The 57,671-nt window shown below is 71.6% G+C and carries 48 protein-coding genes, 1 rRNA gene and 1 pseudogene (1 of these 50 running past the window's edge); 7 read left to right on the plus strand and 43 right to left on the minus strand.

Features of this window, described 5'->3' with window-relative positions:
• From AB0D08_RS13490 to AB0D08_RS13535, 10 genes are all read right to left on the minus strand, one after another.
• Window positions 1-88: ribosomal RNA gene (locus tag AB0D08_RS13490) — 16S ribosomal RNA — on the minus strand; the annotation flags it as partial.
• Window positions 89-826: 738 nt separating this feature from the next.
• A complete protein-coding gene (locus AB0D08_RS13495; protein WP_033821879.1) occupies window positions 827-2,350 on the minus strand; it encodes a CoA-acylating methylmalonate-semialdehyde dehydrogenase in 1,524 nt (507 codons plus the stop codon).
• 170 nt (window positions 2,351-2,520) lie between these two features.
• Window positions 2,521-3,255 (minus strand): hypothetical protein, encoded by a 735-nt coding sequence (locus AB0D08_RS13500; RefSeq protein WP_359888489.1) that lies wholly within the window; start codon window positions 3,253-3,255, stop codon window positions 2,521-2,523.
• A 92-nt stretch (window positions 3,256-3,347) separates the two neighbouring features.
• Window positions 3,348-3,860, minus strand: coding sequence for a hypothetical protein (locus AB0D08_RS13505; protein ID WP_063794411.1), 513 nt, complete (start codon window positions 3,858-3,860; stop codon window positions 3,348-3,350).
• 194 nt (window positions 3,861-4,054) lie between these two features.
• Entirely contained in the window at window positions 4,055-5,449 is a 1,395-nt protein-coding gene (locus tag AB0D08_RS13510) for an FAD-dependent oxidoreductase (RefSeq protein WP_359888491.1), read from the minus strand.
• A gap of 60 nt (window positions 5,450-5,509) precedes the next feature.
• Window positions 5,510-6,313 (minus strand): ABC transporter permease, encoded by an 804-nt coding sequence (locus AB0D08_RS13515; RefSeq protein ID WP_199520421.1) that lies wholly within the window; start codon window positions 6,311-6,313, stop codon window positions 5,510-5,512.
• Window positions 6,313-7,242: an ABC transporter permease gene (locus AB0D08_RS13520; protein WP_359888493.1), complete on the minus strand. Its 930-nt coding sequence runs from the start codon at window positions 7,240-7,242 to the stop codon at window positions 6,313-6,315. Before AB0D08_RS13520 ends, AB0D08_RS13515 begins: the two co-directional genes overlap by 1 nt.
• Window positions 7,239-8,384 carry an ABC transporter ATP-binding protein gene (locus AB0D08_RS13525; RefSeq protein ID WP_359888496.1) on the minus strand — a complete coding sequence of 382 codons (1,146 nt, stop codon included), beginning with the start codon at window positions 8,382-8,384 and terminating at the stop codon, window positions 7,239-7,241. Before AB0D08_RS13525 ends, AB0D08_RS13520 begins: the two co-directional genes overlap by 4 nt.
• Before the next feature lie 50 nt (window positions 8,385-8,434).
• The gene (locus AB0D08_RS13530) at window positions 8,435-9,682 is read right to left on the minus strand and encodes a spermidine/putrescine ABC transporter substrate-binding protein (RefSeq protein WP_033822799.1); all 1,248 of its coding nucleotides are present in this window, start codon (window positions 9,680-9,682) and stop codon (window positions 8,435-8,437) included.
• Between the two features lie 44 nt (window positions 9,683-9,726).
• Window positions 9,727-11,244: a gamma-aminobutyraldehyde dehydrogenase gene (locus AB0D08_RS13535; RefSeq protein WP_033822800.1), complete on the minus strand. Its 1,518-nt coding sequence runs from the start codon at window positions 11,242-11,244 to the stop codon at window positions 9,727-9,729.
• Between the two features lie 482 nt (window positions 11,245-11,726).
• Between AB0D08_RS13535 and AB0D08_RS13540 the strand changes: the two genes are divergently transcribed.
• Window positions 11,727-13,382: a PucR family transcriptional regulator gene (locus AB0D08_RS13540; protein WP_359888499.1), complete on the plus strand. Its 1,656-nt coding sequence runs from the start codon at window positions 11,727-11,729 to the stop codon at window positions 13,380-13,382.
• A gap of 28 nt (window positions 13,383-13,410) precedes the next feature.
• Here AB0D08_RS13540 and AB0D08_RS13545 read toward each other — a convergent pair whose 3' ends face one another.
• The 3 genes from AB0D08_RS13545 to AB0D08_RS13555 form a co-directional block, all read right to left on the minus strand.
• Window positions 13,411-14,577: a spermidine/putrescine ABC transporter substrate-binding protein gene (locus AB0D08_RS13545; RefSeq protein ID WP_359888502.1), complete on the minus strand. Its 1,167-nt coding sequence runs from the start codon at window positions 14,575-14,577 to the stop codon at window positions 13,411-13,413.
• Between the two features lie 71 nt (window positions 14,578-14,648).
• Window positions 14,649-16,007, minus strand: a complete 1,359-nt coding sequence (locus tag AB0D08_RS13550) for an aspartate aminotransferase family protein (RefSeq protein ID WP_033822803.1) — start codon at window positions 16,005-16,007, stop codon at window positions 14,649-14,651.
• A gap of 175 nt (window positions 16,008-16,182) precedes the next feature.
• Window positions 16,183-17,628, minus strand: coding sequence for a gamma-aminobutyraldehyde dehydrogenase (locus tag AB0D08_RS13555; RefSeq protein ID WP_359888504.1), 1,446 nt, complete (start codon window positions 17,626-17,628; stop codon window positions 16,183-16,185).
• 275 nt (window positions 17,629-17,903) lie between these two features.
• On the opposite strand from AB0D08_RS13555, the gene AB0D08_RS13560 reads away from it, so the two are divergent.
• The 4 genes from AB0D08_RS13560 to AB0D08_RS13575 all read left to right on the plus strand — a co-directional run bounded on the left by AB0D08_RS13560 (window position 17,904) and on the right by AB0D08_RS13575 (window position 21,904).
• The gene (locus tag AB0D08_RS13560; protein WP_033822804.1) at window positions 17,904-18,377 is read left to right on the plus strand and encodes an Lrp/AsnC family transcriptional regulator; all 474 of its coding nucleotides are present in this window, start codon (window positions 17,904-17,906) and stop codon (window positions 18,375-18,377) included.
• Window positions 18,374-19,768, plus strand: a complete 1,395-nt coding sequence (locus AB0D08_RS13565) for an aspartate aminotransferase family protein (RefSeq protein ID WP_033822805.1) — start codon at window positions 18,374-18,376, stop codon at window positions 19,766-19,768. The genes AB0D08_RS13560 and AB0D08_RS13565 overlap by 4 nt, the downstream gene beginning before the upstream one ends.
• A gap of 242 nt (window positions 19,769-20,010) precedes the next feature.
• The gene (locus AB0D08_RS13570) at window positions 20,011-20,742 is read left to right on the plus strand and encodes an ATP-binding cassette domain-containing protein (protein WP_033822806.1); all 732 of its coding nucleotides are present in this window, start codon (window positions 20,011-20,013) and stop codon (window positions 20,740-20,742) included.
• Between the two features lie 10 nt (window positions 20,743-20,752).
• Window positions 20,753-21,904, plus strand: coding sequence for a hypothetical protein (locus tag AB0D08_RS13575; protein ID WP_359888508.1), 1,152 nt, complete (start codon window positions 20,753-20,755; stop codon window positions 21,902-21,904).
• Window positions 21,905-21,994: 90 nt separating this feature from the next.
• Here the strand turns inward: AB0D08_RS13575 and rlmN are convergent, their stop codons facing one another.
• The 6 genes from rlmN to rpsB all read right to left on the minus strand — a co-directional run bounded on the left by rlmN (window position 21,995) and on the right by rpsB (window position 28,196).
• Window positions 21,995-23,095, minus strand: a complete 1,101-nt coding sequence (gene rlmN / locus AB0D08_RS13580; RefSeq protein WP_033822807.1) for a 23S rRNA (adenine(2503)-C(2))-methyltransferase RlmN — start codon at window positions 23,093-23,095, stop codon at window positions 21,995-21,997.
• A gap of 529 nt (window positions 23,096-23,624) precedes the next feature.
• Entirely contained in the window at window positions 23,625-24,491 is an 867-nt protein-coding gene (locus AB0D08_RS13585) for a phosphatidate cytidylyltransferase (RefSeq protein ID WP_149038391.1), read from the minus strand.
• A 197-nt stretch (window positions 24,492-24,688) separates the two neighbouring features.
• Window positions 24,689-25,246 (minus strand): ribosome recycling factor, encoded by a 558-nt coding sequence (frr, locus tag AB0D08_RS13590; RefSeq protein ID WP_033822809.1) that lies wholly within the window; start codon window positions 25,244-25,246, stop codon window positions 24,689-24,691.
• A gap of 66 nt (window positions 25,247-25,312) precedes the next feature.
• Window positions 25,313-26,068, minus strand: coding sequence for a UMP kinase (pyrH, locus tag AB0D08_RS13595; protein WP_033822810.1), 756 nt, complete (start codon window positions 26,066-26,068; stop codon window positions 25,313-25,315).
• Window positions 26,069-26,338: 270 nt separating this feature from the next.
• The gene (tsf, locus tag AB0D08_RS13600; protein ID WP_033822811.1) at window positions 26,339-27,175 is read right to left on the minus strand and encodes a translation elongation factor Ts; all 837 of its coding nucleotides are present in this window, start codon (window positions 27,173-27,175) and stop codon (window positions 26,339-26,341) included.
• Window positions 27,176-27,305: 130 nt separating this feature from the next.
• Window positions 27,306-28,196 carry a 30S ribosomal protein S2 gene (gene rpsB, locus AB0D08_RS13605; protein WP_033822812.1) on the minus strand — a complete coding sequence of 297 codons (891 nt, stop codon included), beginning with the start codon at window positions 28,194-28,196 and terminating at the stop codon, window positions 27,306-27,308.
• 898 nt (window positions 28,197-29,094) lie between these two features.
• Here rpsB and AB0D08_RS13610 point away from each other — a divergent pair.
• Complete coding sequence (locus AB0D08_RS13610; protein WP_359888512.1) at window positions 29,095-29,631, plus strand: M23 family metallopeptidase; 537 nt, start codon at window positions 29,095-29,097, stop codon at window positions 29,629-29,631.
• 64 nt (window positions 29,632-29,695) lie between these two features.
• On the opposite strand, the gene AB0D08_RS13615 is transcribed toward AB0D08_RS13610, so the two are convergent.
• From AB0D08_RS13615 to proS, 18 genes and pseudogenes are all read right to left on the minus strand, one after another.
• Entirely contained in the window at window positions 29,696-30,286 is a 591-nt protein-coding gene (locus tag AB0D08_RS13615) for a helix-turn-helix domain-containing protein (RefSeq protein ID WP_359888567.1), read from the minus strand.
• Between the two features lie 104 nt (window positions 30,287-30,390).
• Complete coding sequence (whiG, locus tag AB0D08_RS13620; RefSeq protein ID WP_051814044.1) at window positions 30,391-31,161, minus strand: RNA polymerase sigma factor WhiG; 771 nt, start codon at window positions 31,159-31,161, stop codon at window positions 30,391-30,393.
• 1,029 nt (window positions 31,162-32,190) lie between these two features.
• Entirely contained in the window at window positions 32,191-33,354 is a 1,164-nt protein-coding gene (dprA, locus tag AB0D08_RS13625; protein WP_359888570.1) for a DNA-processing protein DprA, read from the minus strand.
• Window positions 33,355-33,618: 264 nt separating this feature from the next.
• Window positions 33,619-35,271 (minus strand): YifB family Mg chelatase-like AAA ATPase, encoded by a 1,653-nt coding sequence (locus tag AB0D08_RS13630; RefSeq protein WP_359888515.1) that lies wholly within the window; start codon window positions 35,269-35,271, stop codon window positions 33,619-33,621.
• A 364-nt stretch (window positions 35,272-35,635) separates the two neighbouring features.
• A pseudogene (locus AB0D08_RS13635) lies at window positions 35,636-35,935 on the minus strand (YraN family protein); the annotation flags it as partial.
• Window positions 35,936-36,120: 185 nt separating this feature from the next.
• Window positions 36,121-36,447 carry a DUF2469 domain-containing protein gene (locus AB0D08_RS13640; RefSeq protein WP_033824620.1) on the minus strand — a complete coding sequence of 109 codons (327 nt, stop codon included), beginning with the start codon at window positions 36,445-36,447 and terminating at the stop codon, window positions 36,121-36,123.
• Between the two features lie 56 nt (window positions 36,448-36,503).
• Window positions 36,504-36,977: an NUDIX domain-containing protein gene (locus AB0D08_RS13645; RefSeq protein ID WP_359888518.1), complete on the minus strand. Its 474-nt coding sequence runs from the start codon at window positions 36,975-36,977 to the stop codon at window positions 36,504-36,506.
• A 151-nt stretch (window positions 36,978-37,128) separates the two neighbouring features.
• The gene (gene lepB / locus AB0D08_RS13650; protein WP_051814042.1) at window positions 37,129-37,815 is read right to left on the minus strand and encodes a signal peptidase I; all 687 of its coding nucleotides are present in this window, start codon (window positions 37,813-37,815) and stop codon (window positions 37,129-37,131) included.
• Between the two features lie 313 nt (window positions 37,816-38,128).
• Entirely contained in the window at window positions 38,129-39,145 is a 1,017-nt protein-coding gene (gene lepB, locus AB0D08_RS13655; protein WP_149038581.1) for a signal peptidase I, read from the minus strand.
• Window positions 39,146-39,448: 303 nt separating this feature from the next.
• The gene (lepB, locus tag AB0D08_RS13660) at window positions 39,449-40,498 is read right to left on the minus strand and encodes a signal peptidase I (protein ID WP_082527083.1); all 1,050 of its coding nucleotides are present in this window, start codon (window positions 40,496-40,498) and stop codon (window positions 39,449-39,451) included.
• A complete protein-coding gene (lepB, locus tag AB0D08_RS13665; RefSeq protein ID WP_359888523.1) occupies window positions 40,482-41,120 on the minus strand; it encodes a signal peptidase I in 639 nt (212 codons plus the stop codon). Before lepB (AB0D08_RS13665) ends, lepB (AB0D08_RS13660) begins: the two co-directional genes overlap by 17 nt.
• A gap of 469 nt (window positions 41,121-41,589) precedes the next feature.
• On the minus strand, window positions 41,590-41,940 hold the full coding sequence (gene rplS, locus AB0D08_RS13670; protein ID WP_033824618.1) for a 50S ribosomal protein L19: 351 nt from the start codon (window positions 41,938-41,940) through the stop codon (window positions 41,590-41,592).
• A 154-nt stretch (window positions 41,941-42,094) separates the two neighbouring features.
• Complete coding sequence (gene trmD, locus AB0D08_RS13675) at window positions 42,095-42,994, minus strand: tRNA (guanosine(37)-N1)-methyltransferase TrmD (RefSeq protein ID WP_033824617.1); 900 nt, start codon at window positions 42,992-42,994, stop codon at window positions 42,095-42,097.
• Between the two features lie 5 nt (window positions 42,995-42,999).
• A complete protein-coding gene (rimM, locus tag AB0D08_RS13680) occupies window positions 43,000-43,656 on the minus strand; it encodes a ribosome maturation factor RimM (protein WP_359888527.1) in 657 nt (218 codons plus the stop codon).
• Window positions 43,657-43,936: 280 nt separating this feature from the next.
• Entirely contained in the window at window positions 43,937-44,176 is a 240-nt protein-coding gene (locus tag AB0D08_RS13685) for an RNA-binding protein (protein WP_033824615.1), read from the minus strand.
• Window positions 44,177-44,178: 2 nt separating this feature from the next.
• The gene (gene rpsP / locus AB0D08_RS13690; protein ID WP_033824614.1) at window positions 44,179-44,607 is read right to left on the minus strand and encodes a 30S ribosomal protein S16; all 429 of its coding nucleotides are present in this window, start codon (window positions 44,605-44,607) and stop codon (window positions 44,179-44,181) included.
• Window positions 44,608-45,242: 635 nt separating this feature from the next.
• The gene (locus AB0D08_RS13695; RefSeq protein WP_033824613.1) at window positions 45,243-45,821 is read right to left on the minus strand and encodes a hypothetical protein; all 579 of its coding nucleotides are present in this window, start codon (window positions 45,819-45,821) and stop codon (window positions 45,243-45,245) included.
• A 541-nt stretch (window positions 45,822-46,362) separates the two neighbouring features.
• Window positions 46,363-47,775, minus strand: coding sequence for a proline--tRNA ligase (gene proS, locus AB0D08_RS13700; protein WP_033824612.1), 1,413 nt, complete (start codon window positions 47,773-47,775; stop codon window positions 46,363-46,365).
• A gap of 257 nt (window positions 47,776-48,032) precedes the next feature.
• On the opposite strand from proS, the gene AB0D08_RS13705 reads away from it, so the two are divergent.
• Window positions 48,033-48,875, plus strand: coding sequence for a hypothetical protein (locus AB0D08_RS13705; protein ID WP_033824611.1), 843 nt, complete (start codon window positions 48,033-48,035; stop codon window positions 48,873-48,875).
• A gap of 145 nt (window positions 48,876-49,020) precedes the next feature.
• Here AB0D08_RS13705 and AB0D08_RS13710 read toward each other — a convergent pair whose 3' ends face one another.
• From AB0D08_RS13710 to AB0D08_RS13735, 6 genes are all read right to left on the minus strand, one after another.
• Complete coding sequence (locus AB0D08_RS13710) at window positions 49,021-49,554, minus strand: GNAT family protein (RefSeq protein WP_199520497.1); 534 nt, start codon at window positions 49,552-49,554, stop codon at window positions 49,021-49,023.
• A gap of 145 nt (window positions 49,555-49,699) precedes the next feature.
• Window positions 49,700-51,268: a signal recognition particle protein gene (gene ffh, locus AB0D08_RS13715; RefSeq protein ID WP_359888533.1), complete on the minus strand. Its 1,569-nt coding sequence runs from the start codon at window positions 51,266-51,268 to the stop codon at window positions 49,700-49,702.
• Window positions 51,269-51,471: 203 nt separating this feature from the next.
• On the minus strand, window positions 51,472-53,916 hold the full coding sequence (locus AB0D08_RS13720) for a [protein-PII] uridylyltransferase (RefSeq protein ID WP_359888536.1): 2,445 nt from the start codon (window positions 53,914-53,916) through the stop codon (window positions 51,472-51,474).
• A 233-nt stretch (window positions 53,917-54,149) separates the two neighbouring features.
• Complete coding sequence (locus AB0D08_RS13725) at window positions 54,150-54,488, minus strand: P-II family nitrogen regulator (protein WP_033824608.1); 339 nt, start codon at window positions 54,486-54,488, stop codon at window positions 54,150-54,152.
• Window positions 54,488-55,819 (minus strand): ammonium transporter, encoded by a 1,332-nt coding sequence (locus AB0D08_RS13730; protein ID WP_033824607.1) that lies wholly within the window; start codon window positions 55,817-55,819, stop codon window positions 54,488-54,490. The genes AB0D08_RS13725 and AB0D08_RS13730 overlap by 1 nt, the downstream gene beginning before the upstream one ends.
• 440 nt (window positions 55,820-56,259) lie before the next feature.
• Window positions 56,260-57,671, minus strand: the 3' portion of a protein-coding gene (locus AB0D08_RS13735) for a hypothetical protein (RefSeq protein ID WP_199520496.1). It continues 46 nt past the right edge of the window; the window shows 1,412 of its 1,458 coding nt (coding positions 47-1,458); its start codon lies off the right edge, out of view — the gene reads right to left on this strand; its stop codon occupies window positions 56,260-56,262.

Here is a 57,671-nt window from a genome sequence, read left to right on the forward strand (position 1 = left end):
TCCACCCCGAAGGGCTTCACCGTTCGACTTGCATGTGTTAAGCACGCCGCCAGCGTTCGTCCTGAGCCAGGATCAAACTCTCCGTGAATGTCTGCTCGTAATCGAGCGGCCACCCGCGTTGAGCGGCACGGCAACCACCGGAATAGGGCGGCCCCGCGCACTGCGTCCTCGCTAGTGTTTTGTTACTAAAGGAATCTCCAACCGATCCGAACGGACCGGCCGGGGATGTCAACATATCTGGCGTTGACTTTTGGCACGCTGTTGAGTTCTCAAGGAACGGACACTTCCTTCGGACCGCCTTCCAGCGGGCCCTCCGGGCGCTTCGTTCTTTCGTGTTCCCAGCCTATCAGATGTTTTCCGCTCCGTTTTCCGGAGTTTCACTCACCCGACCTGGCCGGTCTTCGTGTTTCCAGCTTATCAGACGTTTTCCGCTCCGTTTCCGGGGCTTCCTGGTCCAACTCGCCTTCCGTCGGTCCGACCTGACGGCCTGTCCGACGTTTCAAACCTTAGCCGATCCACGCTCCGAAAAGCGAATCCGGCCGCAATCCATAAAAGCGCGCACGACAATTCACGCCGGGCGCGAATGAGCGCACCCAGCCGAATGGGAAGTGGTGTTTCAAGGGATCGGCCGCTCCGGGACCGTCCGCGTAGACACGTGTCCGGTGCTCCCAGCCGAGCGACTAGGAAACACTACGCCCCCGGTGCGGCAGATGCAAACATCCGCCGACACGCCTGAGGGCCGCCCGGCGTCCGCGCGGCCGGGGGAACGGCGCGGCGGGCCGGGCGGCCCTCGGGTGCTGCTGATCAGGGGCTGATCAGCGGCTGATCAGGAGTTGGTGGGGAAGCCCAGGTTGATGCCGCCGTGCGACGGGTCGAGCCAGCGCTGGGTGACGACCTTGCCGCGGGTGAAGAACTGCACGCCGTCGGGGCCGTAGGCGTGGGCGTCGCCGAACAGCGAGGACTTCCAGCCGCCGAAGGAGTAGTAGGCCACCGGGACCGGGATCGGCACGTTGATGCCGACCATGCCGACCTCGATCTCGTTCTGGAATCGCCGGGCCGCGCCGCCGTCGTTGGTGAAGATCGCGGTGCCGTTGCCGTAGGGGTTGGAGTTGATCAGCTCCACGCCCTCCTCGTAGGAGGCGACCCGGACGACCGAGAGCACCGGGCCGAAGATCTCGTCGTTGTAGACGGACATGCCGGGCTTGACGTGGTCGAAGAGGGTCGGGCCGAGCCAGAAGCCGTCGGTGGTCGGGGCGCCGCTGACGTCCTCGGCAGCGATCGGGTGCTTTCGGCCGTCGACCGCCAGCTCGGCGCCGTCGGCGACACCGGACTCCACGTACGAGGTGACCTTGTCGCGGTGCTGGCCGGTGACCAGCGGGCCCATCTCGGAGTCGCCGTTGCAGCCGGGGCCGACCTTCAGGGTGGCCATCCGGGACTTGATCTTCTCGACCAGCTCGTCGCCGATCGGGTCGACCGCGACCAGGACGGAGACCGCCATGCAGCGCTCGCCGGCCGCGCCGAAGCCGGCGTTGATCGCGGCGTCGGCGCTGAGGTCCAGGTCGGCGTCGGGCAGCACCAGCATGTGGTTCTTCGCGCCGCCGAGGGCCTGCACGCGCTTGCCGTACCGGGTGCCGGTCTCGTAGACGTAGCGGGCGATCGGGGTCGAGCCGACGAAGCTGACGGACTTCACGTCCGGGTGCTCCAGCAGGCGGTCGACGGCGACCTTGTCGCCGTGCACGACGTTGAAGACGCCGTCCGGCAGGCCGGCCTCCTTCCACAGCTCGGCCAGGAAGTTGGCGGCGGACGGGTCCTTCTCGGACGGCTTGAGCACGACGGTGTTGCCGGTGGCGATGGCGATCGGGAAGAACCACATCGGCACCATGGCCGGGAAGTTGAACGGCGAGATGATCGCCACCGGGCCGAGCGGCTGGCGGATCGAGTAGACGTCGATGCCGGTGGAGGCCTGCTCGGTGAAGCCGCCCTTGCCGAGCTGGGCGATCCCGCAGGCGTACTCCACGACCTCCTGGCCGCGGGCCAGCTCGCCGAGGGCGTCCGAGTGCACCTTGCCGTGCTCGGCGACGATGATCGCGGCCAGCTCGTCCTTGCGGGCGTTGAACAGCTCGCGGAAGTTGAAGAGCACCTGGGTCCGCTTGGCCACCGAGGCCGTGCGCCACTCGGCGAAGGCCGCCGACGCGGCGGCCACGGCCTGGTCGACCTCGGCGATCTCCGCGAAGTCGACCTGTCCCGCGACCTGCCCGGTGGCCGGGTCGAAGATGTCGCCGCGCCGGGGCGCGGAGCCGGCGGTGGCGACGGGGGCGCCGCCGATCCAGTGGGTGATGTGCTTGCTCAAGGTCTTCTGCCTCCGAAGTCCGTACGGCGCAGCGCCGCCGGTACCGTGCCGGCACCACCCGGACGAGGGACCGGGCGGCGGGAACACGGGGCTCCCGCGCTCAGCATCCAGTCTGGTGACCGCCGGGGCCCGTCTCAACGAGCAGCGTGACGGGGAACGGAGATTCACCCTTACAGGTCGTCGGGGTCCCGTTCCTGCGGGCCGTCCGCCGCGGGGTCGGTCTCGGCCTGGTCGGTCTCGGCCTGGTCGGTCTCCTCCAGGTAGGGGTCGTGCAGGCCGTCGGGGAGTTCGAGGGTCTCCATCAGGTCCAGGCGCAGGTCCTGGGCCCAGAGCTGGGCCCAGACCTGGGTCTGCGGGTGGCCCGGCCCGGACAGCTCGGCGGCGGCTTCGAGGCGGTCGGCGAGGACCGCGGGCTGGAAGTCCTCGTCCAGGGCGGCGGCCAGGGCGAGCAGCTCGCCCGGGCGGAAGCGGTCGGCGAGGGCGTGGACGGCTCGCAGGTCGGCGGGCAGGGCGCGGTCGCAGAGGTCGAGGACGGCGAGGCCCGCCGCGTCGGGCAGGGCGATCACCGGGACGGGCGCGTCCAGCAGCAGGGGCGGGTGGCGCAGCGGTTCCCGGCGCAGTTCGATCGGGCCGCTCGCTGCGGTCAGCTGGATCCGCCGTGGGGCGCCGGGCTCCTCGCGGACGGTGTGTCCGGCGGCCCGGAGGGTCTCGGCGAGGCCGACGGCGAGTTCGGACAGCGGCGGTCCCTCCGCGGTGATCAGGACCAGGCCGGTCGGGCGGCCGGCGGGCAGGCCGTGGGCGTGCAGCGCCTCGGTGCCGGCCAGTGCGAGGGCGTGCCGCAGGCAGTACGGCTGCGCGGTCTCCAGCAGCCTGAGGTTCTCCTCGGTGAGCAGGCTCGGCGTCATGTCCCAAGTCTCCCGTCCCGGGCAGGGCGGCGCAGCGGGTGTCCGGGGCGGACGCGTCCGGGTGGCCGGGTGCTTCCGGGTACCGGAGTGCCTCAGCCGGCCGAATGGCCGGCCGGGCGGTGGCTGTCGTCGGCGGCGTGCAGTCTCGGGCGGTGGCAGCGGGCCGCGGCGTCGTGCAGCGCGAGTTCGAGCAGGGCCGGGTCGACGAGGCGGCCGGAGCCGTCCGGGGGGACCAGCCAGTGCAGGGCGGGGCGTGGTCGGGCGGGGTGCGGGAGAGCCGTCCAGAGCCCGGGTCCGGCGACCTTGACGCCGGTGCCGAACCAGCGGGACGCGGTGCCGACGGGGACGAGGAATCCGGTCCGGCCGGTGTGGGCGAGAGCCGGGCCGCGGCCGGGGTTGCGGTGCAGGTCGTCGAGCCGGTGCAGGACGTCGAGGGCGGGCCGGCCGAGGGTGTCGGGGACGGAGAGCAGGTCCCAGCTGCGGCCGGCGGGGACCAGCAGGGTGGCGGCGGTGGACCGGGCCCAGTGCCGGTGGCTGTGGTCGGGGTCGGTGGTGGCGGTGGCGAGCCACCGGAGTGCGGCGTCGTGGGGGTTGCCGGGTGTCATGGTGTGTCCTCCGCTCGTGGCCTTCCCCCGGGGAGAGCCCGGCCGGGGGTGGCTCTTACACGGGTCGGCGGACACGGATCCGCGGGCGGATGTGATGAGCGGCCCGGCAACCCCGGCAGCCCCGGCGGGGGAAGCAGAGCGGGGGCGCACCCGGTGTCGGGTGCGCCCCCGGTGGGGCGGGACGGGTGGCCGGGTCAGCTGTCGAAGCCGAGTCCGAGCCGGTCGAGCGTGCGCAGCCAGAGGTTGCGGTGGCCGCCGTTGCGGTCGGCCCGGTCGAGCGACCACTTGGTGATCTCGATGCCCGCCCAGCGGACGGGCTCGGGCGGGAACGGCAGCGGCTTGCTGCGGACCATCTCCAGGGAGGTGCGTTCGGTCATCCGGCCGTCCAGCAGGTCGAGCATCACCTCGGCGCCGTAGCGGGTGGCGCCGACGCCGAGGCCGGTGAAGCCGGCGGCGTAGGCGACCCGGCCGCGGTAGGCGGTGTCGAAGAAGGCCGAGAACCGGGTGCAGGTGTCGATCGCGCCGCCCCAGGCGTTGGTGAAGCGCACGCCCTCCAGCTGCGGGAAGGTCTCGAAGAACTGCCGGGCGAGGGTGCGGAAGGTCTCCGGGCGCTGGTCGTACTCGGCGCGCACCTTGCCGCCGAAGTTGTAGATCGCGTCGTAGCCGCCCCACAGGATGCGGTTGTCGGCGGAGAGCCGGAAGTAGTGGAACTGGTTGGCGCTGTCGCCGAGGCCCTGGCGGCCCTGCCAGCCGATCGCGGCCATCTGCTGGTCCGTGAGCGGCTCGGTCATCAGCGCGTAGTCGTACACCGGGGCGATGTACGGGCGCACCCGCTTGACCAGGGAGGGGAAGACGTTGGTGCCGAGGGCCACCTTGCGGGCGAGGATCCGGCCGTAGGGGGTCTTCACCGCCATGCCGCTGCCGTGCTCGGCGAGGCCGGTGGCGCGGGTGCGCTCGAAGATCCGTACGCCCTGGGCGAGGCAGGCGGCCTTGAGGCCCCAGGCCAGTTTGGCCGGGTGGAGCATGGCCACGCCGTCCTTGTCCCAGATGCCGCCGAGGAAGGTCGGTGAGTCGACCTCGCGGCGCAGTTGGTCGGCGTCCAGGACGGTGACGTCCAGGCCGTACTCGGCGACGGCCTCGGCGACCTCGTGGAGTTCGGCGAGTTGGTGGGGTTCGGTGGCGACGTCGATCTCGCCGGTGCGCTCCCACTCGCAGTCGATGCCGTAGCGCTTGAGGCTGTCCTCCATGGCCTGGAGGTTGGCCGCGCCCTGGCGTTCCAGCTCGGCCAGCTCACCCGGCCAGCGCTGGAGGCCGTTGCCGAAGCCGTGGGTGAGGCTGGCCGCGCAGAATCCGCCGTTGCGTCCGGAGGCCGCCCAGCCGACCTCGTGGCCCTCGACCAGGACGACGTCCAGCGAGGGGTCGCGTTCCTTGGCGATCAGCGCGGTCCACAGGCCGCTGTAGCCGCCGCCGACCACCAGCAGGTCGCACCTGACGTCGCCGACCAGCGCGGGCAGTGCCTCGGGCCGGCCCGGGTCCTCCAGCCAGAACGGGGTGGGCCTGGCGTCACTGAGTGCACGGGCGGAGTCCATGCTCTATCAGCTACTTTCTGGTCGTCGATAGGTGGTGCGCGGACCTGACGGGTCGTGGTGTCAGGCGCGCGCCTTTCGCCGGTTACCGATCGTCTGGCCGACGACGGTGAGTACCACCGCGGCGAGGAACATCGCGGTACCGATCACATTGACCTGGACCGGGATGCCGCGCTGGGAGGCGCCCCAGACGAACATCGGGAAGGTGACCGTGGTCGGTCCCGAGTTGAACTGGGTGATGATGAAGTCGTCGAACGAGAGCGCGAAGCTGAGCAGCGCGCCGGCGGCGATGCCGGGGGCGGCGAGCGGCAGGGTGATCCGCAGGAAGGTCTGCACCGGGGTGGCGTAGAGGTCCTGCGCGGCCTGTTCGAGCCGGGGGTCCATGCTCATCACGCGGGCCTTGACGGCGGTCACCACGAAGCTGAGGCAGAACATGATGTGCGCGATCAGGATGGTGGTGAAGCCGAACGGGATGCGCATGTTGAGGAAGAGGGTGCCGAGCGAGGCGGCCATCACCACCTCGGGCATGGCCATCGGCAGGAAGATCAGCGCGGTGGTGGCGGCCCGGCCGCTGAAGCGGTAGCGGGCGAGTGCGAAGGCGACCATGGTGCCGAGCACGGTGGCGCCGAGGGTGGCCAGGGCGGCGATCTTCAGGCTGAGGGTGAGCGAGCCGCACATGTCGGCGACGCCGCAGGGGTCGGTCCAGGCGTCGGTGGAGAACTGCTGCCACTCGTAGTTGAACTTGCCCGCGGGCTTGTTGAACGAGAAGGCGAGTACCACCAGGTTGGGCAGGACCAGGTAGGCGAGGGCGATGATGCCGGCCAGGACCACGAGGTTCCGGCGGACCCATCCGATCAGTCGGGTCATCAGACCAGGTCCTCCGTTCCGGCCTTCTTCATGTAGACCGTCACCATCCCCAGGATCAGGGCCATCAGGATGAAGCTCAGCGCTGCCGCTGTCGGGTAGTCGAGCACGTTCAGGAACTGCTTCTGGATGCCGTTGCCGACCATCTGCTCGCTCGGCGAGCCGAGCAGCTGGGCGTTGATGTAGTCGCCGGAGGCGGGGATGAAGGTCAGCAGGGTGCCGGCCACCACACCGGGCAGCGAGATCGGGAAGGTGACCTTGCGGAAGGTGGTGAACGGGCGGGCGTACAGGTCACCGGCCGCCTCGTGCAGGCGCGGGTCGATCCGCTCCAGCGAGGTGTACAGCGGAAGGATCATGAACGGCAGGAAGTTGTAGGTCAGGCCGCAGACCACCGCGAGCGGGGTGGCCAGCACCCGATGCCCGGAGGTCAGGCCGAGCGCGTCGCTGATGTCCAGCAGGTGCAGCGTGTTGAGCGCGCCCACCACCGGCCCGCCGTCCGACAGGATGGTCTTCCAGGCCAGCGTGCGGATCAGGAAGCTGGTGAAGAACGGCGCGATCACCAGGATCAGGATGACGTTGCGCCAGCGCTTGCTCGCCTTGAAGGCGATCGTGTACGCGAGCGGGTAGCCGATCGCCAGGCAGAGCACGGTCGCGGCGGCCGCGTACGAGAACGAGCGGACGAAGTGCCACTTGTACTCGACCAGGGCGTCCCAGTAGGTGGCGAAGTGCCAGGTGACCTTGAAGCCCTCTTCGAGCGAGCCGGTCTGCAGGGAGGTGGAGCCCTGGTAGATCATCGGCACCGCGAAGAAGACCACCAGCCAGGCGATGCCCGGCAGCAGCAGCCAGTACGGGGTGAGCTTGCGGCGGGGGCGCTTCGCGGGCGCCGTGAGGGGGACGACCTCGGGGGGTGCGGCCTCGGTGGTGGTGGTCACGCGGCCTCCTCCCCGGTGCCGGCGTCGATCGCCTGGGTGGCATCCATGCCGAAGGAGTGGGCCGGGTTCCAGTGCAGGACGACCGGCGCGCCGGCGGCTATCCGGACGTCGCGGTCCATGTTCTGCTCGAAGACGGCGAGTTCCTGGCCGGTCTCGGCGCGCACCACGTACTGGGTGGAGACGCCGATGAAGCTGGAGTCGACCACCGTGCCGGCCACCCGGTTGCGGCCCTCGGCCACCTCGGTGCCGGCGTGCGCGATGGTGATCTTCTCGGGGCGCACCCCGAGGTGGACCCTGGTCGCCTCGGTGGCACAGCGGGCCTTCGGCAGCGCGAGGCGCACCCCGGAGGCGCTGAGCTGGAGGTCGTCGCCCGAGCGGCCGGTGACCTCGGCGGGGATCAGGTTGGACTGGCCGAGGAAGTTGGCCACGAAGGTGGTGGCCGGGTTCTCGTACAGGTCGGCGGGGGCGCCGAGCTGCTCGATCCGGCCGCCGTTCATCACCGCGATGGTGTCGGCCATGGTCATGGCCTCCTCCTGGTCGTGGGTGACGTGGACGAAGGTGATGCCGACCTCGGTCTGGATCCGCTTGAGCTCCAGCTGCATCTGGCGGCGCAGCTTGAGGTCGAGGGCGCCGAGCGGCTCGTCGAGCAGCAGCACCTGGGGGTGGTTGATCAGCGCGCGGGCGACCGCGACGCGCTGCTGCTGGCCGCCGGAGAGCTGGTGCGGCTTGCGCCGGGCCATCGCACCGAGCTCGACCAGCTCCAGCATCTCCTCGACCTGCTTGCGGACGTCCTTCTTCCCGCGGCGGCGCAGGCCGAAGGCGACGTTCTCGAAGATGTCGAGGTGCGGGAAGAGCGCGTAGCTCTGGAAGACGGTGTTCACCGGGCGCCGGTACGGCGGCAGTGCGGTGACGTCCTGGCCGCCGATCAGGACGGTGCCGCTGCTGGGCTCCTCCAGGCCGGCGATCATGCGCAGGGTGGTGGTCTTGCCGCAGCCGGAGGCGCCGAGCAGGGCGAAGAACGAGCCCTGCGGCACGGTGAGGTCGAGCGGGTGGACGGCGGTGGAGGCGCCGTAGGTCTTGCTGATGCCGGTGAGGCGAACGTCTCCGCCGGCGGCCGCGGTGTCGCGCAGCTGCTCCGTCATGGTGTCCCTCTGTCAGATGCCGTACTGGTGCCGGATGGCCGGTCGGGGGGTCAGGCGCCGATCAACTTGGAGAACTTCTCCTCGAAGTCGGTCTCCTCGGCCTCGGTGAGGCTGCGGAAGGCGTGCACCTTGGCGGCCATCTCCGGGGTGGGGATGACCAGCGGGTTGGCCGCCGTGTCCGGGTCGAGCGCGGCGAGCTCGGCCTGGACACCGGTGACCGGGGACACGTAGCCGATCCCGGCGGTCAGTTCGGCCGCGACCTTCGGCCGGTAGTAGAAGTCGATCAGCAGTTCGGCGTTCTTCTTGTGCTGGGCCTTGGCCGGTACCAGCATGTTGTCGGTCGAGGCGACGTAGCCGTGGTCCGGGATGACGAACTCGATGTCGGGGTTGTCGGCGCGCAGCTGGATCAGGTCGCCGCCCCAGGCGACGCAGGCCGCGATGTCGCCGGAGGACAGCTCCTGGCCGTAGTCGTTGCCGGTGAACTTGCGGATCTGCTTGCTGTCGACGGCCTTCTGCAGCCGGTGGATGGCCGCGTCGTAGTCGTCGGCGGTGAACTTCGCCGGGTCCTTGCCCATCTCCAGCAGCACCATCCCGACCGTGTCGCGCATCTCCGACAGGAAGGTGACCCGGCCCTTGAGCTCGGGGTCGTCGAGCAGCTGGGTGACGCTGGTGACCGGCTTCCCGCCGGTGGCCTTCTTGTTGTAGGCGACCACCACCTGGATGCCGGCCCAGGGGTAGGAGTACTGCCGGTTGGGGTCCCAGTCCGGGGTCCGCAGGCGGTCCTCGATGTTGGTGACGGCGTTGGTGAGGTTGGCGGGGTCGAGCTTCTGCACCCAGCCGAGCCGGATCAGCCGGGCGGCCATCCAGTCGGTGAGCACCATCAGGTCGCGGCCGGTGTCCTGACCGGACGCCAGCTGCGGCTTGACCTTGCCGAAGAACTCGACGTTGTCGTTGACGTCCTCGGTGTAGCGGACCTTGATGCCGGTGGCCGCCTCGAACTCGTCGAGGGTGGCGTGCTTCTGCTCGTCCTGGGCGTCCACGTCGATGTAGAGCGGCCAGTTGGAGAAGTTCACCACCTTCTCCTCGTCGGAGTGGTCCGGGGCGGCGACCGCGTCACCGGTGGCGGAACTCCTGGCCGGCGGGATGCCGCAGGCCGCGAGAGTGCCGGCACCGGCCGCGACCGCGCCGGCCTGCAGCAGGGCGCGACGGCTCAGCGCGGCCCGGCCGCTGGTCAGACTGCGTTCCCAGGCCTTGCGGACCGGCTCCGGCAGACTGCCGGTGATCTCGTTGAGTTCCATGCGGGGACACCCTCCTGGGGGAAGAGGACGGGAGACGACAGGGGTTATCTGTCTCCGAAGATCGTGCGGTGCCAGTCCTTGCGGGCGACCGCCGTGGTGTCGAACATGACGTGCTTGACCTGCGTGTACTCGTCGAGCGAGTACTGCGACATGTCCTTGCCGTAGCCGGAGGACTTGTAGCCGCCGTGGGGCATCTCGCTGATGATCGGGATGTGGTCGTTGACCCACACGCACCCGGCGGCGATCTCCCGGGTGGCGCGCAGCGAGCGGTGCACGTTGGTGGTCCAGGCGGAGGCCGCCAGGCCGTACGGTGTGTCGTTGGCCAGCCGCAGGCCCTCGTCGTCGCCGTCGAAGGGCAGCACGGTCAGCACCGGGCCGAAGATCTCGCCCTGCACCACCTCGCTGTCCTGGGCGACGCCGGTGATCAGGGTCGGCAGGTAGTAGGCGCCGCGGGTCAGGTCGGTGCCGTCGTGGCCGGTCTCCGGGGCCCGGCCGCCGGTCACCACGGTGGCGCCGTACGCCCGGGCACGCTCGACGAAGCCGGCCACCCGGTCCCGGTGGGTGAAGGAGACCAGCGGGCCGAGGTCGGTCCGCGGGTTCAGCGGGTCGCCGAGCCGGACGGCGGCGAACAGCTCGGCCACCCCGGCGACGAAGGCGTCGTACAGCGGGCGCTGCACGTAGGCGCGGGTGGCGGCGGTGCAGTCCTGGCCGCTGTTGATCAGCGAGGCGGCGACCGCGCCGTGCACGGCGGCCTCCAGGTCCGCATCGTCGAAGACCACGAACGGCGCCTTGCCGCCGAGTTCGAGGTGGGTGCGCTTGACGGTGGCGGTGGCCAGTTCGGCGACCCGCTTGCCGACCGGGGTGGAGCCGGTGAAGGAGACCATCGCGACGTCCGGGTGCGAGATCAGGTGCTCGCCGGCCGGGCGGCCGGCGCCGGTGACCACGTTGACCACGCCGTCGGGGATGCCCGCCTCGGTACAGGCCCGGGCGAACATCAGCGAGGTCAGCGGGGTCAGCTCGGCGGGCTTGAGGACGATGGTGTTGCCGGCCGCGACGGCCGGCAGGATCTTCCAGGCGGCCATCTGCAGCGGGTAGTTCCACGGGGAGATGGAGCCGACCACGCCGATCGCCTCCCGGCGCACGTACGAGGTGTGGTCGCCGGAGTACTCGCCGGCCGCCTTGCCCTCCAGGTTGCGGGCGGCGCCGGCGAAGAAGGCGGTGTTGTCGACCGTGCCGGGGACGTCGAACTCGGTGGACAGCTTGATCGGCTTGCCGGTCTGCGCGGTCTCCACCCGGGCGAAGTCCTCGGCCCGGTCGGCGAGGATCGCCGCCAGCTTCAGCAGTGCCTCGCTGCGGGCGCCCGGGGTGGCGCCCGACCACCCGGGGAGGGCGGCCTTCGCGGCCGCGACGGCGGTGTCGACGTCGGCGGTGGAGGCGAGCGTGACCTGCTGTACGACGCTGCCGTCGGCCGGGTTGACGACCTGGAAGGGGTCGCCGCCGGTGCCTTCGGTCAGCCGGCCCGCGATGTACTGCGCGCCCGCGCTGAAGTCGGTCAGGTCCATCAGTTCCTCCAGGTGCCCGGTGAGTTCGACGGCAGCGGCGTGGGGGTGCCGCTGCCGTCATGCTGCACGCGACCGCGGGTCGCATCCGGTACTGCGCGGGGCGCGGCTGGTCGAGTCGCGGTAGCAGCAACGGTCGGCCCGCGAGGTCTGATCGCCGGGATTGCGCGATCCTGACAGGCGCGGTCGGTGGCCACAAGGGATTCCGCTGTTGCCATCTGGTTACGCGACGGATTCCGGCGGTGTGGGCCGCAGTGCGCCACTGCCGACCCGCTGACGATGCCCGTTCCGGCGACCGGGTGACAAGGGTCACTGCGACAGGGCGGGCGCCGAGCGCCTTACAGGGTGCAAGGCTGGATCGGGGTGACAAGCCGTCGGGGAGATGGATGATTTACCTGACACTGTGATCGGCGGCGGCGCCGGTCACCGGCAGCACCGAAGCCAGCCCAGCCCAGACCAGACCACCGCAGCGCAGGAGGACCGCGATGCTCCCCACCGTCGCCCGGGTGCTCGACCTGGACGTGATGCGGCGCGGCCTGCCCCAGGTGGTGGCCGGCGCCGAGCACCTGGAGCGCCCGGTCCGCTGGGTGCACGTCAGCGAACTGCCCGACGTGGCCGGCGTGCTGCAGGGCGGCGAGCTGGTGCTCTCCACCGGCATCGCGCTGCCGGAGGACCGCGAGGGCCTGGCCCGGTACGTCCGCGAGCTGGCCGAGGTCGGGGTCGCCGGCTTGGTCATCGAGTTCGGGCGGCGCTACTTCGACTCGCTGCCGCGCGCCCTGGTGCACGCCGCCGAACAGCGCGGGCTGCCGCTGATCGTGCTCCGCCGCGAACTGCGCTTCGTCGCCGTCACCGAGGCCGTGCACGCGCTGGTTGTCAATGCCCAGCTGGAGCAGCTGCGCACCTCGGAGGCGGTGCACCAGATCTTCAACGAGCTGGCCACCGAGGGCGCCGAGCCCGCGGAGGTGGTCCGGCAGGTGGCGCAGCTGGCCGGGGCTCCGGTGGTGCTGGAGAACCTGGCCCACCAGGTGCTGGCGCACGATCCGGCGGGCCGGCCGGAGGCCGAGCTGCTGGAGGGGTGGGAGCGCCGCTCGCGGGGGGTCCGGCCGCCCGGCCGCACCGGCCACGACCCGCGCAGCGGCTGGCTGGTCACCACGGTCGGCGCCCGCGGCCAGGACTGGGGCCGGCTGGTGCTGGTCGACGAGCCCGGCCCGCTGCCCGAGGGCGTCCCGCACCGGCACACCATGATGCTGGAGCGCGGTGCGGCCACCCTGGCCCTCAACCGGCTGGTGGTGCGCGACCGCGAGTCGCTGGAACGGCAGACCCACCGCACCCTGCTGTCGGGGATCCTCACCCATGCGCTGACCGTCTCCGAGGTGACCCTGCGGGCCCAGGCGCTGGGCGTGCCACTGGAGAGCCGGCGGCTGGTCGGGGTGGTGCTGCGGCGGCGGCAGGGCCCGATCCCGGCGGCGCTGGAGGCGCAGGCCCGGCTGCGCGACTTCACCGAGCTCGCCGCCACCGCGATCCGCACCGCGCGGCTGTCCGCCCTGGTCGGGGCGTTCGACGACGAGGGGGTGGGCCTGCTGATCGCGCTCGGCTCGCAGGCCGACGAGCACGCCGCGCTGGAGGCCTTCGCCGCCGCGCTGCGCAAGCTGCTTGCCGAGGCGGCCCGCGATCCGGCCGTGTCGGCGCCCCAGCCGGTGATAGCGGTGGGTTCCTCGGTCGGCTCGGTCCGCGACGCCCGGCGGACCCTGCTGGAGGCGACCCAGGTCGCCGACGCCGCCATGCACGACGCGCCGGGCGGGCGGGCCGCCGCGTACTACCGGCTGCCGGACGTGCGGCTGCGCGGCCTGCTGCACCTGCTGCGCGACGACGAGCGGCTGCAGACGTACGTCGAGCGCGAGCTCGGGCCGCTGCTCGCGTACGACGCGGAGCACGGCGGGCAGCTGGTCCGGATGCTGCGGATCTACCTGGAACAGGGCCGCAACAAGTCGGCGGCCGCCGACGCGGCGCACCTGTCCAGGCCGTCGTTCTACGACCGGCTGCACAAGGTCGAACGGATCCTGGGGGTCGACCTGGATCAGGTGGAGTCCTGCCTGTCGCTGCACGTGGCGCTGCTGGCGCTGGACGCGGTGCGCCGCTGACCGCCCGGCCGGCGGCGCACCGGGCGCCTCACACCCCGGCGACCTGGCCCCACACCTGGTGGAACTCCGGCCGCTCGGCGGGGGTGACGTCGCGCATGGTGTGCAGCCGGGCCCGCATCTCGTCGGTGGGGAAGATCAGCGGCTCCTCGGCGAGCGCGGCCGTCTCCTCGTCCGAACTGCCGGCCAGCACCTCGCGGGCGGCCGGCACCGGGCAGATGTACTGGACGAAGGCGGCGAGCTCGGCGGCCACCTCGGGCTGGTAGTAGTGGTCGATCAGCAGCTCGGCGTTGCGCTTGTGGGCGGCCCGGTCCGGGATCATCAGGCTCTCGGACCACAGTTCGCCGCCCTCCTCGGGGACCACGAACTCGATGTCGGGGTTCTCGGCGCGCAGCTGGATCGCGTCGCCGGAGTAGGCCTGGCAGGCGACGGCCGCGCCGGAGGCCAGGTCGCTGGTGTAGTCGTTGCCGGTGAAGCGGCGGATGTGGCGGCTGTCGACGAGCTTCTGCACCTGGGCCATCGCGCGGTGCGCGTCGTCGGCGGTGAAGGCGGAGATGTCGGCGCCCTGGGCGAGCATCAGCAGGCCGAGCGCCTCGTCCATCCCGGCGAACAGGGTGACCCGGCCCTTCAGATCGGGTGCCCACAGGTCGGCGGTGCTGCGGATCTCGCGGCCGAGCGCCTTGCGGTTGTACGCGATGCCGGTGATGCCGGACTGCCACGGCACGCTGTGGCCGCGGTCGCGGTCGAAGGCGGGGTGGGCGAGCTGCGGGTCGAGGTACCTGGTGACGTTCGGCAGGTTGGCCCTGTCCAGCGACTGCACCCAGCCGAGCGAGACGTAGCGGGCCGCCATCCAGTCGCTGATCACCATCAGGTCGCGGCCAGGGTCGCCGCCCTGGGCGAGCACCGGGCTGACCTTGCCGAAGAACTCGTCGTTGTCGTTGATGTCCTCGCTGTAGGCCACCTCGATCCCGGTCCGCTCGGTGAACCCCTCCAGCGTGGGCCGGTTCCCGGAGTCGTCGACGTCGATGTACTGGGTCCAGTTGGAGAAGACGAGCGCGTTGTCCTGCTCCGAGCGGTCCGGTGCCGCGCGCCGGTCGGCGGGCACGTAGGCGGGGGCGATGCCGCAGGCGGCGAGCGGGCCGAGGCCGAGCAGTCCGGCGGCGCCGATCACGGAGCGGCGGGTGAGCGTGGTGACCATGGGGGAGGTTCTCCAGACATGGGACGGCCCCGGGCAGCGCTGCCCGGGGCCGCGGTGCGGAGTGGGGAGGGTCAGACGGTGTGCGCGTCGGCCGCGGTGAGCGCCTCGTCGAGGGCGGCGAGGCCCGCCTTGGCCTCTTCCTCGGTGACGGTGCACGGCGGCACCACGTGGAAGCGGTTCATGTTGACGAACGGCCACAGGCCGCGCTGCTTGCAGGCGGCGGCCAGCTCGGCCATCGGCGCGTTGGCGGCGCCCGCCGCGTTGTACGGCACCAGCGGCTCGCGGGTGGTGCGGTCCTTGACCAGGTCGAGCGCCCAGAACACGCCGAGGCCGCGGACCTCGCCGATCGAGGGGTGACGCTCCGCCAGTTCCCGCAGGCCCGGGCCGAGCACGTGCTCGCCGATGTGCTTGGCGTTCTCCACGATGCCCTCCTCGGCCATCGCGTTGATGGTGGCCACCGCGGAGGCGCAGGCCAGCGGGTGGCCGGAGTAGGTGAGGCCGCCGGGGAAGGGCCGCTCGGCGAAGGTGGCGGCGATCTCGGCCGAGATCGCGACGCCGCCCAGCGGGACGTAGCCGGAGTTGACGCCCTTGGCGAAGGTCAGCAGGTCCGGGGTGATGCCCCAGTGGTCTGCGGCGAACCACTCGCCGGTGCGGCCGAAGCCCGCCATCACCTCGTCGAGGATCAGGACGATGCCGTGGCGGTCGCAGATCTCGCGGACCCCGGCGAGGTAGCCGGCCGGCGGGATCAGGATGCCGGCGGTGCCGACCACGGTCTCCAGGATGATCGCGGCGACGGTGGCCGGGCCCTCGAAGGCGATCACCTGCTCCAGGTGCGCCAGCGCGCGCTCGCACTCCTGTGCCTCGTTCTCGGCGTGGAAGTTGGAGCGGTAGGCGTAGGGGCCCCAGAAGTGGACGATGCCGGAGACGCCGGTCTCGTTGGCCCAGCGGCGCGGGTCGCCGGTGAGGGCGATCGCGTTGGCGGTGGCGCCGTGGTACGAGCGGTAGGTGGAGAGCACCTTCTGCCGGCCGGTGTGCAGCCGGGCCATCCGGATCGCGTTCTCGTTGGCCTCGGCGCCGCCGTTGGTGAAGAAGATCTTGTCGAGGTCCCCGGGGGTGCGCTCGGCGATCAGCCGGGCGGCCTCGCTGCGGGACTCCTGCGCGAAACCGGGCGCGATGGTGCAGAGCTTCGCCGCCTGCTCCTGGATGGCCGCGACCACCTTGGGGTGCTGGTGGCCGATGTTGGTGTTCACCAGCTGCGAGGAGAAGTCCAGGTAGCGGTTGCCGTCGTAGTCCCAGAAGTAGGAACCCTCGGCGCCGGCCACCGCGAGGGGGTCGATCAGCGCCTGGGCGGACCACGAGTGGAAGACGTGCGCGCGGTCGGCGGCCTTGACGGCCTGCCCGGCAGCCGAGTCAGCAGTGGGGATGCTCATGGGGAAAGCCTAGGGAAGCCCGCCCGCGACCTGCAGATGCATCTTGTCAGGCGGTCGGCGCGTCGGCCGACATCCTGACAGGAGACACGCGAACGGGCGCGGGGCCCGCGGCCGTCACCCCCGGGAGGGTGGACGGCCGCGGGCCCCGCGCCCGTGGAGCGTGCCGGCGGCCGGGTCAGATGGCCGTCATCACGTGCTTGACCCGGGTGTAGTCCTCGAAGCCGTACGAGGAGAGGTCCTTGCCGTAGCCGGACTTCTTGAAACCGCCGTGCGGCATCTCGGCGACCAGCGGGATGTGGGTGTTGATCCAGACGCAGCCGAAGTCCAGGCGGCGCGACATCCGCATGGCGCGGGCGTGGTCCTTGGTCCACACCGAGGACGCCAGGGCGTAGTCCACCCCGTTGGCGTAACCGACGGCCTGGTCCTCGTCGGAGAACTTCTGCACGGTGATGACCGGGCCGAAGACCTCGTTCTGGATGATCTCGTCGTCCTGGGTCAGGCCGGAGACGACGGTGGCCGCGTAGAAGTAGCCCTTGTCGCCGACCCGGTGGCCGCCGGCCTCGACCTTGGCGTGGGCCGGGAGGCGCTCGATGAAGCCGGAGACCTGCTTCAGCTGGTTGGCGTTGTTGAGGGGGCCGTAGAGCACGTCCTCGTCGTCGATGCCGCCGGTCTTGGTCTCGGCCGCGGCCTTGGCCAGCGCCTCGACGAAGGCGTCGTGGATCGACTCGTGGACCAGCACCCGGGTGGCGGCGGTGCAGTCCTGGCCGGCGTTGAAGTAGCCCGCCACCGAGATGCCCTCGACGGCCTCGGCGATGTCGGCGTCCTCGAAGACCACGACCGGGGCCTTGCCGCCGAGCTCCAGGTGGACCCGCTTGACGTCCTTGGCCGCCGACTCGGCGACCTGGATGCCCGCGCGGACCGAGCCGGTGATGGAGGCCATCGCCGGGGTGGAGTGCTCGACCATCAGGCGGCCGGTCTCGCGGTCGCCGCAGATCACGTTGAAGACGCCGGCCGGCAGGTCGAGGTCGCGCAGCACGCCGCCGATGATCTCCGCCAGCAGCACGGTGGAGGCCGGGGTGGTGTCGGACGGCTTGAGGACCACGGTGTTGCCCGCGGCGATGGCCGGGGCGAACTTCCACACGGCCATCATCATCGGGTAGTTCCAGGGGGCGACCTGGGCGCAGACGCCGACCGGCTCACGGCGCACGATCGAGGTCATGCCGTCCATGTACTCGCCCGCGGCCTTGCCCTCCAGCAGGCGGGCCGCACCGGCGAAGAAGCGCAGCTGGTCGACCATCGGGCCGATCTCCTCGGAGAGGGTCAGCCCGCGCGGCTTGCCGGTGTTGCGACACTCGGCGTCCACGATCTCGTCGGCGCGCGCCTCGACCGCGTCGGCGATCTTCAGCAGCAGCTTCTGCCGGGTGCTCGGGGTGGCGTCGCGCCAGGCCGGGAACGCGGCGTCGGCGGAGGCCATCGCCGCGTCGACGTCGGCCGCACCGGACAGCGGCGACGTCGCGTACGCCTCGCCGGTGGTCGGGTCGATCACGTCGAGCGTGCGGCCGTCAGCCGCATCGACGAACTCACCGTTGATGTAGTTGCGCAGCGTACGAAGCTCGCTCACGGGTCTCTCCTACGGTCTGGCCTGCGGCGTTGCAGTTCCGGCGCCAGGGTACTCCGGCGCCGCGCGGGGCGGACCTGACGAAACGGCAGGTCCGGTGTTCCCTTTTGGACGTGTTCACGCCTCCGCGTGTACCACCCCAGGCTACCGCGAGAGCTGGCGTTATCGGCAGGCCTTTCGAGCAAGTACGACGCAATCCGCACCGTTTTTCCGAAACAGCGACGAAATCAGCAGCGCATGGGGTTGCACGACCGCGGCCGATCAGGCACAGTGGCGACGTGGCCAACCGCGACCGGAACGCCAGCGTTCCCCTCGACGCCGCCTCCAAGGCGATCATCGAGCAGCTCCAGGAGGACGGGCGCCGCCCGTACGCCGCCATCGGCAAGGCCGTCGGCCTGTCCGAGGCGGCCGTGCGCCAGCGGGTCCAGAAGCTGCTCGATCAAGGCGTGATGCAGATCGTCGCCGTCACGGACCCGCTCACCGTCGGATTCACCCGTCAGGCGATGGTCGGCATCCGGATCGAAGGCGACATCGAACCCGTCGCCGACGCGCTGGCCGCCCTCGACGAGGTCGACTACGTGGTCTGCACCGCAGGCTCGTTCGACCTGCTGGCCGAGCTGGTCTGCGAGGACGACGAGCACCTGCTCGAACTGATCAACAAGCGCATCCGCGCCCTTCCCGGCGTGCGGAGCACCGAGAGCTTCGTTTATCTGAAGCTCCGGAAACAGACCTACACCTGGGGCACCCGATGAGCGCCGACCCGGCACAGAAGGACCTTTCGAAGACCGCCTACGACCACCTGTGGATGCACTTCACCCGCATGTCGTCGTACGAGAACTCCCCCGTGCCGACCATCGTGCGCGGCGAGGGCACCTACGTCTTTGACGACAAGGGCAAGAAGTACCTCGACGGCCTGGCCGGCCTGTTCGTGGTGCAGGCCGGCCACGGCCGCGAGGAGCTGGCCGAGGCCGCCGCCAAGCAGGCCAAGGAGCTCGCCTTCTTCCCGGTGTGGAGCTACGCCCACCCCAAGGCCGTCGAGCTGGCCGAGCGCCTGGCCAACTATGCCCCGGGCGACCTGAACAAGGTCTTCTTCTCCACCGGTGGCGGCGAGGCCGTCGAGACCGCCTGGAAGCTCGCCAAGCAGTACTTCAAGCTGACCGGCAAGCCGACCAAGTACAAGGTCATCTCGCGCGCCGTCGCCTACCACGGCACCCCCCAGGGCGCCCTGTCGATCACCGGCCTGCCGGGCCTGAAGGCCCCGTTCGAGCCGCTGGTGCCGGGCACCCACAAGGCCCCGAACACCAACATCTACCGCGCCCCGGCCTTCCTGGCCGGCCCCGACGGCACGGTGGACCCGGAGGCCTACGGCCGCTGGTGCGCGGACGAGATCGAGGTGGCCATCCTCAACGAGGGCGCCGACACCGTCGCCGCCGTCTTCGTCGAGCCGGTGCAGAACGCCGGCGGCTGCTTCCCGCCGCCGCCCGGGTACTTCCAGCGCCTGCGCGAGATCTGCGACCGCCACGACGTGCTGCTGGTCTCGGACGAGGTCATCTGCGCCTTCGGCCGCCTGGGCACCATGTTCGGCGCCGACAAGTTCGGCTACCAGCCCGACATGATCACCTGCGCCAAGGGCATGACCTCGGGCTACTCCCCGATCGGCGCCACGATCATCTCGGACCGCCTGGCGGAGCCGTTCTACAAGGGTGACAACACCTTCCTGCACGGCTACACCTTCGGCGGCCACCCGGTCTCCTCCGCGGTGGCGCTGGCCAACCTCGACATCTTCGAGCGCGAGGGCCTGAACCAGCACGTCCTGGACAACGAGTCCGCGTTCCTGGGCACCCTGAACAAGCTGCGCGACCTGCCGATCGTCGGCGACGTCCGCGGCAACGGGTACTTCTACGGCATCGAGCTGGTCAAGGACAAGGTCACCAAGGAGTCGTTCAACGACGACGAGGTCGAGCGCGTGCTCTACGGCTTCCTGTCGAAGGCCCTCTTCGACAACGGCCTGTACTGCCGCGCCGACGACCGTGGCGACCCGGTCGTCCAGCTGGCGCCGCCGCTGATCTCGAACCAGTCGACCTTCGACGAGATCGAGCAGATCCTGCGGACCAGCCTCACCGACGCGTGGGCCAAGCTCTGACCTTCCGCCCACCCTCCGCCGCCAGGGCGGTCCCGGCCTCCGGGACCGCCCTGCGGTGTCTTCCGCCGCGGGACCCGGATCACCGGACTCTGTGGTGCGGGTCTGCGGCGATTTCCGGCCCCAACACGCCGGATAGGCACCTTTTGCCCCTGGATGGGCCAGTGTGCCGCAACCACGGAGCGTCCCGGTCGTTCTAATCTGACGACTGTCATATCCCTGCGCAGCCATCAGGATGGAACCTCATGTCAGCGGCCCCGCCTGACAACGACGTGCTGTGGGCCCGGGGGATCGTCAAGTCCCACCACGGCACCCCCGCCCTGCGCGGCGTCTCGCTCGGCGTCCGGGAGGGCGAGGTGTTCGCCGTCACCGGCCCCCGCGGCTCCGGCAAGAGCACCCTGCTCGGCTGCCTGTCCGCGCTGCTCCCGGTCGAGGAGGGCGAGGTCTGGTTCAACAGCGGACCGGTGCACACCCTCTCCCGGGCCGGCCGCGAACGGCTGCGCCGGGAACGCTTCGGCTTCGTCGGCTCAGAGCCGCACCTGGTACCGGAGCTGACGGCCCGCGAGAACGTCGCCCTGCCGCTGCTGCTCGCCGGCGCCGGCCACAAGGCCGCCCACGGCGCCGCGGGCGAATGGCTGGAGCGCCTGGACGTCGGCGACTGTGCCGCCCGGCGGCCCGCCGAACTCCTGCAGAGCCAGCGCCAGCGGATCGCGGTCGCCCGCGCCCTGGCCCCGCTGCCGACCGTGGTCTTCGCCGACGAGCCCACCGCGCCCCTGCACCGCGACGCCCAGGACCAGGTGCTGCGGATACTCGCCAGCGCCGCCCGCTCCCATCGCCTCACCCTGGTGCTCGCCACCCACGACCCGGAACTGGCCCGCTACGCCGACCGCACGGTCACCCTCGTCGACGGCCGGCTCACCGGACCCATCACGGCGGTCGCGCCGCGCGGCGCCTCCGCGGTCCCGGCCGGGCACTGAGGGGGCAGCCGTGCTCTACCTCAGACTGGCCCGCGGCTACCGCGCACTCGACCTCGGCCGCTGGCTGCTCACCGCGGCCGCCGCCGCGGTGCTCGCCGCCTTCCTGCTGCGCGCGCTCGGCCGCGCACTCGGCGACCCCGGCGGGGCCTCCCTCCCCCGGCTGCTGTGGTGCCTGCCGCCGATGGCCGCGGTGGCCTGGCTCGCCGCCGTCACCGCCCGCGCACTGCCCGCCCAGCGCCCCGAACGCATCGCCGGGCTCACCGCGGCGGGAGCCGGCACCCGGCGGATCCGCGCACTGATCGCCGGCGAGACCGCGCTCGCCTGCGTCGTCGGCAGCGGCTGCGCCCTGCTGGCCTTCCTGGTCCTGCGCAACGACATCGCCGACGCCTCGCTCGCCGCCGACCTCGGCATGGGCACCCCGCTGCCGGCCGCCGCACCGGTCACCCTGCTCGCCCTGGTGCCGCTGGCCGGCGGCCTGGCCGCCGCGGGCGCCGTCGACGCCACCGAACGGCTGCCGGGCCGGCCCGCCGAGAGCGCCCTGCCGTCGTTCCACCCGCTGCGCATCGCCCTGCCGCTCGGCCTCGCCGTCATCGGCCTCGCCCTGGAGCTGTACGGGCTGCGCCCCGGCGCCGCCCAGGACGGCCGGCCGATCGACCTTCCGGCTGGCCTCGGCTCCGCCAGCGCGGCGCTGCTCGTCGGCTGGTCGCTGGCCGCCGCCGGGGTGGCCGTCCTCACCGCCCCGCTGCTCGCGCTGACCGGAAGGCTGCTCGCGCTCGGCCGGCCCACCCCGCTGCGGCTGCTGGCCGGCCGCGGGCTCACCGCCCAGGCGGACCGGCTGGGCGCCCCGCTCGCCGTCCTGGCGCTGACGCTGGCCGTGGTGCTCACCGCCGCCCGGCAGTGGACCGGCCACCCCGGCACCGCCGAGATGCTGCCCGCCGCCGAGGGCGTTCTGCTGGTGGGCTGCGCCGCGGTGGCGGTGGTCTTCCGGCTGATCGAGATCCGGGCGGCCCGCCGCGAGGTGACCGGCGATCTGCTCCGGCTCGGCACCGCCCCCGGCCTGCTGGTCGGCGCGGTGGCGCTGCGCACGGTGGCCGCCGGAACGGTCCTGCTGGCGACCGGCGGCCTGACCGCCCTGCTCGCGGCCGGCGCGCTGACCACCTGACGACCCGGTGATCCGACGACAGAACCCGGCCCGCCGCCCCGTGGGGCAGTGGACCGGGTCCTGTCGTCGGATCGCGGTCTTCCCGCTCCGTCAGCCGGCCGCGGCCAGCTGGCCGCAGGCCCCGTCGATCTCCTGGCCGCGGGTGTCGCGGACGGTGGTCGGCACGCCGTGGGCCTGGAGCCGACGCACGAACTCGCGCTCGTCCTCCGGGCGGGAGGCCGTCCACTTGGAGCCCGGCGTCGGGTTCAGCGGGATCAGGTTGACGTGCACCCGGTGGTTCTTGATCAGCCGGCCGAGCAGGTCGGCGCGCCAGGCCTGGTCGTTGATGTCCTTGATCAGCGCGTACTCGATGGAGATCCGCCGCCCGGACTTCTCCGCGTAGTTCCAGGCCGCGTCCAGCACCTCGGCGACCTTCCAGCGGGTGTTGACCGGCACCAGCTCGTCGCGCAGCTCGTCGTCCGGGGCGTGCAGCGACAGCGCCAGCCGGCAGCTGAGGCCCTCGTCCGCCAGCCGGTTCATGGCCGGGACCAGGCCGACGGTGGAGACGGTGATACCGCGCTGGGAGAGGCCGAAGCCGTCCGGCGCCGGGTCGGTGAGCCGGCGGATCGAGGCCAGCACCCGGTTGTAGTTGGCCAGCGGCTCGCCCATGCCCATGAAGACCACGTTGGACAGCCGGGCCTCACCGCCGGGGATCTCGCCGTCCTTCAGCGCGCGCATCCCGGCCGCGATCTGTTCGACGATCTCCGCGGTGGACAGGTTGCGGGTCAGCCCGGCCTGGCCGGTGGCGCAGAACGGGCAGTTCATGCCGCAGCCGGCCTGCGAGCTGATGCACATGGTCACCCGGTCCGGGTAGCGCATCAGCACCGACTCGACCAGGGTGCCGTCGAAGAGCTTCCAGAGCGTCTTGCGGGTGGTGTCGTCGTCGCAGGAGACGTGCCGCACCACCGACATCAGGTCCGGCAGCAGGCTCTCGGTGAGCTTCTGGCGGCTCCCGGCGGGGATGTCCGTCCAGCTCTCCGGGTCGTTCGACATCCGGCCGAAGTAGTGGTTGGACAGCTGCTTGGCGCGGAACGGCTGCTCGCCCAGCTCGGCGACGGCCTCCTTGCGCTCGGCGGGGCTGAGGTCGGCGAGGTGTCGCGGGGGCTTGGCGCCGCGCGGCGCGACGAAGGTCAGTTCTCCGGGCTTAGGCATGGTCCGTCCAGTGTCGCAGATCGCCGACGCTGGTCCGTGTCCCGCTTGGGGCCGGAGCCGTCGGTCCGGCGATCGTCCGTCATCACCGGTCGCCCTCCGGTCGAACCCTCGGTCGACCCCTCGGCCCCCGGAGGGCCCGGTACCGCCGTCCGCCGTTACCAGGCCGAGAACGGGCATCACCAGGAATCCGACCAGGACCGGCAGCTTCCACCGGCCCGGCACCGCCGATGCCGACGCCGTCCCCGGGAGTGCGACCAGGACCGACACCAGCGCCGTCACCCACGCCCAACGGCGGCCGGACCTCAGCCGCCACCATCCCGCCAGCCACATGACCGCCACGAGCGCCGACAACCCGGCGTACAGGCGCGCCGCGAGGTGCGCCTGGGCGGGGATCTCGGGAACGCGGCGGACCGGGCGCGCCGGCGGCGGGCTGAAAAGTCGAGCCCCGGACGGCGGGCGTCCGGGGCTCGTGTGCGGCTGTGCGGGCGGCGCGGAGAGGCGCTGCGGGAGGCGGGGCTGCGGGGCCGGCTCAGCTGCCGACGAAGGCCGTGAGCAGCAGCCAGACCACCGGGGCCGTCGGCAGCAGCGAGTCCAGGCGGTCCATGATGCCGCCGTGGCCGGGGAGCAGGGTGCCCATGTCCTTGATGCCCAGGTCCCGCTTGATCATCGACTCGGCGAGGTCGCCCAGCGTCGCGGTGACCGCCGCGCAGCCGCCGAGGATCAGGCCCTGCCACCAGCTGCCGCCGTCGATCAGGTACTGCATGACCAGCGCGCCGGCCACCATCGACAGCCCGATGCCGCCGGCCAGTCCCTCGCGGGTCTTGCCGGGGCTGATGGTCGGGGCGAGCTTGTTGCGGCCGAACTTGTAGCCGACCGCGTAGGCGCCGGTGTCGCTGCAGATGGTGACGATCAGGAAGAGCAGGATCCGCCAGGAGCCGTCGTCCGAGGCCAGCATCAGCGCCACGAAGGTGGCCAGGAACGGCACGTAGAAGGCGGTGAAGATGCCTGCCGTTATGTCGCGCAGGTAGTTCTCCGGCGGCGTGCTCATCCGCCAGACCATCACCGCGAGCCCGGTCAGCGCGAGCACGGCGGCGGCCCACTGGACCCCCGCGAAGTAGCCGGTGACCACCATCGCCACGCTGCCGACCAGCAGCGGGATCCGCGGGACGTGGACCTCCTTGCGCTCCGCCAGCCGGCTGGTCAGCTCCCAGACCCCGACCCCGATCGCGGCGGCGACCACCACCAGGAAGAACGCCTTCACCACGAAGAGCGAGGCGGCGATGACCGCGCCGAGGCCGACGCCCACGCCTATCGCAGCTGGCAGGTTGCGGCCGCCTCGCGGCTTGGGGGGCTGCTGGTCGGGCTGTGCCACGGGTGTCTCCTGGACAGAGGGCATGAACTGAGTCTGCGCCGCAGTGCCCCCTTGGTACACCGCAGTGCGCTGCGAGTGACCCGTTCGGTCCGCCGGACCGGCGAGGGCCGGGCACCGGGGTCGGGGCCACCCGCAGCGGCGGGTGCGGAGGTGCTGTGCCGATGGGTTCCGCGGGGAGCGCCCCCGCCCCGGAGGCCGGGGATGCGGGGGCGCGTCTCCCGTCAGACCTCGAGCAGTTCGGCTTCCTTGTGCTTGAGCAGCTCGTCGATCTGGGCCACGTACTTCGCCGTGGTGTCGTCGAGCTCCTTCTCGCCGCGACGGCCGTCGTCCTCGCCGATCTCGCCGTCCTTGACCAGCTTGTCGATGGCGTCCTTGGCCTTGCGGCGGATCGAGCGGATGGAGACCTTGGCGTCCTCGCCCTTGCCGCGCGCGACCTTGATGTACTCCTTGCGGCGCTCCTCGGTCAGCTGCGGGAACACCACCCGGATGATGGAGCCGTCGTTCGACGGGTTGACGCCCAGGTCCGAGTCGCGGATGGCCTGCTCGATGTTGCGCAGCGCGCTCTTGTCGAACGGCGTGACGACCGCCATCCGCGGCTCCGGCACGGCGAAGGAGGCCAGCTGGTTGATGGGCGTGATGGCGCCGTAGTACTCCGCGACGATCTTGGCGAACATCGCCGGGTGCGCGCGGCCGGTGCGGATGGCGGCGAAGTCGTCCTTCGCGACCGCGACGGCCTTCTCCATCTTCTCCTCGGCCTCGAGGAGGGTCTCTTCGATCACTGTGTGCTCCCTGTCCGCTTCATCTGCTGTTGTTCCGTACCGGTGCCCCGGACGGCTGATCGCTTCTCAGGCCCGGGCGGAATCCTGGCTGATGAGTGTGCCGATCTTCTCACCCTTCACCGCACGGGCGATATTGCCCTCGGCCAACAGCTCGAACACCAGCATCGGCAGGCTGTTGTCCTTGCAGAGCGTGATCGCGGTCAGGTCCGCCACCTTCAGATCGCGCGAGATCACCTCGGTGTAGTCCAGCGCGTCGAACTTGACCGCCGAGGGGTTGGTCCGCGGGTCGGCGTCGTAGACCCCGTCCACGCCGTTCTTGCCCATCAGCAGGACCTCGGCGTGGATCTCCAGCGCACGCTGCACGGCGGTGGTGTCGGTGGAGAAGTACGGCATGCCCATACCGGCGCCGAAGATGACCACGCGGCCCTTCTCCAGGTGCCGCACGGCGCGCAGCGGGAGGTAGGGCTCCGCGACCTGGCCCATGGTGATCGCGGTCTGCACGCGGGTCTCGATGCCTTCCTTGATCAGGAAGTCCTGGAGCGCCAGGCAGTTCATCACGGTGCCGAGCATGCCCATGTAGTCGGAGCGGGCCCGGTCCATGCCGCGGACCTGGAGCTCGGCGCCCCGGAAGAAGTTGCCGCCGCCGATCACCACGGCCACCTCGGTGCCCGAGCGGACCACCGTGCCGATCTCCCGGGCGATCGCGTGCACGACGTCCGGGTCGACACCGAGGCCGCCGCCACCGGCGAAGGCCTCACCGGACAGCTTGAGCAGAACCCGCCGACGGCTGCCGTCCTGCGCGGTCTCCTGCGTCTGGTGCATGGGCCTCTCCTTCTCCGCCTGCTGATGCGCAGGGCTGCATGTGCTGCTCACAGTGCCGGGTGTGCGGTCCCCGAAGCTGCGGGTACACGCGAGGAGGCCACTGCCGCGGGAACCGGTACGGTGTCCTGCACGGCAATGGCCTCCTCGTCGTTCATGGTGCCGACGCGGCCCCCAAGGGGTACCGGAGAGCCTGATCGGCGTGTTCCTGTCGCCCGCGCGGTGGGGCGGCGGCGCCTCCTACCTTAGGTCGGAAGCGCGGGGGAACAGGGCTCAGGCGCCGACGCGGAAGCGGACGAAGCGCTTGAGGGTGACGCCGGCCTCGTCGAGGACCTTGGCGACGGTCTTCTTGTTGTCCTTCGCGAAGGCCTGCTCGAGGACCGAGTTCTCCTTGACGAAGCCGGTCACGCGGCCCTCGACGATCTTCGGCAGGGCAGCCTCGGGCTTGCCCTCCTCGCGCGCGGTGGCCTCGGCGACGCGGCGCTCGTTCTCGATGTCCTCGGCCGGGATGTCCTCGCGGGAGAGGTACTTCGGCGCGAAGGCGGCGATGTGCTGCGCGATGTCCTTGGCGACCTCGGCGTTCTCCTTGTCGAGCTCGACCAGGACGCCGACCTGCGGCGGCAGGTCCGGGGAGGTGCGGTGCATGTAGGCGGCGACGAAGCCGTCACCGTCGAACTGGGCGAAGCGCTTGAAAACGATCTTCTCGCCCAGGTTGGCGTTGGCCTCGTCCACGAACTGCTGGACGGTCTTGCCCGGCTCGATCTCGGTGGCGAGCGCGGCCTCGACGTCGGCCGGCTTGCTGACGGCGACGTGCTTGGCCAGCGTGTCGGCGACCTCGACGAACTTCTCGCCCTTGGCGACGAAGTCGGTCTCGCAGTTCAGCTCGAGCAGGACACCGGAGTTGCCGCCCTCCAGGACCAGCGACAGCGCGCCGTTGGAGGCGTCGCGGCCCTCGCGCTTGGCAACGCCCTTCTGGCCCTTGATGCGGAGCAGCTCGACGGCCTTGTCGACGTTGCCCTCGGCCTCGTCCAGAGCCTTCTTGCAGTCCATCATGCCGGCGCCGGTGAGCTCACGGAGCTTCTTGACGTCCGCGGCGGTGAAGTTCGCCATGGTGTGATCTCTTCTCACGTCTCGCGTGTCAGCGTGGGATGGTGCCGAGGCCGCTGGTTCGGCCCCGGCACGGGAGAAAGGGGCGCCTACCGGCTACGTACCCGGTGGGCGCCCCTCACCCTGTGGTACGTCAGGCCTGCTCGGCCTCGGCGGCCGGAGCCTCGGCAACCGGAGCCTCGTCGGCGGCGGGCGCCTCGGCCTCGGCGGCGGCCGGAGCCTCATCGGCGGCGGGGGCCTCGTCGGCCTTCTGGCCCTCGAGGATGTCCTTCTCCCAGTCGGCCAGCGGCTGGTCGGCACCCGGCTCGGCCTTGGCGTCGCCCTTGGCGACACCGGCGCGGGACTTCAGGCCCTCGGCGACGGCGTCGGCGATCACGCGGGTCAGCAGGGTGACGGAGCGGATCGCGTCGTCGTTGCCCGGGATCTTGTAGTCGACCTCGTCGGGGTCGCAGTTGGTGTCGAGGATCGCGACGACCGGGATGTTCAGCTTGCGAGCCTCGCCGACCGCGATGTGCTCCTTCTTGGTGTCCACGATCCAGACGGCGCTGGGCACGCGCTGCATGTCGCGGATACCACCGAGGGTCTTCTCCAGCTTGTCGTACTCGCGCTGGAGGACCAGGAGCTCCTTCTTGGTGAGGCCGGAACCGGCCACATCCGTGAAGTCGATCTCGCCGAGCTCCTTGAGGCGCTGCAGGCGCTTGTAGACGGTCGAGAAGTTGGTCAGCATGCCGCCGAGCCAGCGCTGGTTGACGTAGGGCATGCCCACGCGCGCGGCCTGCTCGGCGATGGCCTCCTGGGCCTGCTTCTTGGTGCCGACGAAGAGGATGCTGCCGCCGTGGGCAACGGTCTCCTTGACGAACTCGAAGGCGCGGTCGATGTAGTTCAGCGACTGCAGGAGGTCGATGATGTAGATGCCGTTGCGCTCCGTGAAGATGAAACGCTTCATCTTCGGGTTCCAACGACGGGTCTGGTGACCGAAGTGGACGCCGCTCTCCAGCAGCTCCCGCATCGTGACGACGGCCATGGCCGTGCTCCTCAGGTGTTGCGCCCGGCTCGTCCACCCGTGCTCGCCGGAAGGCTCGTACGGTGCGGACTCTGCGCCGGGTCGGTCTCGGTTTGTCCGTGCCGGTCGGGTGACCGCCACGCCTGACGCCCCGAACGTGCCGTGCCACCTCCGTCAGCGCGGCGGCCGTGGGGCCGGAGGCCGGCGATCACGGCCCTGACGGGCCGGGAAGCACTGGCTGCGCAGACTCGGGGGACCGAGCGGCACTCGCACCGGAGGGGCCTCGCCGCCCCCTCGCGGGACCGGCTGCTCCACCGGTGGCGGGGCGTGCGAAGTCGACCCGGCGGACCGGGTCGCGTGTGAAGTGTACGGGAAGCGCCGAGTCAGGAGCGACCCCGGCCGATTCGCGGGGCGGCGGGGGGAGGGCAGCGGGGGGTGCGATGAGGGTGGGCGGCTGGCGGCGAGCGCTGCGGGTTGGGGTGGGATGGGGCGGGGTGGGGTGTGCGGCTGTCGTGGCGGTGGGGCGGGCCGGGTGGGGCGGGCGCTTGATCGTGGGGACCGGGCACCTTCACCCGAGTGGGGGACGCGAGTTATCCACAGGCCGGGGTTGTCCACAGGAATCGGGGTGGGTCTGTGCAGAACATCCAGCTGTCGGGAAGCTCGCTCCATGACCGGCACCCTGCTCACGCCCGCCCTCGCCCCGACCACAGGCACCCGCCCGCCGATGCCGCCGCCCGCGCCCGACCGGCGTTGGCGGGCAGCCTTGGTGGCGCTGTTACTGACCGCCGCAGTGCTGGCCCTCCCGGGACAGCCTCGGACTACCCGTGCGGTCCTGGACCGCTCCCCCGACCTAACGGCACCCCGGGCCGGAGCGGTGGCGCTCGGACCGTTGACGCGCGGGCCGGTGGTGCCCGGGTGGATGGCGCTCGGGTGGGTCGCGGCGGGGGTGGTTCCCACGGGGGTGGTCCCGCTCGGGGCGACCGGGTCCGGGCGCGCATGGCCGGTCGGCGGGCGGTCGGGCCTGCTCCGGGGCTTCGACGCGCCCTCGGCCCCGTGGACTGCCGGGCATCGCGGCGTCGACCTCGACGCGACCACCGGGGTGGCGGTACGCGCTGCGGCGCCCGGCGTGGTGGCGTTCTCGGGGATGGTGGCAGGCCGCCCGGTGGTCACCCTGCAGCATCCCGGCTCGGGTAACCCGCCGCTGCGGACGACATACCTTCCGGTATCCGGCACGGTGCCGGTCGGAACGGCGGTGTCGGCGGGCGAGGTCATCGGCACGGTGGCCGATGCGGCCGCGGGCGGTGCGGAGGGCCACTGCCCAGCGGTCTGCGTGCACTGGGGTCTGCTGCGCGGCGACCGCTATCTCGATCCACTGGCACTGTTCGGTGCGGGCCGGGCCCGCCTGCTACCGCTGAAGGCCCCACCGACACCGGCACCCGGGTCCGCCACGGGCTGACGACCTGCGCCTGGGCCTTCGCGGCGACGCCGACTGCCGCCGGAGGATCGGCCCCGGACCCGGCTCAGCCTGCGGTCAAGCCTCGCAGCGCGAGGGACACAGCTGCATCCGCAACCTCGGATTCCGCGCACTCGGAGCCGGCCGTCGCCGGACAGGCGCCCGCCGCCATCCGTTCCTGCTGGCGCACCGCCGCCTCGACCACACCCTGGAGCAGGGCCGCGGCAAGCTTCGGCTGAGCGTGCCCGAGTTCCTCCAGTGCCTGCAGCACCAGCCGCACCACCCCGGTGTGGGCAGCCCGGATCCGCTCACGTGAGGCATCGTCCAGTTCCAGCTCGGAGATGGCCACCACGGCGCGGTGCCGGGGGTCAGCGGCGAGCGCCAACTGGCCTCGGACGTACGCCTCGACCCGGGCCTCCGCCGTATCGCAGGCCGCCATGCCCGCCTCGATCTCGGCCGCCCAGAGCGGCAGGTCCTCCTCGCACAGCGCCTCGATCACGGCGGCACGCGAGCGGAAGTACTCGTACACCGACGAGCGGGCGAGCCCCGTCCGGGCGGCGAGCGCCGGAAAGGTCAGGGCCTCTCCCCCGCCCTCGGTCAGCAGGGAGCGCGCAGCGTCCAGGAGGGCTGCTCGTTGCAACTGGCGATGCGCGGCCACCGTCGCCGCTCGGATCTTCGGCACGCTACAACTCTACGAAGCCCGGCCCGCTCCCGGTACGGTGCCGCGCACTTCCGGCCCGGCCGAGCACCGTCGGCCCGACGTCACCGCATGTCGGAGAGCTTGGCGCGCAGCTGGAGCACGGACTTGGTGTGGATCTGGCTCACCCGGCTCTCCGTTACGCCGAGGACCTGACCGATCTCGGCCAGGGTCAGCCCCTCGTAGTAGTAGAGCGTCACCACCGTCTTCTCCCGCTCGGGGAGCGTGTTGACTGCTGTCGCCAGCAGGCGCCGCAGCTCGCGGTCCTCCGCGACCTCCACCGGGTTGTCGGCCCCGGTGTCTTCCAACGTGTCCACCAGGCTGAGCCGGTCACCGGCCTCGCCTGCCGGGTGGAGCAACTCGTCCAGGGCCACGACGTTGGCGAGCGAGAGCTGGCTGAAGATCGTACGCAGATCATCCAGCGTGATACCCATCTCGGCGGCCACCTCGGGCTCGTGCGGTGTACGACGCAGCCTCGCTTCCAAGGTGGCATAGGTCCGCTCGACCGCCTTGGCCTTCTGCCGGACGGATCTCGGGATCCAGTCCAGCGCTCTCAGCTCGTCGATGATCGCGCCGCGGATCCGGCTGATGGCATACGTCTCGAACTTGATCGCCCGGTCGATGTCGAACTTCTCGATCGCATCGATCAGCCCGAACACACCCGAGGAGACGAAGTCCGCCTGCTCCACGTTGGCAGGCAGTCCCACGCTGACCCGGCCGGCCACGTACTTGACCAAGGGTGAGTAGTGCAGGATCAGTTGCTCACGCAGCCGAGGGTCGGCGCTCTCCTTGTACGTGCGCCACAGCTTCTCCAGCGCGCTCCGCTCGGCCGCCACGGGGAGGGACTTGGCCTTGCCCGTGGGAGCCTGCGGCGGCGCCGACTCGGGCAGCACGGACTGGGGCGGCGGCTGGGGCGTCTGCTGCGGCACCGGTTGAGACACCGATTGGGACACCAACGGCAACGGCTGGGGTGGTGTCCCCGGAAGCACCGGATCTACGGAGGCCGAGGATTCCGCGGCTGAACGCGACCGGGCCTGCTGCCCGAGCGCCGGTGTCGATGCCGGTGCCGATGCCGGTGCCGATGCCGGTGTCGGTGTCGGGGCAGGGGTTGAGGCAGGGGTTGAGGCGAGGGTTGGGGACGGAGCAGCGGGGGGAGCCGGAGCAGCCGGATGTGGTGACTGCGGTGCGTCCTCGGAGCCCTTGTGGGACCCCGGCGCGGGCGGAGGTGAGGGTGTGGACGTGGGTGAGGGCGCGGGCGCGGGCCGGGGAGGGCCGGCCGCTGGTCCTGACTGCGGAGTGACACGCGCCCTGCTCACTGGTGGGGCACCGGGCAGATCGGCCCCCGAACCGGAGGCCTTGGACAGACCGGAAGCCTCGGACGCTTGAGACACCGGGTCCGGTCTGACCACGGCATGGCGTCCCGCCATCTGGTCCGGCCCAGTGGGGCGACTGGCAGCCATGCCCTGCGGGCCCGGGGGACGGACGACCTGGCGAGCCAGCCCCAGTACCGCCGGGGCCTTCGGCTGCTGCTCGGCCGTGGGGCGCGTTTCGGCCACCGTCCCTTCCGAGGGCCGAGCGTCAGCGGGCACCCGGTGTCCGGGGCGGTGTGTGGGCATGCGTTGGTTTGCGCCGTTCTGCCGAGTCCTGTGCTGATGGGGAAGCCAGATGCGAGCGTAGCGTGATCGCATCACTGCATTGTGCTACCGCCACTCGGTCGTCCCTCGATCCGGTGGCGGATCCGGACGGGTGGGCGTGGCCTGTTCGTTGTCACGGCGCACAGAGACACAACGACGCGCCGGCCGACCGGGCACTGCGCGACCGCTGCGGCGCGGTTACGCGGTCGCGTCCGGTCGGCCCGGCGCCTGTCAGCGTCTTCGTACCAGCCTCCAGTGCGCGCCGTGTCGCTCGACGTGGCCGAGCGAGCTCAGCTCGTACAACCGTTGGAGGACTTCGTCCGTGGACAGCCCGGTCCGACGGGCGAGGCCCTCGACTGGGCTGCCGTCGGCGCTCGCGGGCACGGCATCGAGCACCTGGGCCGCGGGCGGCTCAAGGAGGTCTCGGGGCAGCACCGGCCCGGAACCGATCGGCGCAAGGTCCTCACCCATTGATCCGATCAGCTCCCCGATCTCGGCCGCGTCGGTGACCAAGGTGGCGGCACCACTGCGGATCAGGGCGTGGACGCCTGCGGAGAGTTCGGAGGTGACCGGACCGGCCACACCCATCGTGTGCCGGTTGAGATCCCGGGCGCGCCGCGCCGTGCTCAGCGCGCCGCTGCGGACCGCCGCTTCGACCACCACGGTGCCGCGGGTCAGCGCGGCGATCACTCGGTTCCGCAGCACGAAGCGGAAGCGGGTGGGGTGCTCTCCGGGTGGCAGTTCGCTGAGCAGGACGCCCTGTTCCGCGATGTTGCGGATCAGCTGGCTGTTGCCGGAGGGGTAGGCCACGTCGACACCACAGGCGAGCACTCCTATGGTGATCCCCCCGCCCGCGAGCGCGCCGCGGTGCGCAGCTGCGTCGATGCCGTACGCGGCGCCGGAGACGATCACCCAGCCTCGCTCGGCGAGCTGCGCGGAGATCTCCCCCGCCACATGCGCACCGTAAGCGGTGCAGGCCCGTGCGCCGACTACCGCAACGGAGCGCAGGGCCAGCAGACGCAACGATCCGGTCCCTCGTACCCAGAGGCCGACAGGGCGGGCTTCACCGAGGTCGTTCAACTGGGACGGCCACTCCGAGTCGCCCGGAATGATGAACCGTCCACCGGCGACAGCCACCCGATCCAGGTCGGCGTCAGGATCGACGGACGGAAGCCGCGCCCTGTACGCGGACAGTCGTGCTCCCCGGGAATCGATGGGACCGATCGGAGCGGGGTCGGACCGCCCGCTGATAATCCCCATCAACGCGACGGCACTCATCCTCGCGAGCCACCGTCCGATCACTGGGTCACCGGGCTCGATGAGCCGGGTGAGGGCGGCACGCGCTCGGCGTTCCTGGTCCGCGCTTAGCCGGGCGGCATCGGGTGGCCGGCCCATCTCCGGCCCGGTGGTCGTCTCGCAGCCGGGCTCGGTCATCACCTCACTTTCCGGTTCGTGGTCCGGGTCCATCGGTCGGGTCACCGCCGCCTCGGCTGCGGCTGTGCTGTGGTCTGTGGACTTGCGGGGGCGCCCCGTTTCCGAGCTCTCCGCCTCTGTGTTCACCTTGCCTCCTGACAGATCGGGGACGACAGCAGGTCCGCCAACTGGGGGTTCCGGCCAGGCCGGGAGCGAGCCTCGGCCGACGAAGGACGGCTCAGTGGCTCAGCTCTCGCTTCCCAGGTCGGTGTCGGGATCGCCGGGTCCATGGCTCACCCGGTCCGCCAGCGGGAGCCCTCGTTGCACCCCGGTGCGCAGCATCAGCGCCGTCCGAACGTCGAGCCGGCCGGGTCGGTTTCGGCCGGCGAGGTCGGCGACCGTCCAGGCCACCCGGAGCACCCGGTCGAGGCCTCGGGCTGTGAGCAGTCCTCGCTCCAGGTCCCGTTCGGCGTCCGCGAGCGCACCGGGCGCCACCCGCCACCGGCTGCGCAGCTCGTAGCCGGGGACCTCAGCATTGGTACGCCACGGCGTGTCCACGAGGCGGGCCGCTGCCCGTGCCCGGGCCTGCGCGACCCGCGCCGCCACTGCGCGGGTGCTCTCCGCAGGGCTGTCGGCGCCGAGCAACTCCGCGCGGGTCACGGACGCCACCTGGACCTGCAGGTCGACCCGGTCCAGCAGCGGGCCCGAGAGCCTCGCCTGGTAGCGGTTGACCATCGAAGGCGTGCACTCGCAGCCGCCGCCCCGCATCGAGTGGCGGCCGCAAGGGCACGGGTTCGCCGCGAGGCAGAGCAGGAACCGCGCGGGCAACCGCATGGAGCCCGCCGATCGGGCGATCATCACTTCCCCCGACTCCAGGGGCTGGCGCAGCGCGTCGAGGGTACGCACGGAGAACTCGGGCGCCTCATCGAGGAAGAGCACCCCTCGGTGAGCGAGAGAGACGGCGCCCGGCCTCGGAAGTCCGCTGCCTCCTCCGACGATCGCCGGCATCGTGGCAGAGTGGTGCGGCGCGCAGTACGGCGCCCTTGCGATGAGTGGGCGGCCCGGTGGCAGCAATCCGGCCACCGAGTGCACGGCAGTGACCTCCAGTGCCTCGGCCTGGGTCAGTGGGGGAAGCAGGCCCGGGAGCCGCTCGGCCAGCATCGTCTTTCCGGCTCCCGGCGGCCCCTTCAGGTACAGGTGGTGGCCTCCGGCGGCCGCGATCTCGAGTGCTCTGCGAGCCTCGTACTGCCCGGCCACATCGGCGAGGTCGGGCACCACCTCCCTCACGCCGCCCGGATCTCGCACTCCGATGCCGGGGAGGAGGAGGCCCGCCAGCATCGGGTCCGGCTGGCCTGCGGCGATGCCGGGTGCCTCGTCCGGCGGTGGTGCACCCGAGAGCACCGCGATCAGCTGACGCAGGCTGCGGACACCGAGCACCGTGACACCCGGCACGAGGGAAGCCTCTGCGGCGGTCTGCTCGGCCACGACGATCTGGCGGTAGCCGGCATCGGCGGCGGCCAACACGGCCGGCAGGACACCACGGACCGGTCGGACCTTCCCGTCCAGACCGAGCTCACCGATGATCAGCAGGTCCGCGATCGTCTCCGGGGGGAGCCGCTCGGCCGCTGCCAGGACCGCGCAGGCGACAGCCAGATCGAACCCGCTGCCGCCCTTCGGCACCGATGCCGGGCTGAGGCCGACCGTGAGCTTGCGCTGCGGCCAGGCCTCGCCACTGTTGACCACTGCTGCCCGGACCCGGTCGCGGGCCTCGCTGAGTGCCTTGTCCGGCAGCCCGACCAAGGCGAACGCGGCGACGCCCGGTTCGAGGTCGGCCTGGACTTCTACGACGACCCCGTCCACACCGACCAGCGCGACGGAGCAGGTGCGTGCGAACGCCATCTCAGATCGCCCCTCGCAGGTGCTCGACCTGCGCTGCGCCCTTGAACCGGTTGACCACGGCGACCAGGTCGATCCGTACGCCGCCGGGCGGCACGGGCGCGAGGAGGGTCTGGACCGGCCCCGGGGCGGGCGAGGCGGCTGCCGCCGCGGTCCGCCCTCCCGTGGGCCTGGCGGGGCTGCTGCGCTTGCGAGGCTTCCTGGACCGGCCCGAGGCCTTCGCCGGCTGGCCCGGCGGGTCGGGCGCATCACCGGACGTCGGTTCCTCCGGCGCCGGCCGAGGGATGTCCGTCACTGCGGGGCCTGCACGTTCGGTCCCGGGGGGATCAGTCCCGGGGGCATCCGCCCCGGGCCGGCCCGTCGGCACTGCTCGGACCAGTCGATCGAAGTGGATCGGCCAACGCTCGTCGAGCCATCGCTCGGCCAGGCGGCGCAAGCGGTCGGCTTTCGCCTGGTCGATGGCCTGGGTCGGGCTCTGGAAGCCGCGCTCGGAGCGGGTCTTCACCTCGCACACGGCGAGTGTGTCCCCGTCCAACGCGACGATGTCGAGCTCGCCCTCGGCGCAGCGCCAGTTCCGCTCCAGGATCCGCAGGCCGCCCTGGGTCAGCCAGCGGGCCGCGACCTCTTCCCCGTACCGGCCGAGGCCGTTGTTGCCACTCTTCTGCACGGCAGTCACCTCCGAGGCAGGAGGTTGCCGGAGGGGGGCCGACACGGCCAGGGTGGAGCTATTTCCTGTGGATAACCAGGGCCTGTGGATAACCGAGGTCACTCACAGGAGTGAGAAACCACCTCAGCTCTGGACATCTCATGAGCGATGCGGCCAGTCTCGGTGCGGCCGGGGCGGTCGGCGGCTCAGTTTCCGAAGGTCGCGTCGTCGGAGGGCAGCTCAAGGTCGCTCTTCGCCAGCTCCTCGATGTTGACGTCCTTGAACGTCAGCACCCGCACCTTGCGGACGAACCGGGCCGGCCGGTACATGTCCCAGACCCAGGCATCCGCCATCGACACCTCGAAGAACACCTCGCCCTGGACCGAGTGAACCTGCAGGTCGTAGTCGTTGGTGAGGTAGAAGCGCCGTTCTGTCTCGATCACGTACTTGAACAGACCGACGACATCCCGGTACTCCCGGTAGAGCTTGAGCTCCATCTCGGTCTCGTACTTCTCGAGGTCTTCGGCACTCATCCAAGCGTCCCCTCAACTCGTCACGTCCACCCCATTGTGGACCACGGCACCTGTTGTCAGAGCCTTACCGGCTGGTCCGGCGGACCAGCGGTGAACAGATGTTCCAGCAACCCGGCCAGCCCGGCCGGATAGACGACCTCGTCCGTCGCCCGCAGTTCCGCGAGCGTCCACCACCGCACCCCGAGCAGTGTCGCGTGCTCCTCCTCCCCGCTCCTGGCCAGACCCAGGTCGGTCCGGCTGGTCCGGGCCAGGTGGAACCACTGTTCCTGCTCGAAATGCTGCCCTTGATAGGAGAAAGCAGTCGTGCCGTACGCCACCAGCGGTCCCAGCCGTACCTCGAACGGTCCGAGCTCTTCCGCGAGCTCGCGGAGAGCGGCGGTCTCAAGGTCTTCGCCGGGTTCCACTCCGCCGCCCGGGGTAATCCACCACTTGTCGTCCGGGACGGCGGGATCGGATCCGTGGAGCAGCAGGACCCGGTCCGCCCCGTCCAGCAGCAGAACCCTGGCCGCCCTGCGTCGGATCACCGGCACCGGGTACACCTCCGTCCTGCGGATCCGAGCCCGGCGACTGAGCGTGGCGCCGTGGCACTGGTTGCTGACCGCCCGGCCGCCCAGTCTGTCCCCGCCGCCCCCGTTGCGAACGGGGACGGGAAGGTGGGCTCGGGTACGGGCGCGGCTGAGGTCAACGCTTGCCGCGCCTCCTGGTCCAGCGGGCCAGCGACACGATCGAGCCGATCCCGGACGCCAGCACCACCAGGGAGACGCCTACCACCATTGCGTACACCGCCGGTCGCAGCGGCCCCGGTCCGTGCGCGGTCGGTGCGCCGATGCTGTCGAAGGCCGAGGTGCGCTTGTGCACCCCGGTCCGCGCGATCGGCAGGACCGTCGCCTCCACGCGCGCCTTCACGGCAGAGGCGGCCACCGTGCCCGAGGCGATCTCCAGGTGGCTGCGCGAGTCCAGCGAGTTGGCCCGGAAGTCGCCCATGAGGAAGAGTCTGCCCGCCGGCACGGTGATGCTGAACGGGTCACCGGGTCCGGTGCCCTGGTTGAGGTAGGGCTCGTCGATCGCAACGCCGTTGACGGTGAGCCGCTGCCCGTTGTCGCAGCAGGCCACCGTGTCACCGCCGACTGCGACAACGCGCTTGATCAGCTCGGCGTTTCCCCAGACCGGGTCCTGAAAGATCACGATGTCGCCGCGGCCGACGGCGCCACCGTCGACCTTGCGGGCCAGCACCGTCTCACCGACCTCGATGGTCGGGGTCATCGAAGCGCTGGGGATCCGGTACGGCCGGTAGTCCACGGCGATCACGGCGAAGCCGACCACCAGCATCACGAAGCCGAGGGCGATCACCGCCCCCTGCAGCACCACAGCCTTGCTCCGCCGCGGCCGGGAAGCCGCCGGCGCGGTCGCCGCACGCTCCGCCACACTGCTCATCGCCATCAACCCCATCTGTTCGGCCCGCCGCGTGGGCCCGACCGGTGCCGGGAGCAAACATCGCACCCGCTGTCGGACTCACCTCCGATCGGCCGATGCCGGGAAGCGGAGCGCCACCACAGCCCCCGAAAGACTCGCGGGCCACGGCACGTGCGAGCAGATTACTCACGAGTACCGAGGCCCGCGCAAGAGTCGGCCACAGATCAGCGTCGTTCCGGCCGAAGTCGCTCGGCAGGAGATTGGCCGGTCAACGCCGCCGGCGCAGCCACCACACGGCGGGCAGCGCAGCTGCCGCCCCGGCCAGCGGGGGTGCCAGCGGTCCCGCCGCCGACAGGCCCTTCTGGTCGAAGGTCTCGGGCACCGGGAGAGTCGCCCAGTCCCCGACGGGCCATGCGACGACGAAGGCGCGGCCGACCACGTTCTCCACCGGCACCGTGCCGCCACCGGGCTGGTCCTGGTGGTAACGGGAGTCGAGCGAGTTGCCGCGGTGGTCACCCATCACCCAGATACGGCCCTCGGGGACCTTGACCGGCCCGAACGGCTTCTCACCGCAAGGAGTGTTTCCCGGGTAGATGTACGGCTCGTCGAGTGCGATGCCGTTCACCTTGACCGGACCGCTGCCCTCGCACTCGACCGTGTCGCCCCCGACCGCGATGACCCGCTTGATCAGGTCCTTCTCATTGCTGGACGGCATCAGGCCGATGAAGCTGAACACGTCCTGGACGCCTCGGACGAGGGCGCTGTCGCTCCGCTTCGGCGCTTCGTCGTTCAGCCAACCGCCCGGGTCCTGGAAGACCACGACCTCGCCGCGCTTGGGCTCGGCGCCGAACCAGGGAGTCAGCTTGTCGACCAGCACCCGGTCACCGACCTGCAGGGTGTTCTCCATGGATCCTGACGGGATGGAGAAGGCCTGAACGAAGAAGGTCTTGATGACCAGGGCCAGGATCAGCGCGATGCCGATCAGGATCGGCAGCTCCTTCAGGAAGGACCGCTGCTTCTGGGGGTTCGACGCAGGCGTACCGCCCTCGTCGTCACCGCCTCCGCCCTTGCCGTTGCCGGCGCCGCTGTCGTCCGACCCACCGGGTGCCCCGGCCTCGAAACCGTCCGCGCCGCCCTGACTGTCAGCCGGACCGCCCTGCCGCGAAGCCGTACCGGCCCCCGCGGATTCGGCGGACGGCTCGGCGTCGGCCGACCGGACCCCACGGCCCCCGGCGCCCTCGGGCTCCGGGGCGCCCGAGCGGGCACCGATCACCAGATCCCCCACGACATCTCCTCCCTGCTGTGCGGACGCCCGTGCGCCCGCGTTCACCAGTGCCGCACAGCGGGCACCACGTTGCGTGATCGACCGTCAACCCGCCTCAGAACTGCCCGATGGGGACACTCCTGACACCAGCGCAGCCTTGGGGACGACCGGGCAGCACACCGGACGATGCGGCATCGAACGATACGGCACCGAACGGCCGACACCCGGTACTCCAGCACTTCTCTATCACTCCCGGTCGACGCGCCGGTGCTCCCACACGGCGGTCCGGCAGATCGGCGGGGCCACCGCCGATCACCTCCGGGTCTACTGCCGTCGGCGCACGAGGACCGGAAGAACGCCCAACACACCCATAACGAGCGGAGGTTCCGCAGGATCCGGCCGGCCGGGAGGCAATTGGGAGCCGGGGACACCGACGGCCACCGGCGCTTCCCCGCGCCCGGCGGCGACCGGACGGGTCGGCAAGGAGGAGAGTGATGTCGGTGCACCGAGTTGACCGACCCGCGACACCGGCCAGGCGATCATGAAGGCCCGGCCCACGACGTTGCTGATCGGAATCGTGCCGTTCCCCGGATTGGCCATGTGGAAGCGGGAGTCCGCCGACAGGTCGCGGTGGTCACCCATCACCCACAGCCGGCCCGCCGGAACCGTCACCTTGAACGGCTGCCGGGACGGCGCGTTCCCGGCAGCGATGTACGGCTCGTCGAGCGGGGTGCCGTTGACGCTCAACCGGCCCTGCTCGTCGCAGCATTCGACCGTGTCGCCGGGCAACCCGATGACCCGCTTGATCAGGTCGCCGTTGTCGGACGGGATCAGCCCCACCGTGGCCAGAGCGGACTTCACCCGGCGCATGACCGGGCCGTCGGTGGAGCGCGCGTGGTCCTGTTCGAGCCAGCCGCCAGGGTCCTGGAACACCACCACATCACCGCGGCCCGGCTCACTGCCGAACCACGGCGTCAGCCGGTCGACCAGTACCCGGTCGCCCACCTGGATGGTCTGCTCCATCGAGCCGGAGGGGATCACGAACACCTGGACGAGGAAGGTCTTCAGGATGACAGCGATGATCAGGGCCACCACTGCGATCAACGGCAGCTCGCGCAGCAGTGACCGGCGCCTGCGGCGGGCCGCGCGCTGGGCCGTCCGACGACGCTCCGCCCGGCCACGGACGGGTGCCGGGGACGACGCCGTCCGGGCGGCCCCCCGAGAGGCCCCCCAGGAGGGACCGGAATCGTCGTAAACGGTGTAGTCGCCGTACTCGTCCGGCCCCGCAGGTCCGTAGCCGGGTTCGGTACCGGTGCTGGAACCGGCACCGGATATCGGCCCGTCGGTCACCTTTCCCCTACCCCTGGTCCCCATGTGCGGTGGTCCCCCCAATCGCCGAGAAGCCGGAAGGCCGGTCGAGAGACGTCCACCGCCCCACCGGATACACCACCCAGTCCGCCTTGCCGATCACCTTCTTTTCAGGGACGGTACCGCCACCGGGCTCGCCGAGGTGATCCCTGGAATCCCTGGAGTCACTCCGGTGGTCGCCCATCACCCAGAGTTTCCCGGCCGGCACGACCACGTCGAAGGCCACGGTCGAGGGGGCGTCGCCGGGAGCGAGGTAGTCGGACTCGTCGAGGGGCACACCGTTCACCCGGAGGCGGCCGTCCGCCCCGCAGCAGGTCACCCGGTCACCGCCTACACCGATCACCCGTTTCACGAAGACCGAGTTCCCGGTCGGCACCAGGCCGAGTTCGGCAAGCATCTTGCGCGGCTGCGCCGGCTCGGCCGCGTACGGAAGGAAGGAACCCGTCCCGTCGAACACGATGACGTCCCCGCGCTGCACCTTGCCGCCGAAGGCATAGGCAAGGCGGTTCACCACGAGCCGGTCGCCTGGCTGCAGAGTGTTCTCCATCGACTCCGACGGCACCGCGAACGGGCGCGCCACGAAGGCGTTGACCAGCAACAGCGTCACCACGCAGACGCCGAGGACCAACAGCAGGTCCCGGGAGAGCGCCCGCCGCGCCGCGGTCCGGCGACCGGCCGGGCCGGTACTGTCCGCTGTCCCGTCCACGTCCCCAGCCGTCGGCTCGGACGTGGCAACCGCCACACCGTCCCCTGCGACCTGAGCCGCCGTTCCAGCGTGCGTGCCCGCACCAAGGCCGAGACCACCACCGCCACCACCGCCGCCAGCGCCGCCACCGCCAAGGCCAGGACCCGTGGCGGGCCCAATGGCAGGCCCAGGACCAGCACCGGTTCCAGTCCCCGCTTCGGGGTCGGCGACCGGGCCGGAAACGACCACGGACCGCGCCAGCGGGTCCGCACCTGGAGGTACGGGACTGCTGACGCGGTCCGTGGGTGGTTCGTGCGTGCTCATCGCGCTGAGCTTATCCCCACGGCACCAGCCGTGAAGAGAGCCCGGCACGACCCGAGCGGAAGCGGCTCCGGAGGCCGGAGCCGTCCGATCAGTTGTCGCGCTTCTCCTTGATCTTCGCGGCCTTGCCGCGCAGGTCACGGAGGTAGTACAGCTTGGCGCGGCGAACCGCACCGCGGGTCACGACCTCGATCTTCTCGACGACCGGGGTGTGCACCGGGAAGGTGCGCTCCACGCCGACGTTGAAGCTGACCTTGCGGACGGTGAAGGTCTCACCGACGCCGGCGCCGTGGCGACGGATGACGACGCCCTGGAAGACCTGGACACGGGAGCGGTTGCCCTCGATGACCCGGACGTGAACCTTCAGGGTGTCACCGGCGCGGAAGGCCGGGATGTCGGTACGCAGCGAAGCAGCGTCGACAGCAGCGAGCTTGTTGCTCATTTTGCTCTCCATCGCAGGCGCCACGGGCCGCCCACGGAAAATCGTCACAATGGGGTTTGCTGCGGGCCGCATCGGCTGGCGGTGATCCCCCCGCGGCGGGGGCACCGGTCCACGTGGCACCCCTCAGGGGCACCCAGCGACAGACAACAGTCGCCTATTCTTCCACAGCATCGGCCACGGACCGAAATCGGCCCGCCTCGCCGTCCCACCGCAGGCCGAGCACACTGAGGGCCTCCCGTTCCTTCTTGTCGAAGGCTCCGAGCTGCCAGCGATCCACCAGGTCGGGACGGTGCGCCAGGGTGCGGGCGAACGCCTGCTCCCGGCGCCAGCGGGCAATCTTGCCGTGGTGACCGCTGAGCAGCACCTCGGGGACCTCGCGGCCGCGCCACTCGGCGGGCTTGGTGTAGACGGGGCCCTCCAGCAGGTCGGCCATCGCCCCGGGGGCGAAGGAGTCGTCGCGGTGGGACTCGGCGTTGCCGAGCACTCCGGGCAGCAGCCGGGCGATGGCCTCGACCATCACCAGCACGGCCACCTCGCCCCCGGCCAGCACGTAGTCGCCGATCGAGGCCTCGACGACCGGCATCCGGGTCGCGGCCTCCTCGATGACGCGGCGATCGATGCCCTCGTACCGGGCGGGAGCGAAGGCGAGCCACGGACGCCCGGCGAGTTCCTGTGCGAGCTCCTGGGTGAACGGACGTCCGCTCGGCGTGGGGACGACCAGGGTCGGCACCTCACCCGCGGGCACTCCACCATCGCCGCTGCCTTCGCCAGCGCCGGCGGCAGCGCCAGCGTCGGCACCTTCCCCGCTCGCGAGGGCGTCCGCCCCCTGGGCGAGCACGGCGTCCAGCGCAGCGCCCCATGGTTCCGGCTTCATCACCATGCCGGGACCGCCCCCGTACGGGGTGTCGTCGACCGTACGGTGCACGTCAGTGGTCCACGACCGAAGGTCGTGCAGGTGGACGTCCAGCTGGCCGCGCGCCCGGGCCTTGCCCACCAGGGAGACGTTCAGCGGCTCCAGGTACTCGGGGAAGATCGTGATGACGTCGATCCGCATCCGGCTCACGCGGCGCCCCCGCCACCCTCGGTGCCGGCACCCTCGGTACCAGCACCCTCGGAGTCGGCACCCTCAAAGCCGGCAGCGCCGTCGGAACCTGCAGCACCGGCCGCCGTCTCCGGGCCGCCGGCCTCGTCGGCCTCGTCGGCCTCGATCGGGTCGATCAGACCGGCGGGCGGGTCGATGACGGCCCGCTGGTTCTCCAGGTCGATCGTCGGCACGATCCGGGTGACGAAGGGCACCAGCACCTCCGTGCCGTCAGCCTTGGTGACGGTGAGCAGGTCCTGGTACGGCAGGTGGATCACCTCGGTGATCTCGCCGACCGGAGTCCCGTCGGTGAGCACGACATCCAGGCCGATGAGCTGGTGGTCGTAGTACTCCTCCGGGTCGTCCGGGGTCTCCTCAGGGTCCACCTCGGCGATCAGGACGGTGCCCCGCAGCGCCTCGGCGCCGTTGCGGTCCTTGACGCCGGCGAAGCGCAGCAGCAACCGGCCGCTGTGCACCTTGCCGGACTCGACGGTCAGCGGGCCGGCCGAGGCCGGGTCGGTGAGCAGGACCGCACCGGGACCGAGCCGGAGCTCCGGCTCATCGGTACGGACCTCGACGCTGACGTCGCCCTTGATGCCGTGGGCACGGCCGATCTTGCCGACGACGAGCTGCACGGTGATCGCTCTCCTGGTGTCGTGCACTGCTGGGCTGAGCAGCTGAGCAGAGGTGGCGGAAGAAGAAATGGAAGTCTTGCTGACCGGGAACCGGCCATCTCGGGCCCACGGGACCCCGGCCCGAGCTCCGGCCCCCGAGCCCTGAGCCCCGAGGAGCCAAAAGCCGATAGCCGAGAGCCGAGAGCCGAGAATCGAAAGCCGAGAGCGCCTCGTGGAACGAGGAAGGGCCGGCCGGGACGACTAAGCGTCCCGGCCGGCCCAGAAACCTGACGGTCTAGTGTCAGCGAATGCTGTCCACGTCGACCAGGTCGACCCGGACGTTGCGACCGCCGAGGGCGCCGACCACGGTGCGCAGCGCGCGCGCCGTGCGACCGCCACGGCCGATCACCTTGCCGAGGTCATCGGGGTGCACGCGCACCTCGATGGTGTGGCCCCGACGCAGCTGGCGCGAACGCACCTGCACCTCGTCGGGGTGCTCGACGATGCCCTTCACCAGGTGGTCGAGGGCTTCCTCGATCACGCTCAGGCCTCGGTGGAAGCGGCCTCGGCCTCGTCAGCCTTGTCCGCCTTCTTGGCCTTCGGGGTGATGGCGACACCGGTGGTGGCGTCCTCGAAGCCGGCGACGGCCTTCGCGAAGAGGTGCGAGAAGTCCTCGACCTTGGGCTCGGCGACCTTCAGCGGCGCCGGGGCCGGCAGGCCCTTGAACTTCTGCCAGTCGCCGGTCAGCTTGAGGATGGCGAGCACGGGCTCGGTCGGCTGGGCGCCGACGGACAGCCAGTACTGGGCGCGGTCGGTGTCGACCTCGATCTTCGAGGGGTTGTAGGTCGGCTGGTAGATGCCGATCTCCTCGATCGCGCGGCCGTCACGCTTGGTGCGCGAGTCGGCGACGACGATGCGGTAGTGCGGGGAGCGAATCTTGCCGAGACGCTTGAGCTTGATCTTGACTGCCACGGGAGTGGATTCTCCTGGTGTTGACGTGGGTGAGCGACCACTGGCTCCGCGTGGGGTTGCGGGCCCGGCCGTTCAAGGGACACGCCAGCCGTAGGAGAGAGGGGTCCTGCTCGGCTGCCGAGTACTCAGCTGTCCATTCTGCCATACCGGGGCAGGTCGGCCCGACCGAGGGTCCCCGCCCCCGGTAGAGCCGAACAGCCACACGGCGGCAGTGGACAGCGGCCTCGGACAGTCGGCCGACTGGATCGCCCACCGGTCGGACCGGCCCGGCGCTGTCGCCCTCAAGTCGTACAGCCTCTGCTGCTACTGCAACTGCTTCGGTTCAGCCTCTGCGTCTGTGTCTGCGCCCGCGCGCAGCCACTACGGGTACTGCGGTGCTGCTGGTACTGCGGTACTGCTGTGCCGCTGTCCTTCGCCGCGCCCTCCGGAGCCGGTCCGGCCGGGCCGGGCTGTCGGCGGAGGTCACGCTCCGTGGTCTGCTGCCCGTCGCACCCGCCGAGGCCGGCGGTTGCGCACCCACCGCACGGGCAGGCGGCAGAGTACGGAGTACGAGCGCGGAGCGCGGTGTACCGGATCGCCGAGTAACGGTTACCGGGCACCGGGTACGGACCGCGGCGGTCGGTGTCGGCGCTGCGTTACGAGATCTTGAACGGCTGCTGGCAGGCACCGCAGACGATCGAGGCCTGGGCGAGCACCGAAGGAACCACCCGCACGTTCCGGCCACAACCGCAGACGGCCTTGACCCGCACGCCGCCACCCGACGAACCGTGCCGCGCGGCCGGGCCGCGGAACGCCCGGTGCCCGCCTTCGCCGGCCACGGCCAGCTGGTGGGCGCCCAGCGCGCGGTCGAGCCGCTCGATGGTGCTGGAGTAGCGGTCCCGGGTGTCGTTGAGCATGGTCACCTGGGAGAAGCCGCTACTGGCGTGCGGTTCCACCGGGTGGGCCAGCCCGAGCTCGGACGCGAGCATCAGGAAGCGCCTGTTGTGGTACCGGCCGGCCCGGGAGGTGTCGCGGATCTCGCGGGCGGCGGCCAGGCCGTGGGCGGCTTCGTGCAGCAGCCGCTCGAAGTCGAGCCGGGTGCCGCAGGCCGAGGAGGACTCACCGATCAGCGCCTCGGGCGAGGCCAGGTCGGGGAGGTCCTGGTGGTGGGCCTGGATGTCGCTCCAGGCGGCGGCCAGTTCGGCCGCCAGGACGAGAGGCTGTGTCGTGCTCACGCTGTACCAACGTTGGGAAGAGAGCCGGTGTTCCACGAGTTCCCGTTCGCGGGGAATTCCCAGGAAACTCTCAGGAATACACAGCTGTGCGCGAATTGCGCTGCTCGGATCTGACGCAAGACCAACCCCCTGCAACTCTCGGTCCGCCGGATTCGACGGACTCTCGGCTATCGCCCCAGGGCGCCGACGCCCGTTGGACGTACGGCCCGTGGCCTGACCGAAATTGACAGGGCCACGGGCCGTATACCGTACCGCTAGTTCAGCGCGACCGGCAGTTGACTGGTGAGTAGTCTCAGCAGAGAACACGGACGGGATGGCGAACGGCATTCGAACGGACGTCAACGGCCGTGGATACCGAAAAGTCCGACCGTGGAACAGGCCGAAGGACACCCCCGCCGAACCACCCGCCGAACCGTCGGACCACCGGAGCGGCCCGACCCCTCCGGCCGGGCCTCCGTCCGTGTGCCGGTGGGCCCGGACCGGTCGGTCCGGGCCCACCGGCTCGGGAGCCGGGCCGCGTCCGTGGACGCGGACCAGGATGTCAGTAGGCGCGGGCCACGATCGCGATGTTGCCGTCCTGGTCGTCGGTGGCCGGCACGGAGCCGTCGGCGGCGATGATGCAGCGCACCGAGACGCCCTGCTCGGCCAGCTTGGCCTCGCCCTCGGGGCCGAGCTCGGCCCAGGAGATCCGGCCCCAGCCGGTGGCGGCGGCCTCGACGGCCTCGTCCAGGTCCTTGACGTCGACGGTCCGGGACTCGCGGCGCTCGCGGGACTGGCGCAGCAGCAGCGCCTGGTCCTCCTCCAGGATCCCGGGCAGCAGTGCGGCCAGGGCGTCGACGGCCACCGGCTCCTTGCCGCCGGGGATGCGGCGGGCCAGCATGGCGGTGCCGTTCTCCAGGTCGCGCGGGCCGACCTCGATGCGCAGCGGTACGCCCTTGAGCTCCCAGTCGACGGCGCGGCGGCCGAACGGGGTGTCGGTGCGGTCGTCGACCACGACGCGGATGCCGACGGCCTCCAGCTGGGCGCCGATCTCGCGGACCTTGGCCAGCACCGCGTCGTCGCCCTTGATGGCGAGGACGACGGCCTGGACTGCGGCGAGCCGCGGCGGGACGCGCAGGCCGTTGTCGTCACCGTGGGACATGATCAGGCCGCCGACCATGCGGGTGGAGACGCCCCAGGAGGTCTGCCAGACGTGGTCGCGCTGGTCCCCGCCGGACAGGAAGGTGGTGTTGAAGGCCTTGGCGAAGTTCTGGCCCAACTCATGGCTGGTGCCCATCTGCAGGGCCTTGCCGTCGCCCATCATGGCCTCGAGCGTGAGGGTGTTGATCGCGCCGGCGAACCGCTCCTTGGCGGTCTTGCGGCCGAGCACCACGTCGATGCCCAGCACGTTGGTCATGAAGTCGCCGTAGACGTCGGTGTGGATCCGCGAGGCGTACTCACGCGCGTCCTCGTACGTGGCGTGGGCGGTGTGGCCCTCCTGCCAGAGGAACTCGGTGGTGCGCAGGAAGACGCGCGGGCGCAGCTCCCAGCGGACCACGTTGGCCCACTGGTTGATCAGCAGGGGCAGGTCGCGGTGGCTCTGGATCCACTTGGAGAAGTACTCGTTGATGATCGTCTCGGAGGTGGGCCGGACGACGACCGGCTCCTCCAGCTGCTTGCCGCCGCCGTGGGTGACGACCGCCAGCTCGGGGGCGAAGCCCTCGACGTGCTCGGCCTCCCGGGTCAGGTACGACTGCGGGATGAACATCGGGAAGTAGGCGTTCTGCGCGCCGGCCTTCTTGATCCGCGCGTCCATCTCCTGCTGCATCCGCTCCCACAGGCTGTAGCCGTACGGTCGGATGACCATGGTGCCGCGCACCGGACCGTTGTCGGCCAGCTCGGCCTTGTTGATGAGGTCCTGGTACCAGCGGGGGAAGTCGTCCGCCTGGGGGGTGAGAACGGGTGCCTTAGCCATGGGGCAGATGGTACGGGGACTCGGCCGCCGACTGTGAATCGGTTTACCTGCCGAACGGGCGGCCCGCGCGGACGGGACCCACCGGCGCATCCCACCGGCGCACCACCGCGGCGCGCGGATACCTGCTCGCACCCCTCTGGACGCCGGGCCCCGGCCGCTGTTCGCTGGATGCGGGGCGGGGTCGTCGGGGGGAGCTGTAGACACCGAAACAGACGCCGATGCAGACATCGGAATCCAGAACCGGATGGGAGTCCGCGATGGCTTCAGCGCACGTGGCCGGCACGACCGCACAGCGCCCCGACACCGACGGCACGGCGGGGTCGCACGGCCGGGCGCGGGACTGGGCGGAGATCCAGGAGCGCATGCTGGTACCGCTCTACCAGGCGGTCTACGAGCGGCTGGAGGTCGGTCCGGCCACCAGCGTGCTCAGTCTCGGGTGCCGGTCGGGCCTGGCCCTGCTGCTCGCCGAGGAGCGCGGGGCGCAGGTGTCGGGGCAGGAACCGGAGGCCGAGCTGAGGGAGCTCGCGGAGGGCCGCGGACTGCGGGTGCTGTCCGAGTCGGCGGGGGGTGGACGCGGTACCGGGCGTCTCACCCGGTCGGCGTACGGCATCCCCCGGGCGGCCCATTCGCTGGTCACCGTTTTCGAGCAGCTCCCCTACGTCCGTGACCCGGCCGCGCTGGTCGCCGAGGCGGCCGGCCTGACCCTCCAGGGCGGGCACCTGGTGCTCGCCTCGTGGGGCCCGGCCGAGCGCTGCGAGAGCGCGGGCGCGCTGGACGTCGCGCGCCGGCTGTCGGTGCGCAGTCGGGCCTACGCGCCGTTCGCGCTCGGCGGCCCTGGCGGGCTGGAGCAGCTGCTGAGCGGCGCCGGTCTACGGCCGGCCGGCAGCGGGCGGGTGAACTGCCCGTTCGCGTACCCCGATCCGGAGAGCGCGGTGCGCGGCATGCTGTCGACCGGCCTGTTCGACAGCGCGGTCGAGGACTCGGGGCCGACCCTGGTCCGCAAGGAGCTGGAGGAGGCGCTGCACCCGTACGTGCGGCCGGACGGCTCGGTGCGGATGGTCAACCTGTTCCGCTACGTGGTGGCCGAACAGCCGCACTGACAGCCCGACCGGCCCACCTGGCGCCCCGGACCCAGGCCCCGGCCGACGACCCCCGACCCCGGCCCAGGCCGACGGCGGCCGAGCGCGGGTCCGGGCGGCGGCCGGGCGGCGGCCGGGCGGGCGTCCGCGTGGGATCCGGGCCGGGTCAGCGGCCGTCCGGCCCGGCCGGGGGCCACTCCTCCGCCGTGAGGGCGAAGCGCTCGTGGTCCCGCCAGGCGCCGGCCAGGTAGAGCATCCGCGGGGTGAAGCCCTCGTGCCGGAACCCGAGCCTGCGGGCCAGGGCGATCGAGCGTTCGTTGTCGGGCTGGACGTTGATCTCCAGGCGGTGCAGGCCGAGGCCGCCCCGCTCGGGCGGGGTGAAGCAGCGCTCGACCACCAGCCGCATGCCCTCGGTCATCAGCCCGGTGCCGGCGAACGGCAGGTAGGAGTCGTAGCCGAGGGCGGCGTTGCAGAACCGGCCGAGCACGATGTTGGCGACGTTGCACTTGCCGACCAGGCCGCCGGTGGCGATGTCCTCGATCAGGTACGTCCGCAGCCCCGGTCCCTGACGCTCCAGCAGCTCCGGCAGCCCGTCCGGCTCGACCGGGTTCCAGCGGCCGATGTGGTCGGCGGACCGGCGCACCGCCTCGGCGTACGGTTCAGCGTCTGCGGGCCTCGGCGCCCGGATCCTCACTCGCATCGGACCATCATCGGCCATTCCCCGCGCCGCCGGGCGGGCGAGTTCCTAGCACGGCCCCACCAGGGCCCGCGACCCGCCGCCCGGGACGGCGACGGCCCGCCACCCCGGAGGGCGGCGGGCCGTAGGCGTCGCGGGAGGCGGACCGTCAGATCAGGTCCCGGAACTCCTTGGGCAGTTCGAAGTCGGCCGGGCCCTTGCCCGCGCCGAGGCCGAACGCCCCGCCGGGGGCCGGGGCCTGCTGGGCGCCGCCGGGGCCGAGCGCGCGGCGCTCGGCGGCCGCGGCCTCCTCCTGGGCCCGCTTCAGCGGGTTGCCGGACTTCTTGCGGCCCTTGGCGGGCTGGGCCTTCTTGGCGGACTTCTTGCCGCCGCCGCCCATCCCGGGGATGCCCGGCATGCCGGGGATGCCCTTCCCGGAGGCCATCGCGGACATCATCTTGCGGGCGTCGAAGAAGCGCTCGACCAGGTTGTTGACCTCGCCGACGCCCGAGCCCGAACCCTTGGCGATGCGGGCCCGGCGCGAGCCGTTGATGATCTTCGGGTCGGCCCGCTCGGCCGGGGTCATCGACTTGATGATGGCGCCGACGCGGTCGACGTCCTTGTCGTCGATGTTGTTGATCTGCTCCCGGATCTGGCCCATGCCGGGCAGCATGCCGAGCAGCTTGGAGATCGAGCCCATCTTCCGGACCTGCTCCAGCTGGCCCAGGAAGTCGTCGAGGGTGAAGTCCTTGCCGCCGCCCTGCAGCTTGGCGGCCATCTTCTCGGCCTCGGCCTGGGAGAAGGTCTGCTCGGCCTTCTCGATCAGGCTGAGCATGTCGCCCATGCCGAGGATGCGCGAGGCCATCCGGTCCGGGTGGAAGGCGTCGAAGTCGTCGACCTTCTCGCCGTTGGAGGCGAACATGATCTGGCGGCCGGTGACGTGGGCCACCGAGAGCGCGGCGCCACCGCGGGCGTCGCCGTCCAGCTTGGAGAGCACCACGCCGGTGAAGTCGACGCCCTCGAGGAAGGCCTGCGCGGTGGTGACCGCGTCCTGGCCGACCATGGCGTCGACGACGAACAGGACCTCGTCCGGGTCGACGGCGGCGCGGATGTCCGCGGCCTGCTGCATCAGCTCGGCGTCGATGCCCAGGCGGCCGGCGGTGTCGACGATGACCACGTCGAACTGCTTCTGCTTCGCGTACTCGATCGAGTCGCGGGCCACCTGCACCGGGTCGCCGACGCCGTTGCCCGGCTGCGGGCCGTAGAAGGCCACCCCGGCGCGCTCGGCGACCACGCCGAGCTGGGTGACGGCGTTGGGGCGCTGGAGGTCGCAGGCGACCAGCAGCGGGGTGTGCTTCTGGCTCTTCAGCCAGTGGCCGAGCTTGCCCGCCAGGGTGGTCTTACCGGCACCCTGGAGACCGGCCAGCATGATCACGGTCGGGCCGGTCTTGGCGTACCGCAGGCGGCGGGTCTCGCCACCGAGGATGCTGATGAGCTCCTCGTTGACGATCTTGATGATCTGCTGGGCCGGGTTCAGCGCGCCGGAGACCTCGGAGCCGAGGGCGCGGTCCTTGACCTGCTTGATGAAGGCCCGCACGACGGGGAGCGCGACGTCCGCCTCGAGCAGGGCGATCCGGATCTCGCGCGCGGTGGCGTCGATGTCCGCCTCGCTGAGGCGGCCCTTGCCCCGGAGGTTCTTGAACGTCGCTGCGAGGCGGTCGGAAAGAGTGTCGAACACGTCGGTCGCGGGTCCCTTGCGGCATCGGTTACGGGTACTGTCGTCGCCCCCAGGGTATCCGCCCACCCGCCGAACGGTCTCCACCCCGTCCCAGCGCGCGGTCCCCCGACCGGCGGGCACCGCACTGACCAGCACCTCCGTCAGCAGCGGCAGGTCCGTCCCCGGGCCCGCCCGCCCACGGGCACCGCCCCAGGTGTCCCCGCTCAGGCCAGTGCCTGCTGCACCTCCCGGGCCACCTCGCGGGCCCGCTCGGTGCTCAGCGCCCGGCCGGCCGGGTCGGTGACGTAGAAGGCGTCGACGGCGTCCGCGCCCAGGGTGGACACGTGCGCGGTCCGCACCCGCACGCCCGCCGCGTCCAGCGCCCGGCCGATCCGGTGCAGCAGCCCGGGGGCGTCGTGCGCGCGGACCTCCAGGATGGTGGCGCTGCGCGAGGCGCCCGGGGCGACGGCGACCACCGGTGGCGGGGTGGTGATGCCCCGGCGGCGCGGCGCGGCGGCGTCCCGCTCGGCCAGCTTGCGGGACACGTCCAGCGAGCCCTCCAGCGCGCGCCGCAGGTCGGCCCGCAGCCGGGCGGTCTCGGGCAGCTCGCCGTACTCGGCGGCGACCGTCCAGGAGATCACCAGCACCGGCCCGGCGCCGACCGGGTCGAGCTCGCGCAGGCTCGCGGCGCGTACCCGCAGCCGGTGCAGGGCGAGCACCCCGGCGACGGTACCCAGCAGGCCGGGGCGGTCCGGGATGGCGAGGGTCAGCTCGACTCCCATCGGTTCGGTGGCCGGCGCCTCGTGGTCGGTCTCGGCGTGCAGGGCCAGCGCCGGGCCGCCGGTGCGGGCGGCCTCGACGGCGAGGCGCTCCTCGTCGGCGGTCGGCTCGGCGTCGGCCGGGAAGCCGGCGTCGCCTGCCAGCTGGGCGGCCGCGCGGGCCACCAGGCCGGACACCAGGGAGGCCCGCCAGCTGCTCCAGGCCGCCGGACCGGTCGCGGTGGCGTCCGCCTCGGTGAGCGCGTGCAGCAGTTCCAGCTGCGGCAGGCCGCCCACCACCTTGGTGATCAGGTCGACGGTGGCGGGGTCGTCCGGGTCCCGCCGGGTCGCCGTGTCGATCAGGGTCAGGTGGTGCCTGACCAGCAGGGCCAGCGTCTCGGTGTCCGCCCGGTCGAAGCCCATCCGGGCCGCCACGTCGCGCACGATCACCTCGCCGGCCTCCGAGTGGTCGCCCGGCCAGCCCTTGCCGATGTCGTGCAGCAGCGCGGCGACCAGCAGCAGGTCGGGCCGGGCCACCCGGCGGGTCATCGCGGCGGCCCTGACCGCCGTCTCGATCAGGTGCCGGTCGACCGTCCAGCGGTGGACCGCGTTGCGCTGCGGGCGGCAGCGGACCCGCTCCCAGTCCGGCAGCATCCGGCTGACCAGGCCCTCCGCCTCCAGCGCCTCCCAGACCGGCAGACAGGCCTCCCCGGCGCCGAGCAGGGTCACCAGCTGCTCGCGGGCCTCGTCCGGCCACGGCACCGGCAGCGGCCTGGTCTCGGCGGCCAGCCGCCGCACGGTGGCGTACGAGATGGTGAGCCCGGCCTGGGCGGCGGCGGCCGCCGCGCGCAGCGGCAGCACCGGGTCCTGGGCCGGACGGGCCGCCTGGGCGAGCACCGCCTCGCCGTCCTGCTCCACCACGCCCTCGGCGAGCGGCCGGCGTTCGACCGCGCCCCTGGCGGGCTGGCCGCCGGTCCGGCCAGCGCCGGCGAACGGGAAGGCGAAGCGGGCGATCCGGCGGCCCCGGCCGCTGCGGGCGGCCAGTATCCGGTCGACCGAGCGCCAGGTGACGTCGCCCGCGTAGGTGATCGTGCGGGCGGCCTCGTACACCTGCCGGAGCAGGGTGTCCGCGTCGAGTACGCCGAGCCGGGCGGCGACCTGGTCCTGGTCCTGGAGGCTGAGCCGCTCGGTGGCCCGGCCGGTGACCAGGTGCAGGGCGTCGCGGACGTCGGCCAGCCGGGCGGCGGCGGCCTCCAGGCCGTCGCGCGGGGCGTCCGCCAGCCAGGTGGCGGCGATGGCGCGCAGCGCCACCACGTCGCGCAGGCCGCCGCGGGCCTCCTTGAGGTCGGGTTCGAGGAGGAAGGAGAGCTCGCCGTGCCGCTCGGCCCGGGCGCGGCCGAGTTCGTGCAGTTCCGGCAGGCGGGTGGGCGCGGCCGCCCGCCAGTCGGCGAGGACGGCCGACCGCAGGGCCGCGGTCAGCTCCGGGTCGCCCGCGACGTGCCGGGCGTCGAGCAGGCCCAGCTGTGCCTTCAGGTCCTCGGCGGCGACCGCGCGGGCCTCGGCGAGGGTGCGGACCGAGTGGTCGAGGGCGGCGCCGGAGTCCCAGACCGGGTACCAGAGGCGTTCGGGCAGTTCGGGGTCGAGGGCGCCGTCGTGCAGCAGCAGGACGTCCAGGTCGCTGCGCGGGGAGAGTTCGCCGCGGCCGTAGCCGCCGACCGCGACCAGCGCGGTGCCGGGCGGGGCGCCGGCCTTGCGGTGCAGGCCGGTCAGCCAGCGGTCGGTCAGCCCGGCCAGCGCGGTGCGGCGTTCGGCGCCGGACAGCGCCGGGTCGGCGAGCAGCCGGGCGCGGTCCGCGCCGTGGTCGTCGCCCGGGCGGGCCGGGCCGGAGGGGTGGGTGTCGGTCGTGGTCACGTCGTGGTCCCCATCCGTGTGGCAAGCGGGTGCCTGGTACGCCTGCGGCGGCAGTGCCTCACGCGCCTCGGCGACGGTGCCCCGCGTACGCGTCGGCGACGCTGCCGGATACGCCTGCGGCGGACCTGCTGTGGGCAGGTCCGCCTGGGGCCGATTGTGCTGAATGGTAGGGCCTGGCCGGCAGATCACGTCGGACCAGCGCGGGCCGGTCCGGCGGGAGCCGCCGGGCTCCGCTAGAGCGCGTCGGGCCCGCGCTCGCCGGTCCGGACCCGGACCGCCGTCTCGACCGGGACGGACCAGACCTTGCCGTCGCCGATCTTGCCGGTGCGGGCCGCCTTGACCACGACGTCGATCAGCTGCTCGGCGTCGTCGTCCTCGACCAGGATCTCGATGCGGACCTTGGGCACCAGGTCCACCGTGTACTCGGCGCCCCGGTAGACCTCGGTGTGGCCGCGCTGCCGGCCGTAGCCGCTGGCCTCGGTGACGGTCAGGCCGTGCACCCCGAACGCCTGCAGGGCGTCCTTCACCTCGTCGAGGCGGTGCGGCTTGATGACTGCGGTGATGAGCTTCATCAGGCGTCGACCTCGGTCTTCTTGGCGGCGGCGGTGGTGTGGGCGGCGGTGGCGGCGGAGACGGCCCGGCCGAGGCTGGCGCCGACGGCGGAGAAGTCGTAGGCGGACTCGGCGTGCTCGGCCTGGTCGATGCCGGCCACCTCGACGTCCTCGGAGACCCGCAGGCCGATGGTCTTGTGGATGGCCTGGCCGAGCAGCCAGGACAGGACGAAGGAGTAGACCGCGACCACGGCGACACCCATCGCCTGCTTGCCGAGCTGGCCGAGGCCGCCGCCGTAGAACAGGCCCTGGGCGCTCTGGCCGACGTGGCCGGTGGCGAAGAGGCCGATCGCCAGCGAGCCGATGATGCCGCCGACCGCGTGGACGCCGACCACGTCGAGCGAGTCGTCGAAGTTGAAGCGGTACTTGAGGCTGATCGCGGCGGCGCAGGCGGCGCCGGCGACGATGCCGATGGCGATCGCGCCGAGCAGCGAGACCGAGCCGCAGGCGGGGGTGATGGCGACCAGGCCGGCCACCGCGCCGGAGGCGGCGCCCAGCGTGGTGAACGCGCCGTGCTTGATCTTCTCGTAGGCGAGCCAGCCGAGCACGGCGGCGGCGGTGGCGACCTGGGTGTTCAGGAAGGCCATGCCGGCCACGCCGTTGGCGGCCAGCGCCGAGCCGGCGTTGAAGCCGAACCAGCCGAACCAGAGCAGGCCGGAGCCGAGCATCACCAGCGGCAGGCTGTGCGGCCGCATCGGGTCCTTCTTGAAGCCGACCCGCTTTCCGAGCACCAGGCACAGGGCGAGGCCCGCGACACCGGCGTTGATGTGCACCGCGGTACCGCCGGCGAAGTCGATCACGCCGTTGCGGTCGCCGAGCCAGCCGCCGTTGCCGCCGTCGAAGAAGAACACCCAGTGCGCGACCGGGAAGTAGACGACGGTCACCCACAGGGCCACGAACAGGGCCCAGCCGGTGAACTTGGTCCGGTCCGCGACGGCGCCGCTGATCAGCGCCGGGGTGATGATCGCGAACATCAGCTGGAAGGCCGAGAACGCCGTGACCGGGATGGTCCCGGTGATGTCGTTCAGGCCGATCCCGCGCATTCCCAGGAAGTCCAGGTTGCCGATCAGGCCGGCCCCGGCGTCCGGGCCGAAGGCCAGCGTGTAGCCGTACAGGACCCAGAGCACGCTGACGATCGCGAGCGAGATGAAGCTCATGACCAGCATGTTGAGTGTGCTCTTGACCCTGACCATGCCTCCGTAGAAGAAGGCCAGACCCGGGGTCATCAACATGACCAGGGCCGCACAGATGAACACAAAGGCGGTATCGCCCGCGCTGAAGCCGTCCGGCATCGGCGTCTCCTCTGGGATGAAAGCCGCTCCACACCCGGGATCCCTGTCCCGTGCCCACCCGGGGTGTCGGCGATGAAGAGGAGAGTGCCGAAGGCGGGTTTCGGCCGATGCGGCTCGGTGTTTCACCGCAGTGACGTGGTTGACGCGCGCGTTACGAGGACGTGAACTACGGCCGTGCCATGACAGATCTTGCGATACCGTGCGGCCGCGCGGCACCGGACGTGCCGGGAACGTCACCGACCGTGGAGGCCGTCTCGCTGCGGGGGCGGGGGAGCCCGTTCGGATGCGAGTTTCGGCGGCCTCCACGGTCGGAGCCTCGGTGGACCATGGCCGGATCGCGCGCGGGGACGGCCGGCGCGGCGGCACTGCGGTCGGATCCGGCGGGCGGGCGGTCAGGTCGCGGGCCGGCCGGATCGTGGGTCGGTCAGAGTGTGGGCCGGTCAGATCGCGGTCGCGGCGAACTCCGGGATGTCCTGGACCACCCGCTCGGCCAGCCGGGAGACCTCAGGGACGCCCTTGTACTGCCGGGTGGCCGCCTCCGAGGTCTTGCGCACCCGGGTGTTGAGCCGCTCCGAGCGCACCTTCTTGGCGATGTCCACGGCCTGCCCGCACATCACGGCGGCCTGCTCGGGCTCGTTCTGCAGCAGGTGGACGCTGGCCATGCCGACCAGGTTGAAGGCGTACGAGCGGACGTGCTCGCCGTCCTGCCGGAACAGGTCGACCGCGCGCTCCATCACCGGGGAGGCCATCGAGGCGTACAGCGGGCTGCGGGAGGAGTGGTAGGCCAGGTCCCGGAAAGAGTGCGCGTTCTCCGCGTTGAGCTCGGCCTCGGAGAAGAACTTCAGCCAGTCCGGGGTGTCGTCGCCGGGCCGGCAGTCGCTGAAGGTGTCCTCGGCCAGCCGGGCGGCCCGGGCGCAGCGGTTGACCTCGCCGATGGTCGCGTAGGCGCGGGCCTCCATCGCGTACAGCAGGGCCTGCTGGCGCGGGCCGGCAGTGTCGCGGCTGCCGTACTGGGCGAGGTGGATCAGCTCCAGGGCGTCCTCGCCCCGGTTGAGGTGGATCATCTGGCGGCTCATGTCGGTGAGGATCAGGGCGCCGAACGGCCGGTCCCCCGCCTCCTTGGCGGCGTGCAGCGCGAGCACGTAGTACTTCTGCGCGCTCGGGTGCATGCCGACGTCGTACGACATCCAGCCGGCCAGGTGCGCGAGCTCGGCGGTGAGCCGGAACAGCCGCCGGGTGGTCTGCTCAGGGTAGGTCTCCTGGAGCAGGTCGGTGACCTCGTGGAGCTGGCCGACCACGGCCTTGCGGCGCAGGCCGCCGCCGTTCTGGGCGTCCCACTGGCGGAACATCTCGGTGGTCTGCTCGAGCAGTTGCAGCTCGGGCTCGGAGAGCCGGCCGGTGTGCGGCTCGCCGCCGTTGGCCGCGGTGAGGATGGGCATCGGTGCTCCGCCGGGACCGGGGGTGAGCCAGCGCTGCATCGGTTCGATCAGCGCGGCGCCGGCCGTCAGGGCCAGCGAGGTGCCGAGGAAGCCCCGGCGGTTGAGCATCAGGTCGCTGCGCGAGTACTCGCTGATCAGCTGGACGGTCTGCTCGCCGCTCCACGGCAGGTCGACCCCGCCGCCGACGGTGGAGACCGGGACGGCGGCGCGCAGCCCGAGGTCCTCGACCGAGACCACCGAGCCGAACCGCTCGGAGAACAGCTCGGACATGATCTTGGGGATCGGCTCGCGCGGCTGCTCGCCGTCCAGCCAGCGGCGCACCCGGGAGGTGTCGGTGCTGACGTGGTGCGCACCGATCTGCCGCGCCTTGCGGTTCACCTGGCGGGCCAGCTCGCCCTTGGACCACCCGCTGC

It is taken from the genome of Kitasatospora sp. NPDC048540 (assembly GCF_040651175.1).
In the GTDB taxonomy this organism is placed as follows: domain Bacteria; phylum Actinomycetota; class Actinomycetes; order Streptomycetales; family Streptomycetaceae; genus Kitasatospora.

Bases quoted from the DNA above. Each gene is read 5' to 3' on its own strand.
- AB0D08_RS13500 (WP_359888489.1), bottom strand. From the start codon at position 3,255: ATGACGCCGAGCCTGCTCACCGAGGAGAACCTCAGGCTGCTGGAGACC.
- AB0D08_RS13505 (WP_063794411.1), bottom strand. From the start codon at position 3,860: ATGACACCCGGCAACCCCCACGACGCCGCACTCCGGTGGCTCGCCACC.
- AB0D08_RS13510 (WP_359888491.1), bottom strand. From the start codon at position 5,449: ATGGACTCCGCCCGTGCACTCAGTGACGCCAGGCCCACCCCGTTCTGG.
- AB0D08_RS13515 (WP_199520421.1), bottom strand. From the start codon at position 6,313: ATGACCCGACTGATCGGATGGGTCCGCCGGAACCTCGTGGTCCTGGCC.
- AB0D08_RS13525 (WP_359888496.1), bottom strand. From the start codon at position 8,384: ATGACGGAGCAGCTGCGCGACACCGCGGCCGCCGGCGGAGACGTTCGC.
- AB0D08_RS13530 (WP_033822799.1), bottom strand. From the start codon at position 9,682: ATGGAACTCAACGAGATCACCGGCAGTCTGCCGGAGCCGGTCCGCAAG.
- AB0D08_RS13535 (WP_033822800.1), bottom strand. From the start codon at position 11,244: ATGGACCTGACCGACTTCAGCGCGGGCGCGCAGTACATCGCGGGCCGG.
- AB0D08_RS13540 (WP_359888499.1), top strand. From the start codon at position 11,727: ATGCTCCCCACCGTCGCCCGGGTGCTCGACCTGGACGTGATGCGGCGC.
- AB0D08_RS13545 (WP_359888502.1), bottom strand. From the start codon at position 14,577: ATGGTCACCACGCTCACCCGCCGCTCCGTGATCGGCGCCGCCGGACTG.
- AB0D08_RS13550 (WP_033822803.1), bottom strand. From the start codon at position 16,007: ATGAGCATCCCCACTGCTGACTCGGCTGCCGGGCAGGCCGTCAAGGCC.
- AB0D08_RS13565 (WP_033822805.1), top strand. From the start codon at position 18,374: ATGAGCGCCGACCCGGCACAGAAGGACCTTTCGAAGACCGCCTACGAC.
- AB0D08_RS13570 (WP_033822806.1), top strand. From the start codon at position 20,011: ATGTCAGCGGCCCCGCCTGACAACGACGTGCTGTGGGCCCGGGGGATC.
- rlmN (WP_033822807.1), bottom strand. From the start codon at position 23,095: ATGCCTAAGCCCGGAGAACTGACCTTCGTCGCGCCGCGCGGCGCCAAG.
- AB0D08_RS13585 (WP_149038391.1), bottom strand. From the start codon at position 24,491: ATGCCCTCTGTCCAGGAGACACCCGTGGCACAGCCCGACCAGCAGCCC.
- pyrH (WP_033822810.1), bottom strand. From the start codon at position 26,068: ATGCACCAGACGCAGGAGACCGCGCAGGACGGCAGCCGTCGGCGGGTT.
- tsf (WP_033822811.1), bottom strand. From the start codon at position 27,175: ATGGCGAACTTCACCGCCGCGGACGTCAAGAAGCTCCGTGAGCTCACC.
- rpsB (WP_033822812.1), bottom strand. From the start codon at position 28,196: ATGGCCGTCGTCACGATGCGGGAGCTGCTGGAGAGCGGCGTCCACTTC.
- AB0D08_RS13610 (WP_359888512.1), top strand. From the start codon at position 29,095: ATGGCGCTCGGGTGGGTCGCGGCGGGGGTGGTTCCCACGGGGGTGGTC.
- dprA (WP_359888570.1), bottom strand. From the start codon at position 33,354: ATGGGCCGGCCACCCGATGCCGCCCGGCTAAGCGCGGACCAGGAACGC.
- AB0D08_RS13630 (WP_359888515.1), bottom strand. From the start codon at position 35,271: ATGGCGTTCGCACGCACCTGCTCCGTCGCGCTGGTCGGTGTGGACGGG.
- AB0D08_RS13640 (WP_033824620.1), bottom strand. From the start codon at position 36,447: ATGAGTGCCGAAGACCTCGAGAAGTACGAGACCGAGATGGAGCTCAAG.
- lepB (WP_082527083.1), bottom strand. From the start codon at position 40,498: ATGGGGACCAGGGGTAGGGGAAAGGTGACCGACGGGCCGATATCCGGT.
- rplS (WP_033824618.1), bottom strand. From the start codon at position 41,940: ATGAGCAACAAGCTCGCTGCTGTCGACGCTGCTTCGCTGCGTACCGAC.
- trmD (WP_033824617.1), bottom strand. From the start codon at position 42,994: ATGCGGATCGACGTCATCACGATCTTCCCCGAGTACCTGGAGCCGCTG.
- proS (WP_033824612.1), bottom strand. From the start codon at position 47,775: ATGGCTAAGGCACCCGTTCTCACCCCCCAGGCGGACGACTTCCCCCGC.
- AB0D08_RS13705 (WP_033824611.1), top strand. From the start codon at position 48,033: ATGGCTTCAGCGCACGTGGCCGGCACGACCGCACAGCGCCCCGACACC.
- AB0D08_RS13710 (WP_199520497.1), bottom strand. From the start codon at position 49,554: ATGCGAGTGAGGATCCGGGCGCCGAGGCCCGCAGACGCTGAACCGTAC.
- AB0D08_RS13725 (WP_033824608.1), bottom strand. From the start codon at position 54,488: ATGAAGCTCATCACCGCAGTCATCAAGCCGCACCGCCTCGACGAGGTG.
- AB0D08_RS13730 (WP_033824607.1), bottom strand. From the start codon at position 55,819: ATGCCGGACGGCTTCAGCGCGGGCGATACCGCCTTTGTGTTCATCTGT.